Origin of the sequence: Azospirillum sp., assembly GCF_035628975.1 — a bacterium.
Lineage (GTDB): Bacteria > Pseudomonadota > Alphaproteobacteria > Azospirillales > Azospirillaceae > Azospirillum.
In genome coordinates this window covers 1-55613 of the sequence record NZ_DASPIS010000067.1, presented here as the reverse complement: position 1 = coordinate 55613, position 55613 = coordinate 1, and the positions used below count along the sequence as shown (strand labels likewise).

Annotated in this window: 55 protein-coding genes (1 of these 55 running past the window's edge); 33 read left to right on the top strand and 22 right to left on the bottom strand. The window is 68.5% G+C overall.

Annotated elements, in window-relative coordinates; all coding sequences use genetic code 11:
- A protein-coding gene (locus tag VD964_RS15305; RefSeq protein ID WP_324869414.1) for a superoxide dismutase family protein crosses the window boundary here: on the bottom strand, positions 1-471 show its 5' portion. 84 nt of this gene lie to the left of the window's left edge; only the first 471 of its 555 coding nucleotides appear in the window; the start codon lies at positions 469-471; its stop codon lies beyond the left edge, outside the window.
- Positions 472-613: 142 nt separating this feature from the next.
- On the opposite strand from VD964_RS15305, the gene VD964_RS15300 reads away from it, so the two are divergent.
- The 10 genes from VD964_RS15300 (at position 614) to VD964_RS15255 (ending at position 10253) form a co-directional block, all read left to right on the top strand.
- Positions 614-1036: a Fur family transcriptional regulator gene (locus tag VD964_RS15300; protein ID WP_310111803.1), complete on the top strand. Its 423-nt coding sequence runs from the start codon at positions 614-616 to the stop codon at positions 1034-1036.
- On the top strand, positions 1033-1257 hold the full coding sequence (locus tag VD964_RS15295; protein ID WP_194909746.1) for a hypothetical protein: 225 nt from the start codon (positions 1033-1035) through the stop codon (positions 1255-1257). Before VD964_RS15300 ends, VD964_RS15295 begins: the two co-directional genes overlap by 4 nt.
- A 387-nt stretch (positions 1258-1644) precedes the next feature.
- Positions 1645-2463 carry a phage capsid protein gene (locus tag VD964_RS15290; protein WP_324869413.1) on the top strand — a complete coding sequence of 273 codons (819 nt, stop codon included), beginning with the start codon at positions 1645-1647 and terminating at the stop codon, positions 2461-2463.
- Positions 2464-2668: 205 nt separating this feature from the next.
- The gene (locus VD964_RS15285) at positions 2669-2941 is read left to right on the top strand and encodes a hypothetical protein (RefSeq protein WP_324869412.1); all 273 of its coding nucleotides are present in this window, start codon (positions 2669-2671) and stop codon (positions 2939-2941) included.
- 65 nt (positions 2942-3006) lie between these two features.
- Positions 3007-3576, top strand: coding sequence for a hypothetical protein (locus VD964_RS15280; RefSeq protein WP_324869411.1), 570 nt, complete (start codon positions 3007-3009; stop codon positions 3574-3576).
- Positions 3577-3589: 13 nt separating this feature from the next.
- Positions 3590-5485 carry a hypothetical protein gene (locus VD964_RS15275; protein ID WP_324869410.1) on the top strand — a complete coding sequence of 632 codons (1896 nt, stop codon included), beginning with the start codon at positions 3590-3592 and terminating at the stop codon, positions 5483-5485.
- Positions 5485-6318, top strand: a complete 834-nt coding sequence (locus VD964_RS15270; RefSeq protein WP_324869409.1) for a hypothetical protein — start codon at positions 5485-5487, stop codon at positions 6316-6318. Before VD964_RS15275 ends, VD964_RS15270 begins: the two co-directional genes overlap by 1 nt.
- A 33-nt stretch (positions 6319-6351) precedes the next feature.
- A complete protein-coding gene (locus VD964_RS15265) occupies positions 6352-8382 on the top strand; it encodes a glycosyl hydrolase family 28-related protein (protein ID WP_324869408.1) in 2031 nt (676 codons plus the stop codon).
- Positions 8379-9899, top strand: coding sequence for a phage terminase large subunit (gene terL, locus VD964_RS15260; RefSeq protein ID WP_324869407.1), 1521 nt, complete (start codon positions 8379-8381; stop codon positions 9897-9899). Before VD964_RS15265 ends, terL begins: the two co-directional genes overlap by 4 nt.
- 33 nt (positions 9900-9932) lie before the next feature.
- Complete coding sequence (locus VD964_RS15255; protein ID WP_149222382.1) at positions 9933-10253, top strand: hypothetical protein; 321 nt, start codon at positions 9933-9935, stop codon at positions 10251-10253.
- Between the two features lie 29 nt (positions 10254-10282).
- On the opposite strand, the gene VD964_RS15250 is transcribed toward VD964_RS15255, so the two are convergent.
- Positions 10283-10501, bottom strand: a complete 219-nt coding sequence (locus VD964_RS15250; RefSeq protein WP_063635317.1) for a hypothetical protein — start codon at positions 10499-10501, stop codon at positions 10283-10285.
- Between the two features lie 356 nt (positions 10502-10857).
- Here VD964_RS15250 and VD964_RS15245 point away from each other — a divergent pair, with 356 nt between their 5' ends.
- From VD964_RS15245 to infC, 5 genes are all read left to right on the top strand, one after another.
- Complete coding sequence (locus tag VD964_RS15245; RefSeq protein ID WP_310111826.1) at positions 10858-11232, top strand: DUF952 domain-containing protein; 375 nt, start codon at positions 10858-10860, stop codon at positions 11230-11232.
- A complete protein-coding gene (locus tag VD964_RS15240; protein WP_324869406.1) occupies positions 11229-12302 on the top strand; it encodes a quinone-dependent dihydroorotate dehydrogenase in 1074 nt (357 codons plus the stop codon). The genes VD964_RS15245 and VD964_RS15240 overlap by 4 nt, the downstream gene beginning before the upstream one ends.
- A gap of 7 nt (positions 12303-12309) precedes the next feature.
- The gene (locus VD964_RS15235; protein WP_324869405.1) at positions 12310-13506 is read left to right on the top strand and encodes an EAL domain-containing protein; all 1197 of its coding nucleotides are present in this window, start codon (positions 12310-12312) and stop codon (positions 13504-13506) included.
- Between the two features lie 179 nt (positions 13507-13685).
- Positions 13686-15650 (top strand): threonine--tRNA ligase, encoded by a 1965-nt coding sequence (thrS, locus tag VD964_RS15230; RefSeq protein WP_324869404.1) that lies wholly within the window; start codon positions 13686-13688, stop codon positions 15648-15650.
- Between the two features lie 84 nt (positions 15651-15734).
- Positions 15735-16262 carry a translation initiation factor IF-3 gene (gene infC / locus VD964_RS15225; RefSeq protein ID WP_149222470.1) on the top strand — a complete coding sequence of 176 codons (528 nt, stop codon included), beginning with the start codon at positions 15735-15737 and terminating at the stop codon, positions 16260-16262.
- 73 nt (positions 16263-16335) lie between these two features.
- Here infC and VD964_RS15220 read toward each other — a convergent pair whose 3' ends face one another.
- The 3 genes from VD964_RS15220 to VD964_RS15210 form a co-directional block, all read right to left on the bottom strand.
- A complete protein-coding gene (locus VD964_RS15220; protein ID WP_324869403.1) occupies positions 16336-17712 on the bottom strand; it encodes a CocE/NonD family hydrolase in 1377 nt (458 codons plus the stop codon).
- A 227-nt stretch (positions 17713-17939) separates the two neighbouring features.
- Positions 17940-18137 (bottom strand): DUF2783 domain-containing protein, encoded by a 198-nt coding sequence (locus VD964_RS15215; RefSeq protein ID WP_014248756.1) that lies wholly within the window; start codon positions 18135-18137, stop codon positions 17940-17942.
- A 34-nt stretch (positions 18138-18171) separates the two neighbouring features.
- Positions 18172-19827, bottom strand: coding sequence for an FAD-dependent oxidoreductase (locus tag VD964_RS15210; protein WP_324869402.1), 1656 nt, complete (start codon positions 19825-19827; stop codon positions 18172-18174).
- 234 nt (positions 19828-20061) lie between these two features.
- On the opposite strand from VD964_RS15210, the gene VD964_RS15205 reads away from it, so the two are divergent.
- Positions 20062-20700: a transferase hexapeptide repeat family protein gene (locus tag VD964_RS15205; RefSeq protein ID WP_324869401.1), complete on the top strand. Its 639-nt coding sequence runs from the start codon at positions 20062-20064 to the stop codon at positions 20698-20700.
- Positions 20701-20706: 6 nt separating this feature from the next.
- Here the strand turns inward: VD964_RS15205 and VD964_RS15200 are convergent, their stop codons facing one another.
- The gene (locus tag VD964_RS15200; protein WP_324869400.1) at positions 20707-21252 is read right to left on the bottom strand and encodes a MarR family winged helix-turn-helix transcriptional regulator; all 546 of its coding nucleotides are present in this window, start codon (positions 21250-21252) and stop codon (positions 20707-20709) included.
- A gap of 159 nt (positions 21253-21411) precedes the next feature.
- On the opposite strand from VD964_RS15200, the gene VD964_RS15195 reads away from it, so the two are divergent.
- Positions 21412-22536: a homogentisate 1,2-dioxygenase gene (locus VD964_RS15195; RefSeq protein ID WP_324869399.1), complete on the top strand. Its 1125-nt coding sequence runs from the start codon at positions 21412-21414 to the stop codon at positions 22534-22536.
- Between the two features lie 64 nt (positions 22537-22600).
- A complete protein-coding gene (locus tag VD964_RS15190; RefSeq protein ID WP_324869398.1) occupies positions 22601-23617 on the top strand; it encodes a fumarylacetoacetate hydrolase family protein in 1017 nt (338 codons plus the stop codon).
- A 5-nt stretch (positions 23618-23622) separates the two neighbouring features.
- Here the strand turns inward: VD964_RS15190 and VD964_RS15185 are convergent, their stop codons facing one another.
- The 6 genes from VD964_RS15185 to paaX form a co-directional block, all read right to left on the bottom strand.
- Entirely contained in the window at positions 23623-23922 is a 300-nt protein-coding gene (locus VD964_RS15185; RefSeq protein ID WP_324869397.1) for a HigA family addiction module antitoxin, read from the bottom strand.
- Positions 23923-23948: 26 nt separating this feature from the next.
- On the bottom strand, positions 23949-24230 hold the full coding sequence (locus VD964_RS15180; protein WP_324869396.1) for a type II toxin-antitoxin system RelE/ParE family toxin: 282 nt from the start codon (positions 24228-24230) through the stop codon (positions 23949-23951).
- Positions 24231-24395: 165 nt separating this feature from the next.
- Positions 24396-25454 (bottom strand): 2Fe-2S iron-sulfur cluster-binding protein, encoded by a 1059-nt coding sequence (locus tag VD964_RS15175; protein WP_324869395.1) that lies wholly within the window; start codon positions 25452-25454, stop codon positions 24396-24398.
- 164 nt (positions 25455-25618) lie between these two features.
- Positions 25619-26647, bottom strand: coding sequence for a hypothetical protein (locus VD964_RS15170; RefSeq protein ID WP_324869394.1), 1029 nt, complete (start codon positions 26645-26647; stop codon positions 25619-25621).
- Positions 26648-26910: 263 nt separating this feature from the next.
- Complete coding sequence (locus VD964_RS15165; protein WP_324869393.1) at positions 26911-27396, bottom strand: BLUF domain-containing protein; 486 nt, start codon at positions 27394-27396, stop codon at positions 26911-26913.
- Positions 27397-27539: 143 nt separating this feature from the next.
- A complete protein-coding gene (gene paaX, locus VD964_RS15160) occupies positions 27540-28484 on the bottom strand; it encodes a phenylacetic acid degradation operon negative regulatory protein PaaX (protein ID WP_324869392.1) in 945 nt (314 codons plus the stop codon).
- Between the two features lie 447 nt (positions 28485-28931).
- Here paaX and VD964_RS15155 point away from each other — a divergent pair, with 447 nt between their 5' ends.
- The 7 genes from VD964_RS15155 (at position 28932) to VD964_RS15125 (ending at position 37296) form a co-directional block, all read left to right on the top strand.
- Positions 28932-30098: an ABC transporter substrate-binding protein gene (locus VD964_RS15155; protein ID WP_324869391.1), complete on the top strand. Its 1167-nt coding sequence runs from the start codon at positions 28932-28934 to the stop codon at positions 30096-30098.
- Positions 30099-30295: 197 nt separating this feature from the next.
- Positions 30296-31171, top strand: coding sequence for a branched-chain amino acid ABC transporter permease (locus VD964_RS15150; RefSeq protein WP_149222365.1), 876 nt, complete (start codon positions 30296-30298; stop codon positions 31169-31171).
- Positions 31172-31184: 13 nt separating this feature from the next.
- A complete protein-coding gene (locus tag VD964_RS15145) occupies positions 31185-32132 on the top strand; it encodes a branched-chain amino acid ABC transporter permease (RefSeq protein WP_324869390.1) in 948 nt (315 codons plus the stop codon).
- Positions 32133-32164: 32 nt separating this feature from the next.
- Positions 32165-32953, top strand: coding sequence for an ABC transporter ATP-binding protein (locus VD964_RS15140; RefSeq protein WP_324869389.1), 789 nt, complete (start codon positions 32165-32167; stop codon positions 32951-32953).
- Positions 32954-32965: 12 nt separating this feature from the next.
- Positions 32966-33670, top strand: a complete 705-nt coding sequence (locus VD964_RS15135) for an ABC transporter ATP-binding protein (RefSeq protein WP_310111890.1) — start codon at positions 32966-32968, stop codon at positions 33668-33670.
- A gap of 242 nt (positions 33671-33912) precedes the next feature.
- Positions 33913-34563: a maleylacetoacetate isomerase gene (gene maiA, locus VD964_RS15130; protein ID WP_324869388.1), complete on the top strand. Its 651-nt coding sequence runs from the start codon at positions 33913-33915 to the stop codon at positions 34561-34563.
- 150 nt (positions 34564-34713) lie between these two features.
- Positions 34714-37296, top strand: a complete 2583-nt coding sequence (locus VD964_RS15125) for an ATP-binding protein (RefSeq protein WP_324869387.1) — start codon at positions 34714-34716, stop codon at positions 37294-37296.
- A 23-nt stretch (positions 37297-37319) separates the two neighbouring features.
- Here VD964_RS15125 and VD964_RS15120 read toward each other — a convergent pair whose 3' ends face one another.
- Positions 37320-38234: a DMT family transporter gene (locus tag VD964_RS15120; RefSeq protein ID WP_014248737.1), complete on the bottom strand. Its 915-nt coding sequence runs from the start codon at positions 38232-38234 to the stop codon at positions 37320-37322.
- 243 nt (positions 38235-38477) lie between these two features.
- Here VD964_RS15120 and VD964_RS15115 point away from each other — a divergent pair, with 243 nt between their 5' ends.
- The 3 genes from VD964_RS15115 to VD964_RS15105 all read left to right on the top strand — a co-directional run bounded on the left by VD964_RS15115 (position 38478) and on the right by VD964_RS15105 (position 40320).
- Complete coding sequence (locus VD964_RS15115; RefSeq protein WP_324869386.1) at positions 38478-39065, top strand: hypothetical protein; 588 nt, start codon at positions 38478-38480, stop codon at positions 39063-39065.
- 55 nt (positions 39066-39120) lie between these two features.
- Entirely contained in the window at positions 39121-39318 is a 198-nt protein-coding gene (locus VD964_RS15110; RefSeq protein WP_324869385.1) for a hypothetical protein, read from the top strand.
- A gap of 159 nt (positions 39319-39477) precedes the next feature.
- The gene (locus VD964_RS15105) at positions 39478-40320 is read left to right on the top strand and encodes a cold-shock protein (RefSeq protein ID WP_324869384.1); all 843 of its coding nucleotides are present in this window, start codon (positions 39478-39480) and stop codon (positions 40318-40320) included.
- Between the two features lie 18 nt (positions 40321-40338).
- Here VD964_RS15105 and VD964_RS15100 read toward each other — a convergent pair whose 3' ends face one another.
- The 3 genes from VD964_RS15100 to VD964_RS15090 form a co-directional block, all read right to left on the bottom strand.
- The gene (locus tag VD964_RS15100; protein WP_324869383.1) at positions 40339-40605 is read right to left on the bottom strand and encodes a DUF2934 domain-containing protein; all 267 of its coding nucleotides are present in this window, start codon (positions 40603-40605) and stop codon (positions 40339-40341) included.
- A 35-nt stretch (positions 40606-40640) separates the two neighbouring features.
- Positions 40641-41075, bottom strand: coding sequence for a CBS domain-containing protein (locus VD964_RS15095; protein WP_324869382.1), 435 nt, complete (start codon positions 41073-41075; stop codon positions 40641-40643).
- A gap of 80 nt (positions 41076-41155) precedes the next feature.
- On the bottom strand, positions 41156-41827 hold the full coding sequence (locus tag VD964_RS15090; protein ID WP_324869381.1) for an NnrU family protein: 672 nt from the start codon (positions 41825-41827) through the stop codon (positions 41156-41158).
- 162 nt (positions 41828-41989) lie between these two features.
- Between VD964_RS15090 and VD964_RS15085 the strand changes: the two genes are divergently transcribed.
- The 3 genes from VD964_RS15085 (at position 41990) to VD964_RS15075 (ending at position 44099) form a co-directional block, all read left to right on the top strand.
- On the top strand, positions 41990-42628 hold the full coding sequence (locus VD964_RS15085) for a DedA family protein (RefSeq protein WP_324869380.1): 639 nt from the start codon (positions 41990-41992) through the stop codon (positions 42626-42628).
- A 137-nt stretch (positions 42629-42765) separates the two neighbouring features.
- Entirely contained in the window at positions 42766-43332 is a 567-nt protein-coding gene (locus VD964_RS15080) for a DUF4398 domain-containing protein (protein ID WP_324869379.1), read from the top strand.
- Positions 43329-44099 (top strand): OmpA family protein, encoded by a 771-nt coding sequence (locus tag VD964_RS15075; RefSeq protein ID WP_324869378.1) that lies wholly within the window; start codon positions 43329-43331, stop codon positions 44097-44099. Before VD964_RS15080 ends, VD964_RS15075 begins: the two co-directional genes overlap by 4 nt.
- Before the next feature lie 93 nt (positions 44100-44192).
- Here VD964_RS15075 and VD964_RS15070 read toward each other — a convergent pair whose 3' ends face one another.
- A complete protein-coding gene (locus VD964_RS15070) occupies positions 44193-45803 on the bottom strand; it encodes a phospholipase D-like domain-containing protein (protein ID WP_324869377.1) in 1611 nt (536 codons plus the stop codon).
- Between the two features lie 358 nt (positions 45804-46161).
- On the opposite strand from VD964_RS15070, the gene VD964_RS15065 reads away from it, so the two are divergent.
- Positions 46162-46557, top strand: coding sequence for a hypothetical protein (locus VD964_RS15065; RefSeq protein ID WP_310111920.1), 396 nt, complete (start codon positions 46162-46164; stop codon positions 46555-46557).
- A 153-nt stretch (positions 46558-46710) separates the two neighbouring features.
- Here the strand turns inward: VD964_RS15065 and VD964_RS15060 are convergent, their stop codons facing one another.
- A complete protein-coding gene (locus VD964_RS15060; RefSeq protein WP_324869376.1) occupies positions 46711-47487 on the bottom strand; it encodes a gamma-glutamyl-gamma-aminobutyrate hydrolase family protein in 777 nt (258 codons plus the stop codon).
- Positions 47488-47501: 14 nt separating this feature from the next.
- The gene (locus VD964_RS15055) at positions 47502-48521 is read right to left on the bottom strand and encodes an amidoligase family protein (protein WP_324869375.1); all 1020 of its coding nucleotides are present in this window, start codon (positions 48519-48521) and stop codon (positions 47502-47504) included.
- 340 nt (positions 48522-48861) lie between these two features.
- Between VD964_RS15055 and VD964_RS15050 the strand changes: the two genes are divergently transcribed.
- Positions 48862-52050 (top strand): PAS domain-containing protein, encoded by a 3189-nt coding sequence (locus VD964_RS15050; protein ID WP_324869374.1) that lies wholly within the window; start codon positions 48862-48864, stop codon positions 52048-52050.
- Between the two features lie 18 nt (positions 52051-52068).
- Here the strand turns inward: VD964_RS15050 and VD964_RS15045 are convergent, their stop codons facing one another.
- The 3 genes from VD964_RS15045 to acnA form a co-directional block, all read right to left on the bottom strand.
- Positions 52069-52560 carry a hypothetical protein gene (locus tag VD964_RS15045; RefSeq protein ID WP_324869373.1) on the bottom strand — a complete coding sequence of 164 codons (492 nt, stop codon included), beginning with the start codon at positions 52558-52560 and terminating at the stop codon, positions 52069-52071.
- Complete coding sequence (locus VD964_RS15040; protein ID WP_324869372.1) at positions 52557-52778, bottom strand: hypothetical protein; 222 nt, start codon at positions 52776-52778, stop codon at positions 52557-52559. The genes VD964_RS15045 and VD964_RS15040 overlap by 4 nt, the downstream gene beginning before the upstream one ends.
- A 263-nt stretch (positions 52779-53041) precedes the next feature.
- On the bottom strand, positions 53042-55613 hold a 2572-nt coding region (gene acnA / locus VD964_RS15035; protein ID WP_324869371.1), incomplete at its 5' end, for an aconitate hydratase AcnA.

Sequence of the window (55613 nt, the reverse complement as noted above, 5' to 3'; positions counted from 1 at the left end):
GACGACGATGGAGGTGCCGCCCTGCTTGAACAGGCCGTCCGGCCCGTCGGTCAGGGTGACCATGTGGGTGATCGCCTCAAACCCAGCCTTGCCGGCCTCGTTGGCCCAGATGTTGGGAAGCTCGCCGTAATGCATCTTTTCGGACTCTAGTCCGTGCTTGGAGCCCTGGGCGGCGAAATGGCCGCCGGCCGCCTTGAAGTCGGGCGTGCAGGCGCCGTTTTCGTGGATGTGGATGCCGTGCCAGCCCGGCGGCAGCCCTTCGAGCTGGCCGTGGACCAGGATGCCGTGCGGGAAGCGGGTGAAGGTGACGGTCCCCAGCGGCTTGCCCTGGGCATCGGCGACGGCGGCCTGGGCGGCGGGAGCGGGAGCCGGGGCCGACTGCTGGGCCAGGGCCGGGGCGGCGAACAGCGACAGGCCGGCGATCAGCAGGGCCTGCGTCGTCCCGATCCGGGGCGGGTGGGCACGGGTCATGCGGGTGAGTCCTCCATCTTGGCCGGGCCATGGGCGGCGCCGGCGGGTTCAGCGACTTTCCGTCGCTGCGAAACCGCTCTGGGATTGCGAACGGTTTTCAGTATGATGGGGGTCTCGGGAAGCAAAGACCAGGGTTGGGGTGATGACGTCGCGTCTGGAAGCGTTGTGTATGGAGAAGGGGCTGAAGATGACCGGACAGCGCCGCGTCATCTCCCAGGTGTTGTCGGACGCCGACGACCATCCCGATGTGGAGGAGGTGCACCGCCGGGCCGTGCAGATCGACCCGCGCATTTCCATCGCCACGGTGTACCGCACCATGCGGCTGCTGGAAGACGCGCAGGTGATCGAGCGTGTCGACCTGGGCGACGGCCGTGCGCGGTACGAGGAGGCGTCGGCCGACCACCATCACCACCTGATCGACACCCGCACCGGGCGGATCATCGAGTTCGCCAGCCCGGAGCTGGAGGCGCTGAAGGAACGCATCGCCCGCGAACTCGGCTACAAGATCGTCGGCCACCGGCTGGAGATTTACGGCGTGCCCCTGGATGAGGAGGAGCGTCCATGACCGATCCCCGTTTTCCCGAGGCGGAACAACCGATCGTCGACGCCATCGCCTGCCGCGATGCGGTGCAGCGCTGCTATTCCGGCCTGTGCCGTTGCGGTCAGCCGGAACGCTATGCGCTGGAGGCGGCGGTCACCGTCTACCGCTACCACCATCCGGAGATACCGCCGGCCCAGGCGGAGACCATCGTCAGCCATTGGGTGGCGGGGCCGGTTCGGCACTGAGGGGGAGTGTGGGTTGGTGTCGGCTACCGATGCCCCCACCCTGACCCTCCCCCGCTGGGCGGGGGAGGGTCAGGGTGGGGGCCATCGAAGTCAGCGCCATATGAAAATAGTCCTTGATTTCCCCGGCATAAAATCCTAAAACCGATCTCGTCAAGGCGACGGGTCCGCCCCCGGACCTCAGCGCCCGACAGACCCAAAGCTCCCCCCTCGCTTCGGTCCGAAAAGGGCCGGCCGGACACTTGAAAGTCCGGCCGGCCCTTTTCGTTTTCGCGTTTCGCCCGCGGCCGGCGCTGCGCCTTGCGCGCATCTCCGACAACCGGGTGGCGGAACGACTCCTCCCGCCACGCCGTCGCGGGATCCGCAGGAACGCGAAAGGAAAATATCCTTATGTCGACCACCATCGCCCAGGCGTTCGTCAAGCAGTTCGAGCGCGAGGTCCACGAGGCCTACCAGCGCATGGGTTCGAAGCTGCGCAACACGGTGCGAAGCAAGAACAATGTGCAGGGCGCCTCCACCGTCTTCCAGAAGGTCGGCAAGGGCGCCGCCTCCACCAAGTCGCGCCACGGCGCGGTCCCGGTGATGAACCTGGACCACACCCCGGTCGAATGCGCGCTGTATGATTTCTATGCCGGCGACTGGGTCGACCGGTTGGACGAGCTGAAGACCAACATCGACGAGCGGCAGATCATCGCCAATGCCGGCGCCTATGCGCTGGGCCGCAAGACCGACGAACTGCTGATCGCCGAGCTGAACAAGTCCGTCAATTACGCCGGCAGCGCCGCCGACGGGCTGACCAAGGCCAAGATCCTGGCTGCCTTCGAGATGATGGGCGAGGCCGACGTGCCGGACGATGGCCAGCGCTATGCCGTCGTCGGCTGGAAGCAGTGGAGCCAGCTGCTGGGCATCGAGGAGTTCGCCAGTTCGGACTATGTCGGCACCGACGAACTGCCCTGGCGCGGCACCCAGGCCAAGCGCTGGCTCGGCACGCTGTGGCTGCCGCATTCGGGCCTGACGCTGAGCGGCAATGTCCGGCTTTGCCACTGGTACCACAAGACGGCGGTCGGCCATGCGGCCGGTGCCGACGTGAAGACCGACATCACCTGGCACGGCGACCGCGCGGCGCATTTCGTCAACAACATGATGAGCCAGGGCGCCGCGCTGATCGACACCACCGGCGTGGTGACCCTGCGCTGCCTGGAGAACTGAGCGGGGGTGAATTTCCCTCTCCCGTCCCGGGAGAGGGAAGGGGCCCATGCGGAGCATGGGAAGGGTGAGGGGTGATCCAAGGAACCATGCGGTTCCGGACCCTTGCCTTACTCCTCACCCTCCCCGCGCGTTGCGCGGGTCCCCTCCCTCTCCCGGAGCGGGAGAGGGCATTTTTCTCCCCGACACAATCTGGAGTCTTCGATCCATGGCTTATGCGTCCAAGGATTTGAGCGTGCTCGCCTATGCGAACGGCTTCACGCTCTGGCACTACACCACGCTCGACGTGGCGACCGACGTCGATGCCGCCGGCTATTTCAACGGCGCCGCCGACCTGCTGCGGGTGGGCGACATGCTGCTGGCGAACTGCGCGGTCGGCGCCGCCACGCCAGCGACCGGCGTGCTGGTGGTGGCGGCCAGCGCCAACGGGGCGGTGGACGTCGCCAATTTGACGCCGTTCGGCAGCACCAACAGCGACTAATCCATCGAGGAGAGAGGCGCCGCTTCGCCGGCGCCTCCCCGGAATTCCGCAAAGGGAGAGCGTCCATGGCCCTGACCGCCATCGGCCTGTGCGGCCGTGCGCTGATCAAGCTCGGCGCCACCGCCATCGCCTCCTTCGACGACGGCTCCGCCGAGGCGGAGGTGGCCGCCGCGCTCTATGCGCCGACGCGCGACGCGCTGCTGTCGGCCAATGCCTGGAGCTTTGCCAGCCTGCAGGCGACGCTTCCGCGGCTGGCCGAACCGCCGGTCGCCGATTACGCCTGCGCCTTCGAACTGCCGGCCGATTTCCTGCGGGCGCTGGGGGCGGGCGGCGACGGGCGGGGGCGCGGCCTGTCCTATCGCATCGCCGGGCGGACGCTGTTGTGCGATGCCGGCGCCGTCACCCTGTCCTACATCGGCCGCCCGGCGGAAGAGGCGTTTCCCGCCTTCTTCGACCAGGCGCTGATCGCGCGCCTCGCCGCCGAGTTCTGCCTGCCGCTGACCGAAAGTTCGACGCGGGCGGAGCTGCTGGCCCAGCTGGCCGAAAGCGAGTTCCGCCGCGCCCGCCAGATCGACGCCCAGCAGGACAGCCAGCCCGGCTTCGAGGACTTCACCCTGATCGATGTGCGGGCATGATGGGGAGGACGTGATGGGACGGCTGCATCAGGTCAAGACCAACTTCACCGCCGGAGAGGTGTCGCGCCGCCTGCTGGGGCGCGGCGACCTCAAGGCCTACGACAACGGCGCGCTGGTCTTGCGCAACCTGTTCATCGACCCGACCGGCGGGGTGACGCGGCGGTCCGGCCTTGCCTTCACCGCGCTGGCCCGCGGCGACGGACGGCTGGTGGCGTTCGAGCGGAACAGCGAACAAACCTATTTGCTGGTTTTCACCGACCGCTGGATCGACGTGTTCCAGGGCGGGACCAGGCTGGCGTCGGTTGCCGCACCCTGGACGTTGACGCAACTGGCGCAGATCACCTGGACGCAGAGCGCCGACACGCTGCTGGTCTGCCATCCCGACCTGCCGCCGCGCAAGCTGACGCGCGGCGACGACGGGACCTGGACCCTGGCAGAATGGGCCTTCGCGGTGGAGGGGGAGTTGCTGCGCACACCCTTCCACCGCTTCGGCGACCCAGCGGTGACGCTGACGCCGTCGGGGACGAGCGGGGCGATCACCGTCACCGCGTCTGCCCCGGTGTTCGATCCGCGCCATGACGGCACCCGCATCCGCATCAAGGGCAAGCAACTGCAGGTGACCGGCGTGGTGTCGGGCACCCAGGTCAACGCGACGGTCAAGGAAACGCTGGCCGATACCCAGCCGACGACGCAATGGGAGGAGCAGGCCTTCTCGGCATTGCGCGGTTGGCCGGTGTCGGCCGCCTTCCATCAGGACCGGCTGGTCATCGGCGGGTCGCGCGACCTGCCCAACCGGCTGTGGCTGTCGCGCTCCGCCCAGATCTGGAACTTCGACCTGGGGGAGGGGCTGGACGATCAGGCCATCGAGTTCGGCATCCTGTCCGATCAGGTCAACGCGGTGCGCGCCGTCTTCTCCGGCCGGCATCTGCAGGTCTTCACCTCGGGCGCCGAATACATGGTGACCGGCGACCCGCTGACCCCGCAGAGCATGCAGGTCAACCGGCAGACGCGGATCGGCTCGCCGATGGACCGCGCCATCCCGCCGCGCGACGTGGAGGGGGCGACGCTGTTCGTGCCGCGCAACCGGCGCGAAATCCGTGAGTTCCTCTATACCGACACCGAAGCGGCCTATCAGGCGAACGACCTCGCCCTGCTGGCCCGCCATCTGGTGTCCAGCCCGCGCGACCAGGATTACGACCAGAACCGCCGGCTGCTGTTCGTGGCGATGGAGGACGGCACGCTGGGTGCGCTGACCGCCTACCGGGCGGAGAACGTCACCGCCTGGACCCTGCTGGAGACCGATGGGGCGGTGCGCTCCGTCGCCGCGGTGGGGGACGAGGTCTATACGCTGGTGGAACGGCGCGGGGTTTGGAGCATCGAGCGGTTCGACGATGCGCTGAACCTCGACACGGCGATCACCGCCGAGCGGGTAGATGCAACTGCGGTCTGGAGCGGGCTGGCGCATCTGGAGGGACGGACGGTCGCCGTCGTTGCCGACGGGGTGGTGCGCAACCCGGCCACCGTCCAGGCCGGCGGCGTCACGCTCGACCCGCCTGCCCGCAAGGTCGAGATCGGACTGCCCTACACCCACCGGATCGAGCCGCTGCCGCCCAACCTGCTGGGGCAGGCGACCGGGGCCGACATCGTGCGGCTGGTCGCGGTCACCTTCCGGCTGGAGGAGACGGCGGCGCTGCGTGTCGATCTGGGGCGCGGGTTGCAGGAACTTCCACTTCACCGGCTTGGGCCGCAACCGGCCGGCGGGGTGCCGGCGCGCGTGTCCGGCGACCGACGGCTGCGGGCGCTCGGCTGGCGCCACGACACCAATGTCCCGCTGTGGCGCATCGAACAGGACGCGCCGCTGCCTTTCACGCTGCTTTCCGTGACCATGGAATTGAAGGTGAACGACTGATGGGTGGAATCGCTCCCCTCGTGACCACGGCGCTGCCGCTGGCGAACTCGGTCATCGGTACCGTGCGCAGCGCCAATGCCGGCCAGTCCAGCGCCGCCGCGCAACAGGCCGCAGCCCAGCAGGCCGCCCAGCAGGCCGCGGCCCAGCAAGCCGCTGCCGAGCTGGAGTACAAGCGCCAGCAGGACGCGGCGCAGGCCGCCGCGGCCCAGGCGGCGCTGGAACGGAAATACCGCGAGGAAGCGGCTGCGGCCGAACGTTCGGCCCAGGCCGCCGCCGTGGCCCGCCAGCAGCAGGCCCAGCTGGAGGCCGAGGCGCAGGCCCGCCAATGGTCGCATGATGCCGAGTTGCGTCAACGCGAGCAGGAGCTTCAGCGCCAGAGGGACGAGGCGGCTGCGGCTGCGGCTGCTGCGGCGCGGGCCAAGGAGATGGACGACTTCCGCTCCGCCCAGGAGCAGACGCTGGCGCAACTGCGCGCCAGCCAGGAGCAGACCGTCCACTCCAAGGAAACCGACGCCCAGACCCAGCTGGCCCAGCTGACCGCGGCGGCGGACGCCGCCGAGCAGCGCCGGCTCACCGCGTTGCGTCAGGCGGTGAGCAAGACCCGCGCCGGGCTGGGCGCGCGCGGCGTCACCGCGCAGGATGGGTCGGGCGAGGCGATCCTGCTGGGGTTGACCAACTCCAGCGAGACCGAACGGAAGGACGCGCAGGCGACCGAGCAGCTGAAACGCGCCGCCATCCAGCAGAGCCTGGACGAGGCCAAGCGCCGCAACCTGCTGGAGTTGTCGCAACTCGCCGACCGTCAGCGGCTGGAATACATGAGCAAGTTCTTTTGAGCGCGCTTGTGTCCGTTTTCGCGGAGACCCCCGATGTCCACGTCGCTTCTCATCCCGCGCGGGACCCCGCGCGTGCAGTATCTCGCCGACGGCATGCAGCGGGTCTTCACCTACCCGTTTCCGATCTTCACCGACGAGGATCTGCAGGTCTTCCTGGGTGCGGCGCTTCAGAGCACCGGCTATGCGGTCGGCGGGGCCGGCTCAAGCGCGGGCGGGGCGGTGACCTTCGCCACGGCTCCGGCGGAGGGGACCGTCGTCCTGCTGCGCCGCCGCCTGCCCATCGAACGGCGCAGCGATTTCGGCGAGAGCGGGCCGCTGCCGGCCGCCGCCCTCAATGGCGAACTGGACCGGCTGACCGCGGCGCTCCAGCAGGTGGCGGGCGACCAGGAGTTGATGCTGCGCTATGCCGACAGCGACCTGCCGGCCTCCCCCCTGTTGCCCGAGCGGGGCTTGCGCCAGGGCAAGCTGCTGGCCTTCGACGGCGCCGGCAATCCCACCGTCCGCCCGCCGGTGGACGAGGAGGCGCTGGCGACCTATGTGCCGCCGGGTGCCGGGGCCACCGCGCGACCGGTGCGCGACAAGCTGGCCGACCTCGTCTCGGTCAAGGATTTCGGCGCGGTGGGAGACGGGCTGGTCGACGACACGCTGGCCCTGCAGGCGGCGCTGACCTCCGCCCGCGCGGTGTTCGTGCCGCCGGGGACCTACCGCATCGCCAACACGCTGACGCTCGGCCATGGGCAGACGCTGTACGGGGCGGGGCAGGCCTCGGTGATCCGCGGCGCGTCCAACGGCTTCGACCTCGTCCACCTGCCGGACGGCTACGCCACCCTGTCGGGCCTGCGGCTGGAGCAGGGCCGGGCGGGGGTGCGTCTGTTCGGGCGTGACGGGCCTTGCGTGCAGAACAGCCTGACCGACCTGACCCTGTGGGAGCCGGAGGTGGGGCTGCTGTTCGACGGCTACATCGACCCCAACCTGCCCTGCTACTGGAACAACATCGCCCGCGTGCTGGTGGCGCGGCCGTCGCGGCATGGGGTGTGGCTGACGCGGACGGGGGCGGGCGACACGCCGAACGCCAACCGCTTCCACGCCGTGCGGGTCTATTCGCTGTCGGCGCCGATGACCGGCTGCGGCTTCTTCGTGGAGCAGGGGCGCTACAACAACGCCTTCTTCGACTGCGAGGCCAATCTTTGGCCGCAGGCGGAGGCCTGCTTCCGCGTCGGCGCCGTCACCGACAAGACGCTGATTGTGAATTTCTATGCCGAGTCGCTGGGCGCCCTGCCGAACCTGCAGCTCGATGCCGGGTCGGTTGAGACCGCGATCGTCAACCTGTTCTCCGCCGCTGCCGGGCCGGCGATCCTCGACCGGTCCGGCGGGCAATACACCGCGGTCAATGCCGGCTATCCGGAGAAGAACCGGCTTCAGCGCAGCCGCATCACCGAACTGGTGGTGGAGGCGCTGCGGTACGACACCGACTATGTCGAGCCGGCCAAGGGTGGGGTGGTGGCGTTGGATCTGACCAGCTCGGTCTATCTCGCCAGCGCCTATGGCGGGCCGGTGGAGTTGCGTCTACCCAAGGCTGAGACCGTCAACGGCCATGCGGTGACGATCAAGCGCACCGATGCTTCCGCCAACCCGCTGACCGTGACGGAGACCGGTGGACCGGGGCCGGACGGGCGGGCTCTGGCGCTGGGCAACCGCTACGACTTCGTGACGCTGGTGTCGAACGGGGCGGGCTGGTGGATCGTCGCCGGCAATAATCCGCCGGGCAATGCCCACTATCACGCGGCTCCCGGCCTGTTCGAGCCGGACCTGAACCAGCAGCTCTATCTGGTCAGCGCCTGGAATGGGGCGGTGGAGGTGCGGCTGCCGGCGCCCTCGGCCCCGCATGCGGTCGGCCGCACGGTCACCATCAAGAAGTCCGACACCGGCGGCAACCGCGTCACCGTGACCCAGGCCGGCGGCGGCGGGCCGGACAGCGAGGCCATCGCGCTGGCCGCCCAGGGCCATGCGGTGACGGTGATGTCGAACGGCGCCGGCTGGCACATCCTGGGGCGGAATCCATGAGGGCGGGGAAGGACGACAGCTTTCGCGCCTTCGTTCGGGGCTGGAACGACATGGTGGAGCTGAAGACCCCCGCCCATCATGCGCGGATGGCGGGTTGGCTGGAGGCATGCATGGCTGGGCAGAACCGGCGCATGCTGCTGATGGCCTTCCGCGGGTCGGGCAAGTCGACCCTGGTCGGGCTGTTCGCGGCGTGGCTGTTGCTGCGCGATCCCAACCGCAGACTGCTGGTGCTCGCCGCCGACATGCGGTTGGCGACGAAGATGGTGCGCAACGTCAAGCGCATCCTGGAACGCCATCCCGATTGCAGCCACCTGAAACCGCCGGCGTCGGTGCGCGACCAGTGGGCGGCCGACCAGTTCACGGTCGTGCGTCCGATGGAACTGCGCGACCCGTCGATGGCGGCGGCCGGCATTGGCGGCAACATCACCGGCAGCCGTGCCGATGTGGTGATCTGCGACGACGTGGAGGTGCCGCGCAACGCCGACACGGCGGTCAAGCGTGCCGCCCTGCGCGAACGCCTATCGGAGCTGGAGTATGTGCTGGTGCCGGGCGGGGCGCAGCTCTATGTCGGGACGCCGCATGCGCAGGACAGCCTCTATGCCGAGGAGACCGACGACGGCAGCCCGCCCTTCCTGGACGGGTTCGAACGGCTGGTCCTGCCGGTCTATACAGAGGATCCCGAGGGCCGCCGCACCTACACCTGGAAGGAGCGCTTCGGCGAGGCCCATGTCGCACGCATCCGCAAGTCCACCGGCCCCAACAAGTTCACCAGCCAGATGCTGCTGCGCCCGGTCAGCGTCGCGGACGGCATGCTGGATGTCGCCAAGCTCGGCCGCTACGACGCCGAACTGGTGTATCGCGAGGCTCTGGGCCGCGCGGTGCTGACGCTGGACGGGGTGCGACTGGTCTCCGCCTCCTGCTGGTGGGACCCGGCCTTTGCCCGGCTGGAGGCGGACGGCAAGGCGAAAAGCGGCGACGGCAGCGTGGTGGCCGTGGTTTTCGGCGGCACCGACAACCGGTTCTACCTGCACCGGGTGTTGTATCTGACGGTCGACCCGCGGTTGGAAGAGACGGAAGCCGACCAGCAATGCGGGCAGGTCTCCCGCCTTCTCGCCGACAACCACCTGTCGTCGATCCATATCGAAATCAACGGCTTGGGCCGCTTTCTGCCCGGTCTGCTGCGCGAACGCCTGCGCCATGACCGATTGTCCGTGGGCGTGGTCGAGCAGACGAGCCGCAAGCCCAAGGCCCAGCGCATCACCGAGGCCTTCAACGCCCTGATGGCCGACCGCCGCCTGCTGGCCCACCGGTCGGTGTGGGACACGCCGCTGATCCGGGAAATGCGCGACTGGCGTCCGGATGGCCGATACCGCGGGCCCGACGACGGCCTGGACGCGGTGGCCGGCTGCCTCGGCGCCGAACCCTACCGCTTCGAAGAAGCAGCGGCCGTCCCCGAACGCCGCCCCGACTGGCGGGGGATTGGCACGGTGGTGGCGCCGTCGGATTGGGAGCTTTGAGTCGTTTCCTCACCTCAACCACAGGAGACCCCGATGCACGACACCCTGACCGGAGGCCTGGATCTCGCCTGGTGGATCACCGCGGTCGAACTGCCGGCGATGGGCGGGCTGTTCTGGCTGATCGCGCGGGTGCGCAAGGATGCCGACAGCGCGCTGGACGAATTGCGCGCCCGGGCGGAGGAGGCTCAGGCGCAGGTGCGCGAGAATCTCGCCGCATACAAGCTGGAGGTCGCGAAGACCTACGTCTCCTTCGCGACGCTCAAGGACGTGGAACAGCGCCTGACCGACCATCTGCTGCGCATCGAGACCAAGCTCGATTCGGGCTTCATGCCCTTCGAGGGCGGACGGCGCTGACCGTCAACGGCCGCAACGGGCGAGTCGGCTCAGTCGGCGTGGTGGATCATCGCCTGATAGATCTTCCAGGCCACCTCGACCGACACGCCGCCGGCCCGCGCGCCTGCCGCCAGCATGGTGGCGCTCGGCTTCAGCGGGACCGCGGTCTGACCCGGCTCGCACAGCGCGCCCATGGCGGTGACCGAGGCGCCCAGGTCCGTGTCGCAGGACTGGGTCTTCTTCATCAGGCTCATGGAAATCGCGTTCATGACGGGTCCTCCGTTGACTTGCTTCTGTCACAGCAAAAGCAATGCCAACCTGCGAAAGCGGCTCCGGCCCTTGGAATCGCGGGGGTTGAACTGGATGGCACGCCGTTTCAGCAGGAATGAAGGCGGCGGAAACTCAAAAATACCCGCAAAATGCCGAATAGTTTCGAGTGTGCTTTGCAAAATGCAACGCGCGACGCGTGCGGAATTGCATTCGGGGAGTCGATCTTGCGTTGTGGCCGACGCCCTGCCGGACCCGACCGCATGGGACGCCCCGCAGCGCGGGCAACTGCGGCTTTCGGACTGCGGCTTTGATGTGTCTGGCCGGTGGCCGCGCCTTGGGATAGTGTCCGACCATCATGACCGACCGAATCATCCACCACATGTGCCGCGCGGACGAGTGGGACGCCGCCCGCCCGGCCGGCAGCTACCCGGGTTCGTCGCAGGATGTCCAGGACGGCTTCATCCATTTCTCCACTGCCGGACAGGTGGTGGAGAGCGCCGCCAAGCATCGCGCCGGCCAGGACGGCCTGCTGCTGCTGACGGTGGACGCCGACCGGCTGGGCGCCGCCCTGCGTTGGGAACCCTCGCGCGGCGGGCAGCTGTTCCCGCACCTCTACGGGCCGCTGCCGGTGGATGCCGTGCTGCGGGTCGACCCGCTGCCGCTGGGGCCGGATGGGCGCCACGTCTTCCCGGCCGGCTTTCCCTTCACCCTCCAGGACCTCGTTCCGTGATCGACCTCTATCCGCTTGCCGGGCCGCTGCTGTTCCGCTTCGACCCCGAGACCGCGCATGGCCTGACCATCAAGGCGCTGAAGACCGGACTGGTCCCACCGGCCCGCGGCAGGGACGAACCGGCGCTGCACACCCGCGTCTGGGGACTGGATTTCTCCAACCCGGTCGGGATGGCCGCCGGCTTCGACAAGAATGCCGAGGTGGTCGACGCCATGCTGAACCTTGGCTTCGGCTTCGTCGAGCCCGGCAGCGTCACCCCGCGGCCCCAGCCCGGCAACCCGCGTCCCCGCCTGTTCCGGCTGGTGGAGCAGCGGGCGGTCATCAACCGCATGGGCTTCAACAACGAAGGGCTGGAAGCCTTCGCCCAGCGGCTGGAGCGCCGCCGCGCCGCCGCCAGGCGCGCGCCCGGCATCGTCGGCGCCAACCTGGGCAAGAACAAGGATACGGCCGACGCCGCCGACGATTACGTGATCGGCGTGCGCCGGCTGGCGCCGCTGGCCGACTATTTGGTCGTCAACGTCTCCTCCCCCAACACGCCGGGCCTGCGCGCGCTGCAAGGCCGGGATCCCCTGCGCGCCCTGCTGGAACGGGTGCTGGAGGCGCGGGCCGCCTGCGGCCTGACCCGCAATCCGCCGCTTCTGCTGAAGATCGCTCCCGACCTGACGGTGGAGGACAAGAGCGACATCGCCGCGGTGGCGCTAGAGTCCGGCATCGACGGGCTGATCGTCTCCAACACCACCATCGCCCGGCCCGACAGCATCCCGGCGGCGATGCGCAGTGAGGCCGGCGGGCTGTCCGGCGCGCCGCTGTTCGAGCCCTCCACCTCCGTCCTGCGCGAGATCTACGCGCTGACCGGCGGCAAGCTGCCGATCGTCGGTGTCGGCGGCGTGGCGACGGGCGAGGACGCCTATGCCAAGATCCGGGCCGGCGCCTCGCTGGTTCAGCTCTATTCGGCGATGGTCTATGCCGGGCCGGCTGTGGTTCACCGCATCCGCCGCGAGTTGGCGGAGTTGCTGCGCCGCGACGGCTTCCGCTCGGTCGCCGAGGCGGTGGGGGCGGATCACCGTTGATCCCGCGATGACCCTGCTGACGCACCTCGTCTATGCGCTGGCTTACCTGATCGCCGGGATCTCGGCCGGTGCCGCTCTGTGGGCTCTGCGCCCGGAGGCCGATCCGCTGGTGTCGTGGATGGCAGGCGCGCTGGTGGTGCTGGCCGGGGCGCTGGTCCATGACGTGGTGACCAGGCTGGAGCGCGAGCGCAAGGCCGCCCGCCGCATCGCCCGCCTGAGCGACCGGGTGGAGGAACTGGCACACCTGCTGGAGCAGCGCCTTGCATCCGATCCCGGCGCCCAGCCCGACGGCGTGCGCTACGACGCCGTGATGCAGGAGGTGAAGCTTCTGCAGTCGCTGGTCGCCCGCCTGACCGAGCGGCGCGCCCCGCGCCCGCCGGCACCCAGCAGCGATCCCGGCGGCAGCCGGCGTCCGGCCGCTATGCCGTCCCCGGCTCCGCAGCCGGCTCCGCCGCCCGCCGCACCCATGGACGACGCCGCGGTGCTGGAGGCGGTTCGCGACGCGCTGAAGGCCGACCGCATCGATGTCTATCTCCAGCCCATCGTCAGCCTTCCCCAGCGCAAGCACCGCTTCTACGAGGTGTTCTCGCGCGTGCGCTCCGCCGATGGTCAGCAGATCATGCCCGATCGCTATCTCGACATCGCCGAGCGCGAGGGGCTGATCGCCACCATCGACAACCTGCAACTGGTCCGCTGCGTCCAGCTGATCCGCGAGACGGAGCGGCGCCAGCACGCCATCGGCTTCTTCGCCAACATCTCCGCCGCGACGCTGGCCGATGCGGAGTTCATGCGCCAGTTCCTGAACATGATGGCGCAGAACCACGCCCTGGTGCCGAAGCTGGTGTTCGAATTGAGCCAGCACGATCTGCGCGCCGGCGGGGCGGTGACGATGGGCATCCTGTCGCAACTGGCGCGACTGGGCTTCCGCTTCTCGATGGATCAGGTGACGGATCTCGCCATCGACGTCGACCGGCTGCTGCGCCACGAGTTCCGCTGCATCAAGCTGGACCGCGCCCTGGTGCTGGATCCCGCCAACGCCGAGCGCATCCGCGACTTGCGCCGCCGCTGCGCCGCCGACGGCATCGACCTGATCGTCGAGAAGATCGAAACGGAGAACCAGCTGGTCGAGGTGCTCGACACCGGCTTCGACTTCGGCCAGGGCTACCTGTTCGGCGAACCGCGGCTGAGCCGGAAGCCGGATTGAGGCGCGCAGGCAAGTGCTTGCCAAGAAACCAATGCCGAGTTGTGGCGGCATTGCAGCGTTGGTCTGTCCACACCCTTGATTTCCGCCACCGCGCTTGACATTCCCCCACGCGGCGATGGAAATTTCGCGTTCCCGGCCCTGTCCGGGCACCCGACGCGGGTGATACGCAACACTAGTAAATGGTGACTTCGGTGACGTCCAACATCGCCATCACGCTGCCCGACGGCAGCGTGCGGGAGTTCGACCGGCCGGTGACGGGGCTCGAGATTGCCCAGTCCATCGGTTCGCGCCTGGCCAAAGATGCGCTTGCCGTCAAGATCGACGGCACGGTGAAGGACCTCACCACCACCGTCACTACCAACGCCAAGATCGAGATCGTCACGCGCAACCACGCCGACGCCCTCGAGGTCATCCGCCACGATGCCGCCCATGTGCTGGCCGACGCGGTGCAGAAACTGTATCCCGGCACGCAGGTCACGATCGGCCCGTCGATCGCCACCGGCTTCTACTATGACTTCGCGCGCGACGAGCCGTTCACGCCCGAGGATCTGGAGAAGATCGAGGCGAAGATGCGCGAGATCGTCGGGGCCGACATCCCGATCATGCGCGAGGTCTGGGACCGCGACGAGGCGGTCGCCTACTTCAAGAATCTCGGCGAGCATTACAAGGCCGAGCTGATCGAGGCGATCCCGCAGGGCGAGCCGGTGTCGATCTACCGCCAGGGCGACTGGCTGGATCTGTGCCGCGGGCCCCACGCCATGACGACGGGCAAGGTCGGGCAGGGCTTCAAGCTGATGAAGGTGGCCGGCGCCTATTGGCGCGGCGACAGCCGCAACCCCATGCTCCAGCGCATCTACGGCACCGCCTGGCGCGACGAGAAGGAGCTGAAGGCCTACCTGCACCAGATCGAGGAGGCGGAGAAGCGCGACCACCGCAAGCTGGGCAAGGAACTGGACCTGTTCCATGTGCAGGAAGAGGCGGTCGGCTCGGTCTTCTGGCATCCGAAGGGCTGGACGCTCTACCAGACGCTGGAAACCTACATCCGCACCAAGCTGAAGGGCGCCGGCTATGTCGAGGTCAAGACGCCGCAGCTGATCGACAGCTCGCTGTTCAAGGCGTCGGGCCACTGGGACATGTATGGCGACAACATGTTCAAGGTGGAGGCCGACGGCGGCGAGAAGCTGCTGGGCATCAAGCCGATGAACTGCCCCGGCCATGTCCAGATTTTCCGCCACGGCCTGCGCTCCTACCGCGACCTGCCGATCCGCATGGCGGAGTTCGGCGCCTGCCACCGCAACGAGCCGTCGGGCGCGCTGCACGGCATCATGCGCGTGCGTGCCTTCACCCAGGACGACGCCCACATCTTCTGCACCGAGGATCAGGTGCAGAGCGAGGCGGCCGAGTATTTCAAGCTGCAGCTCGGCGTCTACAAGGACCTGGGCTTCGACAAGATCTCGGTGAAGCTGGCCCTGCGTCCGGACGTCCGCACCGGCGCCGACGAGCTGTGGGACCGGGCCGAAGGAGCGCTGGCCCAGGCGTTGCGCGACGCCGGGCTGGAGTATGAAGAGTTGCCGGGCGAGGGCGCCTTCTACGGCCCGAAGGTGGAATTCCACCTGACCGACGCCATCGGCCGGACCTGGCAGTGCGGCACGCTGCAGTACGACCCGAACCTGCCGGAGCGACTCGATGCCAGCTATATCGGCGAGGATGGCGCGCGCCATCGGCCGATCATGCTGCACCGGGCGATTCTCGGGTCGATGGAGCGCTTCATCGGCATGCTGATCGAGCATTACGCCGGCAAGTTCCCGCTGTGGCTGTCGCCGGTGCAGGTCACCGTCGCCACCATCACCAGCGAGGCCGACGGCTATGCCGAGGAAGTGGCCAAGCTGCTGAAGCGCAAGGGCCTGCGCGTCGAACTCGACACCCGCAACGAGAAGATCAATCTGAAGGTCCGCGAGCACAGCCTACAGAAGGTTCCCCTGATGCTGGTTGTCGGGAAGCGCGAGGCGGACGAGCGGACGGTCGCGCTCCGCGTGCTGGGCGGCAAGGATCAGGAAATTCTTGCCCTCGACGCCGCCGTGGCTAAACTGGTCGAGGAAGCGAAATCGCCCGCCGGCGAAACCATGACCGACTCGCCGTTTTAACCGACCGCGCGACGCCGCCGGCCGCTCCTTTGGACGGCCGGCCTCTGCGTGGTTTCAGACCATGGAGAAGCGTCCATAGCCAGGATCCCGTCCGAAGCCGCCCCGACCCGCGATGGACCGCGGGTTAACCGGGAGATATCGGCTCGTTCCGTTCGTCTCGTCGGTGCAGATGGCGAGATGATCGGGGTGGTGTCGTTGCGCGATGCTCTGCTGGCTGCCGAGGATGCCGGTCTCGACCTAGTCGAGATCGCTCCCCAGGCGGAACCGCCCGTCTGCAAAATCCTCGACTATGGCAAGTTCAAGTACGAGGCGCAGAAGAAGGCGAACGAAGCCCGCAAGAAGCAGAAGATCATCGAGGTCAAGGAGATCAAGCTCCGGCCGAACATCGATGACAACGACTACGACGTGAAGATGCGCTCGGCGCGCCGTTTCCTCGAGGAAGGCGACAAGGTCAAGGTGACCCTGCGCTTCCGCGGCCGTGAAATGGCGCACCAGGATCTGGGTATGAATGTGCTTGTCCGCGTCCGCGACGAGCTGACCGAACTGGCGAAGGTCGAGCAGATGCCGAAGCTCGAAGGGCGTCAGATGGTCATGGTGCTGGCTCCGCGCTGATGCGGGGTGAGGTTACGGAAAAGGCCCGTCCGGGATGCCGGACGGGCCTTTTTCTTTCGGCGGCTACAACGCTTCAGCGCAGCGGCCGGTCGTCGACGATCACCACATAGCAGGTGTGGCGGGTGTATTTGGCACAGTTGTCCAGGGCGCCGCGGCGGGCGGCGTCCTCGCTGGACATGCCGGACTTCCAGCCGAAGGCGCCGTCCCGCGACACCGCGAAGGCTTTGCGGCCGGCCGCCTCGAGATAGGCGCTGAATTTCGGCCGGTTGGCGTCGGACAGTTCGGGAGGCGGCTCCAGCCTGACTTGCGTGCCGCGCGGTCCTTCCGACGGCGTGGCGGCCATATCGGCACCGGCACCGGCCGGGCGGTCGTTCAGATAGGCGATGCGGCAGCTTTGGCGGGTATGCTTCGCGCAGGTCTCCAGCGCTCCCTTCTGCGCGTCGTCCAAGCTGCGCAGACCGGATTTCCAGCCATAGGCGCCGTCGGGCGACACGGCGAAGGCCTTGTTGCCGCCGGCCTCGACATAGGCGGGGAACTTGGCCCGGTTGGCGGCTGACAGTTCGGGCGGCGGCGCCAGAGCCGGCAGGGACAGCACGATCGGCGTCCTGCGCGGGACCAGTCCGTTCTGCGCCAGGAACCCGTCGACCATCGGTGTCCATTCCGCAATGGCGGCGGTGAAGAAGGAATGCCCATCCTTGCCGTGCGGCGGTGCGGCGATGAACTCGCCCCGGCCACCTTCATGGGTGAAGGCCTCCCACAGGCGGCGGGCGAGGTCGGGGCCGAAGAACAGGTCGTTTTCGGCATAGATCCACAGTGTCGGAACGCGCGAACTGCGGCCCAGCGTGCCGAAGGCGGCGACCAGCCGCTCCTCCCGGCAGACCTCGTTGTCGGCGATGGAGCCGCGCCCGCCGGCGAAGCTGATCGCCGCCTTCAGCCCGGGCGGGGGATCGGCGCTGAGCGCGATGCTGGCAAGCCCGCCGGCCGACACGCCGACCGCGATGATGCGGCCGGGATCGGCATAGGGCTGGGCCGCCACATAGCGGACGGCTTGGCGTAGGTCCTCGGCGCTCTGCCGGGCGGAGTGCAGGTAGTCGGGGTTGTTGCAGGCGCCGGTCGTCTCGCTGTAGGGACCGTCCGATCCGCCATAGCCGCGCCGCATCACCGCCACCGTCGCCCAGCCGCGCCGGGCGAACTCACGGGCTTCCGGCAGATAGCGCAACGGCGTCATCTGCGCCCGCTCCGCCGGGTCGCGCGGCGTGCCATGGCTGATGATCGCGATGGGGTAGGGACCGGGACCGTCCGGCCGCAGCAGCATCGCCTCCAGCGTTGCGGAGGAGCCGTCGGGGAAGCGCGCGGGGATCGACAGCGGCGTCTGCACCAGCCCTTCGGCCAGCGCCGGGCCGCACCACGACAGCATGAACAGCAGGACGATCAGGCGGCGCAGGGTCATGGTGGGCGCAGTCTCCGCAAGGGAAGGGGGCTGCGCTCTTGTACGCCAACTTTGGCTTGGCGTCAGGGGGGAGGTGGGCGGAGTGTCGGCTGACGATGCCCCCACCCTAACCCTCCCCCGCCCTCGGCCGGCCAAAGGCCGGTCCGATCGCGGGAGAGGGGACTGCCGCTGCGTCGCAAACTCCCCCTCTCCTGCCGAAGGCGGGGGAGGGAGGGGGCAACGCTGTCCTACTCCACCCCCTGCCGCGCCACCCGCAGCGCCTCGGCCAGGACCTCGGCGTCGCCGATGTGGTTGGCGAGCAGCAGGATCAGCTTGGCGTTCAGGCGGGTGCTCTGGTCGGGAGTCAGGTCGCGGTGGCTGTCGATCAGCAGCTGGTACACGTCGTCCGGGCTGGCGAAGCGCTGCTCGGTCATCAGTTTGGCCATGGGTGGGCTCCACGAGTTCGAATGTCAGCGGCGGTCAACGGCCGGTGGCGCGGTCCAGCGCGGCGGACAGTGCCTCGGCGTCGAACCGGCGCCAGCGGGCGGCGATGTGCTGGTCGGGGCGGATCAGATAGACGCTGCCGGGCGTCAGGTCGTAGCGCTCGCGCAGGCGGCCGGCGCAGTCCACCAGTTCCCCGGCGATGCCACGCCGCCGCTCGGTCACGGCGTGCCAGGCGAGGGGCAGCGGCCCGGCAGCGAGTCCGTCCAGCGCCTCCGCCACCTCAGCCGGAACCGCCCCGTCACCGGCGGCATAGAGCACGGTGAAGCGGCCGTCCAGCGCCTCCATCAGCCAGCCGGGCTGGCCGTCGCGCTCCACCGGTGCGTCGGTGGCCGGCGCGCCCGGCACCATCTTTCCGGCGAACGTGTCGGCGTCCGGCGTGTTCAACGGGCTGTCTGTGTAGGTGGTCGGCGTGGACAGCCGGCCGGAATTGACCAGCGAGCGGGCGAATGGCTGGTCGACCGCAAGCTCCAGAACGGCGTCGCGGAAGACGCGGCTCATCTCGCTCTTCGGCGTGATGAAGTCGGTGGAGCGGGTGGAGTTCAGGATGTTCTCCTTCGCCGCCGCCACACGTTCGTCGCTGTAGCTGTCCAACAGCGACTCGGGTGCCTTGCCGTCCAGCACCAGCGCCAGCTTCCACACCAGATTGTCGGCGTCGGGCACGCCGCTGTTGGCGCCGCGCGCGCCGAAGGGCGAGACCTGATGCGCCGAATCGCCGGCGAACAGGATGCGGCCATGGCGGAACCGCTCCAGACGGCGGCACTGGAAGGTGTAGACCGACACCCATTCCAGTTCGAACGGCGTGTCGGCGCCCAGCATCGCCTGGACGCGGGGGATGACGCGCTCCGGCTTCTTCTCCTCCTCCGGGTCGGCGTCCCAGCCCAGTTGGAAATCCAGGCGCCAGACATTGTCGGGCTGCATGTGCAGCAGGGCCGACTGCTTGCGGTGGAAGGGCGGGTCGAACCAGAACCAGCGTTCCGCCGGGAAATCGGCCTTCATCACCACGTCGGCGATCAGGAAGCGGTCCTTGAACACCTCGCCCTGGAAGTCCAGCCCCAGCATCTTGCGCACCGACGACTTGGCGCCGTCGCAGGCGATGACCCAATCGGCCTCCACCGCATGGACACCATCGGGTGTTTCGACCTGCAGCACGACGTGGTCGGCCTCCTGCCTGGCGGAAATGACGCGCGACAGCCAGCGCAGGTCGATCAGGTCGCTTTTCCGCGCTTGCGTGACCAGGAAATCCTCCAGGTAATATTGCTGGAGGTTGATGAAGGCGGGGATCTTATGGTCCGGCTCCGGCAGCAGGTCGAACTGGTAGACCATGCGGTCGCCGTTGAAGACCTTGCCGATCTTCCACACCACGCCCTTGTCGATCATGCGCTGGCCGACGCCCAGCCGGTCCCACACCTCCAGCGCGCGCTTGGCATAGCAGACGGCGCGGCTGCCGACGCTGACGGTGTCCTCGGCGTCGAGCACCACCACCGGCACGCCCTTGCGCGCGAAGTCGAGTGCGGCGGTCAGCCCGACCGGGCCGGCGCCGATGACCACCACCGGATGGCGCCGGACGCTGCCGGTGCGCTGTTCCTCCGAGGGTGTGAAGCTGTATTTGGGATAGCTGAAGGTCGCGTGCATTGGGCGTTTCCTCCCCCGGAAACCATGAACGGACGCATTGGCGCGCCGGCTTGTAACGAACCGTTATGGTTGCCAACGATACAGTTTCAAATGATACCAATCAAGCGCTCAACGCGACCGATTTGGAAGCGATACAGGGAAAGCTACTATGACGGAAAATCGGTATCGCGTACAGGGTGCGGCAGTGTAGCCTTACGGCAAAAGACCGGATAGAGACACCGAGGAACGCCGACCATGACCGCACCCACCATCACGCCTACCCTGCCGCGCCCGACCGTCTATGCCATCGACGGGGTGATTCCCGTCATCGATCCGACCGCCTTCGTCCATCCCTCCGCGGTGCTGATCGGCGACGTGGTGGTGGGACCGGGCTGTTATGTCGGCCCCTGCGCCAGCCTGCGCGGCGATTTCGGCCGGATCGTGCTGCAGCGGGGCAGCAACGTTCAGGACAACTGCACGCTCCACGCCTTCCCCGGCCATGACGCCATCGTCGAGGAGGACGGGCATGTCGGGCATGGCGCCGTGCTGCACGGCTGCATCGTCCGCCGCAATGCGCTGGTCGGCATGAATGTGGTGGTGATGGACGGGGCGGAGATCGGCGAGGAGTCCATCGTCGCCGCCATGGCCTTCGTCAAGGCCGGCTTCGTCGTGCCGCCGCGCACGCTGGCCGCCGGCCTGCCGGCCAAGGTGATCCGCGAGTTGCGTCCCGACGAGATCACCTGGAAGTCGGAAGGGACCGACGAATATCAGCGCTTGGCCCGCCGCTCGCTCGCCACCATGGTCGCCTGCGCGCCCCTGGAGGCGGAGGAACCCGGCCGCGGCCGCGTCGATGCCGGCACCAGCCAGCCGCTGCACAAGGTGAAGGGCGGCTGAGCGGCGTTATTCCTCCGCCGGCCCCGCCTGGGCTGTAACCGGTGCCGGGCGGGCGGCGAGCTGGTCGGCACGGGACTGCAGCTTGGACAGCAGGGTGTCGAGCTGCGCCCGCTCGTCGATCGACAGGGCGTCGGTTGCCTCTTCCTCATAGGTCAGGGCCATCGGCACGATCTCCGCATAGATCGCCAGCGCCTTTGGCGTCAGGGTCAGCAGGGCCTTGCGCCGGTCGGTGTCGCCCGATTCGCGCAGGATCAGCGCGGACTCCAGCATCCGGCTGATGGCGCGGCTGACCTGCACCTTGTCCATCGCGGTGCGTTGCGCAATCTCGCCTGCGCTCATGGTTTCGCCGCCGCCCAGCACGGCGATGATCCGCCATTCCGGGATCGTGATGCCGAACCGCTTCTCGTACAGCTTGGCCAGCGTGTGGCTGACCGTGTTGGCCAGCACCGACAGCCGGTAGGGCAGGAAGCGTGTCAGGTGCAGTGCCGGGATGTCGGCCGGTGCGGCTGCGGATTTCGTTGAGGCGGTGCTGGAACGGCGGACGGGCGGCATAGGCGGGGCGTCGTCTGTGATGGAGGGCGCGGTTGCCTCCATCCTGCGCCGGAATTTGGCTCTTGCAACAGTTTCAAACGAAACTAAAATGGCGGCAACGGAACAAGCCTGCCGGTGCCCGTCGCGGACGGCGCCGGCGGCAGTGAAGGGGGAAGCGCCATGAAGAACTGGATTTCGTTTCCGAAGGTCGAGGGCACCGCGTCGCGACAGGCCCATGTCCGGCTTCCCGCCGGCACCTACGAGCGCGAGATGGGGCGCGAGGGCTTCTTCGGCCCGGCGACCCAGATGCACCATGCCCACCCGCCGACCGGCTGGACCAGCTTCGACGGGCCGCTGCGCCCGCGCGCCTTCGACCTGAACCATGTTGATCACATGCCCAACTGCCCGCTGGAGGCGCCGGCCCTGATGGGCAACGGGGCCACCCAGGTCCGGCTGTGGCGCTTCAAGGGCAGGATGGAGCATCTGGTCCGCAACGCCGACGGCGACGACCTGCTGTTCTTCCACCAGGGCGGCGGCCATCTGTTCTGCGACTACGGCCATCTGGAGGTGCGCGAGGGCGACTATGTCGTGCTGCCGCGCAACACCTGCTGGCGGCTGGAGACGGACGAGGCGGTGATGGTGCTGATGGTGGAGGCCACCAACGACGCCTACAAGCTGCCGCACAAGGGACTGGTCGGCACCCACGCCATCTTCGACCCGGCGGTGCTGGACGTTCCGGCGCTGGACGATGCTTTCCAGGCGCAGAAGCACGAGCGCGAGACCCTGGTCCGGGTCAGAAAGCGCGGGCAGATTTGCGCCATGACCTATCCGTTCAATCCGCTGGACGCGGTGGGCTGGCATGGCGACCTCGCCCCGGTACGGTTGAACTGGCGCGACATCCGGCCGCTGATGAGCCACCGCTACCACCTGCCGCCCTCGGCGCACAGCACCTGGATCGCTGGCCGCTTCATCATCTGCACCTTCGTGCCGCGGCCCATCGAGTCGGACCCGGAGGCGCTGAAGCTGCCCTACTACCACTCCAACGAGGATTTCGACGAGGTGCTGTTCTATCACCGCGGCCAGTTCTTCTCGCGCGACAACATCCATCCCGGCATGGTCACCTATCATCCCTCGGGCTTCCCGCACGGGCCGCACCCGAAGGCCTACGAGGTGGCGCAGAAGTTCGAACGCAAGGAGACCGACGAGGTTGCGGTGATGATCGACACCCGCGACCCGCTGGACGTCTATCCGGCGATGGAAGGCGTCGAGTGGGGCGGCTACGCCGACAGCTGGAAGGCGAAATGAGCGGCCACCCGAAACGCGGGACCAAGGCCGCCGGACGCTGAATTCCAAGGAAGGGAAGAGACGAATGAAGCTGGCAAGTTTGAAGACGGGCGGGCGCGACGGCACCCTGGTCGTGGTGTCGCGCGACCTGACCCGCGCCACCCCGGTGCCGGAGATCGCCCGCACCCTCCAGGCGGCGCTGGACGACTGGACGGCGCTGGCGCCGAAGCTGGAGGAGGCCTATCGCGCGCTGAACGCCGATGCGGCGGCCGGCCAACCCTTCGACCCGGCCGGGGCGGCCTCGCCGCTGCCGCGTGCCTACCAGTGGGCGGATGGGTCGGCCTACGTCAACCATGTGGAACTGGTCCGCAAGGCGCGCGGGGCGGAGATGCCGCCCAGCTTCTGGACCGATCCGCTGATGTATCAGGGCTGCTCCGACAGCTTCCTGGCGCCGACCGACCCGATCCCGGCGGCGACCGAGGCCTGGGGCATCGATTTCGAGGCGGAGATCGCCGTCATCACCGGCGACGTGCCGATGGGTGTTTCGGCCGAGGCGGCGCGCGGGCATATCCGGCTGCTGATGCTGGTCAACGATGTCAGCTTGCGCAATCTGATCCCGGCGGAGCTGGGCAAGGGCTTCGGCTTCTTCCAGTCCAAGCCCGCCTCCAGCTTCTCCCCCGTCGCGGTGACGCCGGACGAATTGGACGACGCCTGGGACGGCGGCAAGCTGCACCGGCCGCTGGTGACGACGCTGAACGGCGAGCCGTTCGGCAAGCCGGACGCCGGTGTCGACATGACCTTCGACTTCCCCACCCTGATCGCCCATGCCGCCAAGACCCGCCATCTGGCGGCCGGCAGCATCATCGGGTCGGGTACGGTGTCGAACAAGCTGGACGGCGGCCCCGGCAAGCCGGTCAATGCCGGCGGCGTCGGCTATTCCTGCCTCGCCGAGCTGCGGATGATCGAAACCATAGAGCACGGCGTACCGAAGACTCCCTTCATGCGCTTCGGCGACCGCGTGCGGATCGAGCTGTTCGACGCGGACGGCGCCAGCGTGTTCGGCGCCATCGACCAGCAGGTGGTGCGGTACGAGGGGGCCTGAGGGGATCAGGCGGCGTTCAGGGGGCGCACACGTTCCTTGATCGTCGCCTCTCCCGTCCGGCGGGCGACGCGCAGATCATAGTGCGATTGCAGATTCATCCAGAACTCCGGCTCGATACCGAAATAGGTTCCGAGGCGGAGCGCCGTGTCGGCCGAGATCGACCGGCGTCCGGCCACGATTTCACTGATCCGGTTGGCCGGCACGTCGAGGTCGCGGGCCAGCCGGTTGGCGCTCAACCCGTGCGGAACCATGAACTCTTCCAAGAGGATTTCGCCGGGGGTGATGGGGGCGAGCTGTTCGGTCATCGGATGGTCTCCGTCGGGAAAACCGGTCAGTGATAGTCACAAATCTCAACGTCGTAGGCGTCGCCGTCGCGCCAGACGAAGCATAATCGCCATTGATCGTTGATGCGGATCGAGTGCTGACCTTTACGGTTGCCCTTCAATTCCTCCAAATGATTGCCCGGCGGCACCCGCAAGGCATTCAGCGACGGCGCGGCATCCAATATGACGAGCTTGCGCCGTGCAGCCCGTTCGATGTTCTTCCAGCGGGGGACGACAAACCCCTCATGGAGATCCGCGGTCGTTCTGTCACGAAATGAACGGATCGCCATGGTGCCCGCCAATCCACGTCATGCCCCATTTTTGCGTCATGCTGACTCATTTATGATACGTAGTACGTACTGCGTCAAGTGCTGCGCCGTGCAATGATGGCCTCAAAACGAATAAACGCCCGGACCAATGCGATCCGGGCGTTTTCATCGTCGTCGTGGTCCGCCTTACCCCAGCGCGCTGGCCAGCAGGCGTTCCGGTGGTGGAGCTTCGGGGATGTGCTGGGAGACGTAGCCTTCGCTGTGGATCTGGTCGTCCCTGACGCCCAGCGCGCGGGCGGCGGCGACGCAGGACTCGACGAAGGCGGGGCTGCCGGCGGTAAAGATGGCGTGGCCGGACAGGTCGGGGAACAGGTCGGGCAGGATGGCGGGGATGCGGCCCTTCAAATGGCCGGCCGCGTCCTCGCGCGTCAGGGTCACCTTGACCTTGAAGTTGCGGTACTTGGCCTGCCAGTAGCTGAGCAGCCCCAACTCGTACACATCGGCCTGGGTGCAGGCGGAGAACAGCAGCGTCACCGGCGGGCGGTAGCCGCGGCGCAGCGCCGCGTCGGTCAGCGCTAGGATGGGGGCGAGGCCGGACCCGGCGGCCATGCACAGCACCGGGCTGTCCACCGAAGGGTCGCCGATGAAGGTACCGTAGGGGCCGGACAGCTTCACCATGCTGCCGACGGAAAGCCGGTCGTGGATCCAGCCGCTGGTCGGGCCGCCGTCGACACGGGTCACCTGCAGCACGATCTCGCCGTCCGGACGGGGCGCGTTGGCGATGGAATAGCAGCGCGGCGGCGCGCCGGCCGCGGCGTCGCCCAGCATCACATACTGGCCGGGCCAGTAGCGCAGCGGCTGGCCGAGAGGGCGCAGGCGCAGTTCCACGATGCGCGGCGTGCGCGGGATGCGGTCGGTGACGATGAACAGCACGTTCTCGCGCGGCGGGAACAGCTTGGGCTGGGCATCGGCGGTGCCGTATTCGATCACCAGTTCGTCGGAGATCGGCTTGGCCATGCACATCAGGCCGTAGCCGTCCTTCCGCTCGCCCTGGGACAGCGCCATGTCCAGCACCATGCCCTGGTCGAACTGGCCGCTGAGGACCTTGACCTTGCATTCGCCGCAGGCGCCGGCGCGGCAGTTGTTGGGCAGGGCGTAGCCGGCCTGTTCCAGCGCCGACAGGACGGTCTCGCCGTCACGGCACTCGACCGTGCGGCCCGAGGGGTGGAGGCGGATGCGGCTCACCGGGGGAATCCTTGGGAATTGATCGGTCGGGAAACACTTGCCCCCACCCCGACCCTCCCCCGCTGGGCGGGGGAGGGGGACAGGAGCTTTGTCGGCATTCAGCGGCAGTTCCCTCCTCCGCCCAGCGGGGGAGGGTTAGGGTGGGGGCAAACCGGGCCGGCGCCTCAAAACACCGGAATGATCTCGTCCATGTCGACGTCCCGCACTTCCTCGCCGGTAATGCCGACTTCGGGAATCGCCGGGAACGGGATGCCGTAGCGGTCCAGCACGCCCTTCAGGTTCAGCATGGCGTTGCGCCAGTTCTCCTTCTTCGCCTCGTAGTCCGGGATGTGGAAACCGGCGTTGCGGGCGATGGCCTCGGCCTCGCGCTGGGTGGCGATGAAGTCGTCGGGCAGGTCCCAGAACTGGGGCGGCGGCTCGAACAGCACGGCGGACAGGAACAGGTAGCCGGCGCGGATCTGCTTGGTGATGACGGACTTGTCCTCCACCGCCAGATGGGGATAGTCACGCTCCATCACCGACATGCAGATCGCCATGTGACGGCCCTCGTCGCGGCCGATGTTGCGGAAGGCCTCCTTGAACACCGGCTCGCTGCAGCCGGCCGCCATCTGGTGGAAGATGGTCGCCGCCGCGATCTCCCCCATCAGGAAGGAGCTGAACAGAACGGCCAGCGAGTATTTCGGAACCGCCTTCTTGTAGCCGTCCCAATAGCGGCCGCCATTGTAGTACAGCCAGTGGGCGTTCTTCTGCAGCCGGCGGCCGAGATCGGTCTTCGGCTCGTAGGTCAGCGGGCTGGTGGCCTCCAGCAGCTTGGTGATGGCCAGCCCGCACATCTGCTCGTGGTTCTGCTCGTCGCGGGTGACGGAGAAGAAGCAACGGCGGACGGGGTCCTCCTCATGCACTTCGTAGGTCTTGATCAGCGCATGGGCGAAGACCGGCGGGGCGGAGGCGTCGAACACCGACAGGATGGTCCACCAATAGGCGATGGCCTCCCGTTCCTCCCAGCTGTAGCGCGACACGTCGAAGCTGTCCCAGGGCAGCTTGGCCGGGTCCCAGTTCTCGCGCTGGGCGGCGGCGTAGACCTCTTCCAGCTTCTTGGTCTGCGACACCCAGGACAGCGGATAGACGTTCGGCTGCGGCGTGGCGGGGGGGAACTCCATCGTGTTGGCGATGGGGGCGTAGTCCTTGGACATGGGGGCGTTTCCTCCGGGGCATTTCGGCGGGCGCTCACTTTTCCATCGGCGCCCTGTGGTCTTTATATGACACGGAAAGTACCTATCTTCAACGATTTATGTATCATATTGAAAGACGCAAGCGGTAACTCAGTTCATTGATTCGGAAAGGAAAGCGTGCGGAATCGCCGAATTGATCCAGATCAATTCGTTCAGGACGCGGTCTCTATCTGGCCAAGCAGTATCGAAACGGAGGACTTCGTCGCAGCTGCGTCAGGCCCGCGTCAGCCGTCCACGAAGCAGGGGATGTTGCCGTGCACCAGTTCACGGGTGGCGGGATCGACGTCGGCCAGGATGCAGGCATGCATGTAGGCACGGGCAAGCACGTCGAGCGCGAAGTCGGCATCGTGCGACCGGCGGCGGAACTCCTCGATCCGGACCGGGGAACCGAACACCGCCTGCCAGAAGGTCGGGGTGTCGAGCGGTCCGAAATTCATCGCCCAGAAGCCGAAATTGGGTTGGCCGGCCGAACTCTCGCGCAGGAGCAGTTCGACGCCGCGATGGCGCGGGTCGGCGGCGATGCGGGCGTATAGCCGCTCCACCACCTCGGCTTCGCCTTCCAGGACCTGCAGGAAGATGCCCTCGAACTCCACCAGGAAGCCGGTCACTCCCAGCTCCCGGTTCTTGCGGGCGCTGAACAGGCAGATGTCGGCGAGCGCACTGTAGGGCAGTCGGTCAACGGCCTCGCTGCGGTAGACGATGGTCAGCATGGCGGCATCCCGGAAAGGGCCGGATTGAACGGCGACGGTCCCAGCTTACCGCGATTCCTTGCATTTTATGTATAGGCAATTACCCGAGGCGGCCGGCGGGACGGGCGCCCATTGTCGCAGGGCCATTGTCGCAGGGATGCGGGTCAACCGGCCGGGATTCTCTCCAGTCCGCCGAAGCGGCAGTGGAAGGCGGGCTGCGCATCGGGCAACGGACCGTTGGCGGTGGTCGCCGCCTGCATCAGGAAGGCTTCCGACGGGCCGGCCAGCCGGCGGTAGAGGTTGCGGGTGAGCATCCGCGATTCCTGGCCCGGCCAGTCGGCCGGCAGCAGGTCGGGCGGCAGCATCGGGTCGCGCAGCAGGATGCGGCGGAAGTCGTGGATCATCAACGTGCGCAGGACGAAGCAGGATGCCGGGTCCGGCGTGTCGGCGGCATCGACCGCCGCCCAGACCGGACGGAAGTGATCCAGAAACGCCGCATAGTCATGCTCGAGCTGATCGATATCCCAGCAGCCGCGCACCAGATCGCGCAGCGCCCCGAACCCCTCCGCCCGGTCCAGGCTGGCCTTCATGTGGACGATCTTGTCGGCGACCCCCAACTCCGCCAGCGAGCGGTGCATCGCCGCCTCGTCGCAGTTGGGATGGGCGTAGACGGTCGCCGAGGCGGCGCCGAAGCCCTGCCAGGTCAACTCCCGTCGCAGGGCGTCGCGCGTCTCCGTGTCCAGCGCGTTGGGCGGCACCATCAGCAGGTCCCATCCGCGATCCCATTCGCGGGCCAGCGGCGCGTAGATCCGCCGCTCCGCCGCGGCGAAGCGTTCCTTGCCGCTGTCGGTGACCCGGTAGAAGCTGCGCCGGCCGATCTGGGTGTTGGTCAGCCAATCATCCTTGCACAGCCGGAAGACGGAGGTGCGGATGATCCGCTCGCTCATCCCGAACAGGCCCATCAGGTCGATCAGGCTGCCCAGCCACAGCGATCCGCCATGCGGCAGCACGGCGTCGCCATAGACGGTGATGATCAGCGACTTCGCCCGCGGCGCGATCGTCTCGGTCAGCTGGGCGGCAAGGTCTTCGGGGCGACGCGGGCGGGCCATGCGGTGGGGACGTCCTTATCGAAACGGCTTGTGATGCGGGTGGAGCCGAGGGAAGCGGCGCGACGGAGTTGTATACGAAACCCGGACCCGGTTCGGCCAGTGCCACGACAGCGTGGACGGCCGGAGCGGACAGCGCGCCGGCGGCCGATAGGAGGCAATCCGGACTTTCCGTTTGACAATCATTAATGTGATACACTACGTTGGATCATCAAAGCAAATTTGTGTCATAAAACGAAACGACCATCCCCCGTGCCGAAGATGGAGGGATCGCAAAGGGAAGGGGAGGCGGACGGCAACATCCGTACTTCGATTGTGGTTGCGGCGACCAAAATTCTTCTTCAGAAACTGTTTCGTTTGAAACATTATGTGATGCAAATCGTCCCGCCGCGCTGGGATCGGGCCGCCGCCCGGTCCGGTGTCAAGGCGGGCAGCCCAAGGGAGGACATCATGCGCAAACGCTTGTTCGCCACCATCGCCTTCACTGCACTGACCGCCATGACGGCGGTGTCCGGCCTGCTGTCCGGTGCGGCGCAGGCCGCGGACCCGATCAAGGTCGGTGCCATCGTCTCGGCAACCGGCCCGGCCTCCTTCCTCGGCGATCCGGAGAAGAAGGTGCTGGAGCTGTATGCCGACCGCATCAACAAGGCGGGCGGCGTGGACGGCCGTCCGGTGCAGCTGACCGTCTATGACGACGGCGGCGCGGCCGACAAGGCGGCCTCCTTCACCAAGCGCCTGATCGAAAGCGACGGCGTCGACGTGATCGTCGGCGGCACCACGACCGCGGCGACCATGGCGGCGGTGCCGCTGGTGGAGCGCGCCGGCGTGCCCTTCATCTCGCTGGCCGGCGCCGTGGTGATCGTGGAGCCGGTGAAGAAGTGGGTGTTCAAGACCCCCCACACCGACCGCATGGCCGCGGAAAAGGTGATGGAGGACATGAAGAAGCGCGGGCTGACCAAGCTGGCGCTGCTGTCGGAGGATTCCGGCTTCGGCAAGTCGGGCCGCGAGCAGACCGTCGCCGTCGCCAAGGAGCGTGGGATCGAGCTGGTCGCCGACGAGACCTATGGCGCCAAGGACACCGACGTCACCGCCCAGCTGACCAAGATCAAGAACAACGCGGCAGCGCAGGCGGTGCTGGTGTTCGGCCTGGGCCAGGGTCCTGCGGTGGTGACCAAGAACTACCGCCAGCTCGGCATTTCGCTGCCGATCTACCAGTCGCACGGCGTCGCGTCGAAGGAGTTCATCCGGCTGGCCGGCGGTGCCGCCGAGGGTGTCCGCCTGCCGGCCGCCGGTCTGGTCGTCGCCGCGCAGCTGCCCGACAGCGATCCGCAGAAGAAGGTCGTGACCGAATTCACCAAGGTCTACGAGGACAGCTTCAACACCGAGGTCTCGACCTTCGCCGGCCATGCCTATGACGGTCTGATGATCGCCCTGGACGCGGTGAAGCGCGCCGGCGGCACTGACAAGGCCAAGCTGCGCGACGCCATCGAGCAGACCAAGGGCTATGTCGGCACCGGCGGCACCGTGACCATGAGTGCCAAGGACCACATGGGCCTGACGCTGGACGCCTTCCACATGGTGGAGGTGAAGCAGGGTGACTGGGCTCTGGTGAAGTAGACCGCCGGTTCTGGGTTATCCCCTCTCCCCGCTGGGGAGAGGGTTAGGGTGAGGGGGATGCGTGGCGTGGATTCACAAGAGTTGTGACGCTGCGATCATCTCCGCCAATCCACCCTATGCATCCCCCTCACCCCGACCCTCTCCCCGGGGGGGGAGAGGGGGAGATGTGTGCGGGATAGGATCACAGGAACCCAACGATGTTCGCGGAACTGCTGCAATACATGCTGTCGGGGCTGACCATCGGCGCGATCTATGCGCTGGCGGGGCTCGGCTTTTCGATCATCTACAACGCCAGCCATGTCATCAACTTCGCCCAGGGCGAGTTCATCATGGTCGGCGGCATGGCGTCGGCCACCCTGACCGCGTCGGGCGTGCCGCTGCCGCTGGCGATCCTGATCGGCTGCGGCGGCGCCATGCTGGTCGGCGTTCTGGTGGCGAAATTCGCGGTGGAACGGGCGCGCAACGCCTCCACCGTCACCCTCATCATCATCACCATCGGCGCCTCGATCTTCCTGCGCGGTGTGGCCGAGCTGATCTGGGGCAAGGATTTCAAGCGGCTGGACGCCTTCTCCGGCGAAACGCCGATCCAGATCCTGGGCGCCTCGATGCAGCCGCAGTCGCTGTGGGTGGTGGGCACCGCAGGCGTGCTGATCGTCGCCATCGGCCTGTTCTTCAACAAGACGCTGACCGGCAAGGCGATCCTCGCCACCTCGCACAACCGGCTGGCGGCGCAGCTGGTCGGCATCGACGTGAAGCGGGTGGTGCTCGCCTCCTTCGCGCTGTCGGCGGCGCTGGGCGCCATCGGCGGAGCGGTGGTAGCCCCCATCACCTTCTCCTACACCGAGATGGGCATCATGCTGGGGCTGAAGGGCTTCACCGCCGCGGTGCTCGGCGGCCTCGGCCATGGGCCGGGCGCCGTTGCCGGCGGGCTGATCGTCGGCGTCGCGGAGGCGCTGGGCGCCGGCTACATCTCCTCGGCCTACAAGGATGCGGTGGCCTTCGTCATCATCCTGGCCGTCCTTCTCTTCATGCCGAACGGGCTGTTCGGCAAGCGCGGCACCGAACGGGTGTAAGGACTTATCTCCGATGAACGCACTCCTTCACGGGCGGCTGACCGGGCTTTTGGCACTGGGCGCGGTGATCGCGGTCCTGCCGGCCTTCCTGCCCAACAACTTCTATCTCGACATCGCCATCCTGGCCGGCTTCAACGCCGTGGTCTGCGTCGGGCTGAACCTGCTGATCGGCTATGCCGGACAGATCAGCCTCGGTCATGCCGGCTTCTTCGGCATCGGCGCCTATGCGTCGGGCGTGCTGGTCGGGACCTATGGCTGGCCGCCGGTGCTGGCGCTGCTGGCCGGTGCCGTGTTCGTCGGGCTGCTGGCGTTCCTGGTCGCCAAGCCGATCCTGCGGCTGAAGGGCCATTACCTTGCCATGGCGACTCTCGGCATCGGCATCATCGTGTCGATCGTCCTGCGCACCGAAAGTGGCCTGACCGGCGGTCCCGACGGCATGATGGTGGAACCGTTCAGGATCTTCGGCTTTGAGCTGTATGGCGAAAAGGTCTGGTACTGGGTGGTCGGCGTTCTTCTGGTCGGCGTGGTCTGGCTTTCCCTGAACCTGATCGACAGCCCGATGGGCCGGGCGCTGCGCGCCGTCCACGGGTCGGAGGTGGCGGCCGAGGTGGTCGGCGTCGACACCGCCCGCTTCAAGGTCATGGTCTTCGTGCTGTCGGCGGTGTTCGCCAGCGTGGCCGGCAGCCTCTTCGCCCATTACGCCGGCCTGATCACCCCGGCCAAGGCCGACTTCTTCAAGTCGATCGAGCTTGTGACCATGGTGGTCTTCGGCGGCATGGCATCGACCTTCGGTGCCGTCGTCGGGGCCGTGGTGCTGACGCTGCTGCCGCAGGCGCTGACCGTCTTCCAAGATTACCAGCAGATCGTGCTGGGCGGCATCCTGATGGCGACGATGGTCTTCATGCCGAAGGGCCTTCTCCCCACCCTGGCGGCGCTGATCCCGGCGCGGAGGCGGGCATGAACATGCTGGCGACCACGGATCTTTCCCCCGATATGACGACCCAAGCCCGCCGCATCGGCCCGCCGATCCTGCAGGTGGAGCATCTCAGCCGCGAGTTCGGCGGCGTGCTCGCCGTCGGCGATCTCAGCTTCACCATCGCGGCCGGCGACATCCATTCGATCATCGGGCCGAACGGGGCGGGCAAGACCACGCTGTTCAACCTGGTGACCGGCGTCTACAAGCCGTCGGGCGGCCGGGTGCTGTTCGACGGGGCCGACGTGTCGGGCATGGCGCCCTACAGGCTGGCGGCCCGCGGCATGTCGCGCACCTTCCAGAACCTGCAGATCTTCTTCAACATGACGGCGCTTGAGAACGTCATGGTGGGGCGGCACCTGCACCTGAACACCCGGCTTCTGCCGGCGCTGTTCCGCTTCCCCTCGCTGGTGCGCAAGGACCGCGAGGCGAAGGATCGGGCGGCGCAGCTGATGACCGACGTCGGGCTGGAGAAGTACATCGACGCCGACGCCGCCTCCATGCCCTACGGCGCGCTGAAACGGCTGGAGATTGCCCGCGCGCTGGCGTCGGAACCGAAGCTGCTTCTGCTGGACGAGCCGGCCGCCGGCCTGAACGCCACCGAAAGCCGCGAGATCGACGAGGTGATCAAGACCGTGGCGGGGAGCGGCGTCACCATCGTCCTGGTGGAGCACGACATGAAGATGGTGATGGGCATCTCGCACCGGATCACCGCGCTGAACCAGGGCCGCATGCTGGCCGAGGGGACGCCGCAGGAGGTGGCGGCCAACCCGGACGTCATCGCCGCCTATCTCGGCGCAGCACCGTAAGGAGGCCCGGACATGCTTCTGGAGATCGAGGGCCTCAACAGCCATTACGGTCGCATCCATGCGCTGAAATCGGCCAGCCTGTCCGTGCGGGAAGGGGAACTGGTGGCGCTGGTCGGCGCCAACGGCGCCGGCAAGACGACGCTGCTGCGCACCCTGTCCGGCGTCCACCCCGCCAGCAGCGGGCGCATCACCTTCGACGGCTGCGACATCACCCGGATGAAGGCGTCGCGCCGCGTCGCCGAAGGGGTGGTGCAGGTGCCGGAAGGCCGGCAGCTGTTCGGCCCGCAGAGCGTGGAGGACAACCTGCGCCTCGGCGCCTTCCGCCGCGGCAGCGGCAAGCCCGACGACGACATCGACCGGCTGTACGAAATGTTCCCGGTGCTGAAGGTCAAGCGCGACCAGCCCGCCGGCACCCTGTCGGGCGGCCAGCAGCAGATCGTGGCGCTTGCCCGCGCGCTGATGGCGAAGCCCCGCCTGCTCCTGCTCGACGAGCCCAGCATGGGTCTGGCGCCGCTGCTGGTCGCGGAGATCTTCGACGCCGTGCAGCGGCTGAAGCGCGAGGGCACGACCATCCTGCTGGTGGAGCAGAACGCCCATGCGGCGCTGGCCATCGCCGACCGCGGTTATGTGATCGAGACCGGCGAGATCGTGCTGAGCGACAGCGGTGCGGCCCTGCTGAGCAACGAGCGGGTGCGGCAGGCTTATCTGGGGCTGTGAGGGTTGGTAGAGTGTCGGCTTCGGATGCCCCCTCCCTAACCCTCCCCCGCTCTCAGCGGACCTACGGTCCGCCTGTCGCGTCAGCACAAAGCAAAGCTTTGTGCGAGAGCTTCGCGGGAGAGGGGACTGCCGCTGTTCCTTTGCTTTAACTCCCGCCAAGCATCCTACCCCCTCTCCCACCGAAGGTGGGGGAGAGATGGGGAGGGGGCAACCGCCGCGACACTTCACAGGACAAACCCCCCGTGAAACTCCACACCTACTTCCGCTCCTCCGCCGCCTACCGCGTGCGCATTGCCCTGAACCTGAAGGGGCTGGCGCCGGAGCAGGCCTTCGTCCATCTGCGCCGGGGCGAGCAGGCCAAGCCGCCCTTCGCCGACCTCAACCCCGAGCATCTGGTGCCGGCGCTGGAGGTCGACGGGCCGGACGGGCACCATGTGCTGACCCAGTCGCTCGCCATCATCGAGTATCTGGACGAGACGCACCCAAGCCCGCCGCTGCTGCCGGCCGATGCGCTGGGCCGGGCGCGGGTGCGGGCGCTGGCGCTGGCGGTGGCCTGCGACGTCCATCCGCTGAACAATCTGCGGGTGCTGGGCCGGCTGAAGGCGATGGACCACAGCCAGGAGGAGGTCGACGACTGGTACCGCCACTGGATCGCCGTCGGGCTGACCGCGCTGGAGGCGCAGCTGGCCGGCGATCCGCGCACCGGCCGCTTCTGCCATGCCGACGCGCCGGGGCTGGCCGACATCCTGCTGGTTCCGCAACTGGCGAACGCCCGCCGGCTGGCCTGCCCGTTGGACGGCTATCCGACCCTGCTGCGCATCGACGAAGCCTGCCGGGCCCTGCCGGCCTTCGCCGCCGCCGCTCCCGACCGCCAGCCCGACGCGGAGGTGTGAGGCGGAATCGCCAGACGCCCGGCTTTTGTCCCGTCCAGGTCACATCCCGCCCGTCGGTGTTAGCGGTTTCGCGACACTCTTCCGTGGTATAGAGGTAGCCGGGAATTGTGCGGGGACGATGGCCGGGCGATGTTGGGCAACTTTTCTTCGATGGCCTACGATCTTGCCGAGAACATCGCGGCAAGCGCCTTCGTCGTTCTCGCCTATACCTTCCTGATCCGCCGGTCCGGCGGCTGGAACCAGCTCACCCGTCAGGTCGTCTTCGGCGCGGTGATGGCGCTGACCGCCCTGTTCTCCATGGTCCACCCGATCCATGTCGGACCGGGCATCTTCATCGACGCGCGGGCACCGCTGATCGGGCTGGCCGCCCTGTTCGGCGGGCCGGTCTCCGCGGCGATGGCGGCGGCGAGCGTGGCCGGCTACCGCTTCTCGCTGGGCGGCGTGGGAATGGAAGCCGGGGTCGCCAATGCCGGGTTGTCCTTCCTGGTCGGCGTCGGCTTCGCCGTCTGGGTGAAGCGGCGCCGCGTCGGGCTGGGGGTGCTGCCGCTCCTGCTGTTCGGCCTGCTTTTGACGCTGGCGTCGCTGTCCACGCTGGCATTGCTTCCCAACCTGGAGTTGGCGCTGCAGGTGGCGGGGCGGACGGCGGCGCCCATGCTGGCGATCGTGCCGCTCGGCACCCTGTTCCTCGGCGTCCTGCTGCTGCGCGAGCGGCGCCATCACGGTTCCGAGCAGCGGCTGGGCGAAAGCGAGGCGCGTTACCGCCTGCTGGCCGACAATGCCACCGACATGATCCTGGAGATGAAGGCCGACGGATCGGTGCGCTACCTGTCGCCATCGGTGCGCGACATCCTGGGCCATGATCCGGCGGAGCTCGTCGGCCGCGCCCCCGCCACCCTGCTGCACCCCGACGATCTGGAAAGTGCGGCGATGGCCTTCGCCGGCATGCAGCCGGGGTCGCCGCCCGTCACCTTCACCCACCGGCTGCGCCACCGCGATGGCCATTATCTGTGGGTCGAATCCAGCATGCGCCCGACGGTGGGGGCCGACGGCGTGTTCGTCGTGGTCGGCGTCGTCCGCGACGTGACCGAGCGCAAGCGTTATGAGGAGGAACTGTCCGCCGCCCGCGCCGAAGCCGAGGCGGCCAACCGCGTGAAGTCGGAATTCCTGGCCTCCATGAGCCACGAGATCCGCACGCCGCTGAACGGCGTCATCGGGTTCGCCGACCTGCTGCTGGGCACCGACCTGACGCCGGAACAGCGCCAGTATGTCTCGCTCCAGCGCGAAGCCGGGCGGGGGCTGCTGGCGATCATCGGCGACATCCTGGACTATTCGAAGATCGAAGCCGGCAAGCTGGAACTGGAGGAGCGCGCCTTCGACCTGCACCGGCTGCTGCGCGACTGCCGCGACCTGATGAGCAACGCCGCCTCGCAGAAGGGGTTGCTGCTTCAGCTGTCGCTGGGCGGTACGGTGCCGCGCTTCGTCCGCGGCGACGAGGCGCGCATCCGCCAGATCCTGCTGAATCTGGTCGGCAACGCCGTGAAGTTCACCGAACGCGGATCGGTGCTGGTCTCCGTCGGGCTGTTGTCGGGGGAGGAGAACGGCCGTGGCGAAGGCGCGCCGGCCCTGGTCCGCTTCTCCGTCAGCGACACCGGACCCGGCATTCCGGCTGCCGATCAGGCGAACCTGTTCCAGCGCTTCAGCCAGGGCGACCGCTCCACCACGCGGCGCTTCGGCGGCACCGGGCTGGGGCTGATCATCTCCAAGCAGCTGTCGGAGCTGATGGGCGGGCGGATCGGCGTGCAGAGCAGCCCGGGCGTCGGCAGCACCTTCTGGTTCGAGCTGCCGCTTCCGGTGGCGGAGGCTCCCGGCCTCGTGGCGGAACGGCGGGCCGAGGGTGCCGCCGGGCGCAGTGCCCGCATCCTGCTGGCCGAGGATGTGCCGATGAACCAGATCGTCACCTCCTCCATCCTCTGCAAGGCCGGCCACACGGTGGAGGTGGCGGAGGACGGCGTGGCGGCGGTGGAGGCGGTGCGCGGCGGCGAGTTCGACCTTGTCCTGATGGACATGCAGATGCCCCGGATGGACGGCTTGCAGGCGACCGCGGCGATCCGTCAGCTTGGCGGACGGCGGGGCGCCGTGCCCATCATCGCGCTGACCGCCAACGCGCTGACCGATCAGCTGCAGCTTTGCCTGGATGTCGGCATGAACGACCATGTGACCAAACCGATCGAGCGCGACACCCTGCTGTCGGCGGTCGACCGCTGGCTGGAGGCCAAGGCGGATGCAGACGCGAAAGCTGCGGCGGATACTGCCCAGTCCGGCGGCGACGCGGAGGAGGCGGCCGTGCTGGCCGGGGTCGCTCCGGTGTCCGGCGGCGCGCCCGTGCTGAACCGCGCCACGCTGGACACGCTGGCGGATACGCTGGGCGGCGACGTGCTTCCCCGCTTCGTCACCGGCACGCTGGCGGAACTGGCCCTGCGCGCCGACCGCATCAGCGAGGCGGAGACCATGAAGGACGCCGCCGCCGACGCCCATGCCATGGTGTCGCTGGCCGGCAATGTCGGCCTGCTGGAGCTGTCGCGGCTGGCCCGCAAGCTGCAACATGCCTGCGAACAGGATAGCCCCGACGTGCCGGCGCTGAAGGCGCAGCTGCGCGACGCCGTCAACCGCGCCTCCGGCGCGCTGCAGGCGGCACTGCCCACCCTGGGCGTCGCGGTGGAGCAGGCGCGCTGACGCTCTCTTCTAACGGTTGAGGGTCAGCGGTTGACGATCAGGGCGACGCCGGCCACGGCGACCGCGGCGCCGGCCCAGGCGCCCAGCGACGGGCGCTGGCCGGTCATCAGCCACATCATCGGCAGGATCAGCACCGGGCTCAGGGCCGACAGGGTGGCGACCACCCCGGCATTGCCGTGTGCCAGCCCGACCAGCAGAAGCGTCATCCCCAGACCGACGCCCAGCAACCCGTTGCCGGCGACCTGCAGGGCCAGCTTCGGCGTCAGGCCCCGCGGCAGGAACAGGCCGCCGCCGGCCGCCGCCGCATCGCCGCCCCGCAGCGCCGACAGGGCGCCGATGGCGGTGAACATCAGCGCCGCCGTCGTCACCCGGACGGTGGCCGAGGCGACCGGATCGGCGCCGGCCGCCATCACCGGCTTGGCGATCACCGATCCCACCGCCTGCGCCACCGCCGCCACCAGACAGACGCCGACGCCGGCCAGCAGGCTGCCCTGCACCGCTTCCCAATTGTGGGTAGAGCCGGAGCGCAGGGCCACCGCCAGCATCACCCCCAGCGTCACCAGCACGATCCCGAGCGTCGTCCACGTCCCAAGCGCCTCGCCCAGCAGGGTGTAGCCGAGCAGGGCCGTCAGCGGCGCGTTGGCGGCGTAGATCACCACGTTGCGCCGCGGCCCCAGCCGGCTGAGCGACCAGAACAGCGCCATGTCGCCCATCACGATGCCGGCGGCTCCCGACAGAGCCAGGGTCAGGACCGCTCCGGTGTCCAACGTCTCCCAGCCGCCCAGCAGCGTGGTGGCGACGAGCAGGACCGCGGCGACGATGGTCAGGCGCACGCGGTTGAACGCGATGGAGCCGAGCACCCGCACCGGCCCGATGGCGATCAGGCCGCCCGCGGCCCAGCACAGCGCCGCGCCGAGCGCAGCCATATTGGCGATCATGATGAAATTAAGAACCGTTGGTTGAGATCGTGGACCGGCACTCTACAGCAGCCGGCGACTGCCCGCGAAATGAGCAAGCTGCATGGCCGGGCCTATCTTCCGCTCGGCCATCGGAAGCGGCCATCGAACTCGCCATCGGAACCCGCCATCGGAACCCGCCATCGGAACCCGGCCCTGCCGGCCGCCGTTGAATCGGTTGACATACGCCGTCCGTGGCACAGCCAACCCAGGAGGATGCGACCGATGCGGACAGATTTCACGAGGCTTGGCCCCATCGCCCCCCTCGCGCTTGCGGTGGCGGCCGGGCTTCTGGCCGTCCAGCCGGCTGCCGCACAGACAGGGGCGCAAACCGGATGTGCCGCGATGGTAGAGCAGTTCGCCGCCAACCGCGGCCTGTCGACCGAACCGCCGCCGGTCGCCGTCCCCGACGGCGCTGCACCCGGCCTGTCCGGCTCGACCCCGCGCGACGAGCAGGGCTCCGGTTCCGGATCGGGCACCAGCAGCGAGGAACTGGCCCAGTCCGGCGGCATGGTGGCGCCGCCCGCCGTCGGCGACCGGTCGGTGATCGAACCCCCGGCGACCGGCAGCAACATGCCGACCGCCCCCTCCGTCGCTCCGCAGGCCAACTCCCGCGCCATGCCGGACAGCGGACCCGGCGGTTCCGGCGGGGCCAACGGGCTGATGGGGCAGGCGGCGCGCAACGCCCAGTTGGAGGCCCTGGTCACGGCGGCCCGCAGCGCCGCCCGCGACGGCGACGAGGCCCGCTGCATGGAAAGCCTGGACGACGCCCGCCGCCTGTCGCAGACCGCTCCCGGCGGCCAGGGCGGCTGACCCGCCGCGTCCATTCCGATCACCGCTGCCCTTCCACCGATGCAGGACACCGAGCATGAATTTCAGCCTTGGTCCTTTTCCGCCGTCTCCGCCGCGCGAGCCGTCCATTCCCCCGGCCGGTCCCGACGAGCCGTTGCCTGTGCCGGGCGATCCGTCCCGCCCGCCGCTGGGGGAGCCGCCGGCGCCGATCCCCGTTCCGCCGCGCGAACCGCCGCCGGTGCCCGACCGCCTGATGGACCGTCTGATGGGCTGATGGACCGCAGTTAAGATTTTACAGCCTGTCCGGCGTATTCGGAGTGGTCCCGACTTGCCAAAGCCGCCGGGACGGGCGATGTGTCAGGGGTTGGCGTCCGCCGGTCCATGTCGGGACCGGTGCGGGCGCCGCTTCTGTTTGCCGGAGTTCGGGTTTCCCATGTACAATCAGCCGCCCCGCAGCCACGTCTATCGTCAGCCCAATGTCGTCGCCACCCAGGTGACGGCCACCGTGAAATGGTTCAACCCCGAACGCGGCTACGGCTTCGTCAAGGTCGGGGACAGCGGCAAGGACGCCCTGCTGCCGGCCTCGCTCGTCGTGCCCGCCGGCCACACCACCCTGCCGGACGGCGCCACCGTCGTCGTCGACATCGTCGAGGACCGCAAGGGCCAGCAGGTCAGCGTCCTGCATTCCGTCGACCTCTCCACCGCCGCCGCCCCGGCCCGTCCGCAGGGTCGCGACCGTGGATTCGGCGAGCGCAGCTTCGGCGATCGGGGCGGCGATCGGGGCGGTGACCGCGGCTTTGGTGATCGGGGTGGCGATCGCGGGTTCGGCGCGCGCCGCGATGCCGGTGGCCCGCGCGACCGCAACTTCGGAGACCGGGGCGGCGACCGCGGCGGCTTCCAGGACCGTGGCCAGGGACGCGGTTTCCAGGACCGGGGCCAGGATCGCGGCCAGGATCGCGGTGGTTTCCAGGACCGTGGCCAGGGTCGCGGTTTCCAGGATCGTGGGCAGGACCGCGGCGGCTTCCAGGATCGCGGTCCGCGTCGGCCGCAGCAGGACAGCGGCCCGACCAGCGAGATGGGCGCCACCGTAAAGTGGTTCAACGGCGGCAAGGGCTATGGCTTCGCGCAGCCCGATGGCGGCGGGCGCGACGTGTTCATCCCGGCCCGTGCGCTGGAGAGTGCCGGCCTGCGCAGCCTGGATGACGGACAGCGCGTGCGCATGACCGTCCGCCAGACCGAAAAGGGCATGGAGGCGGTCAGCCTCAAGGTCGAGTGACCGCTTCCGCCGCCCGGCCTACTGGTCGGACGGCAGCGTGGACTGCCCCAGATGCTCCGCCGCTTCCCGCTGGTTGCGGGCGGCGGGGTCGTCGGGGACGGCAAGCCCGGCGTCCGGGCTGTTGACGCGGGGACCGCCCGAGTTGCGGCGGTCCTCCTCCTCGATCTCGCGGGCGGCCTGCGCCCAGTGGTCGAGATGGCGGTGTTCGGGCCGCCCTTCCTGTTCCCAAAGCCGATAGGCGCGTTCGCGGACCCGCGGGTCGTCCGGACCCAGTGTGTGTTCCATGATGGTCAGTTCCAATTCGAATGGTTGCGTGCCGGTCAGCTGCGGTCCGGCTGGGAGGGGGAGGAGATCCGCTCCAGCGCGCCCTGCACGGCGCGGTCGTTCTTGGCTTCGGTTGCCAGATCGCCCAGCGAGACGATGCCCGTCAGCCGGTCGTTGCGGTCGACCACCGGCACGCGCCGGATCTGCTGGCCGGCCATCAGTTCGGTGACGCTGCCGACCGGGTCGTCCTCGTAGCAATAGCGGGGGTTTGCGGTCATCACCTCCGCCACCTTGCAGCGGTCGGGCTGCTTTCCGGCCGAGATGGCGCGGACGGTAATGTCGCGGTCGGTCACCACGCCGACCAGATCCCGCCCTTCGCAGACGGGCAGGATGCCGACGTTCAACTCGTCCATCAATTGCGCGGCCCGGCGGATGCTGTCGTCGGGCCGTACCGTCTGCACGTCGCGGGTCATGATCTCGCGGATTTTCATGCGGGGGCTTCCTGGCACAGTGGCGGTGAGGCGCGGTACTCCAGTCCCGTCTCAACAGATGCGCCGGTCCACCGTCGCGCTCAACCTATCCAGTAGAGGGGTTCCACCCCGAAGAGCCAGGGATGCAGCAACAGCATGCCCCCATAAGCGGCCAGCCCTCCCGCCAAACGCGCCGGCCCCATTTCCGCCAGCCCCGCCAGCGCGCCTCTTACCCCTTGCGGGCCGGCCAGCGGCAGAAGCGAGGTCTCCGCCCGGAAGGCGCGGCCGGCCGGGCTGCGGCCCAGGACGATCTCGTTCTTGACCAGCGCGAACAGGGCGATGGCCGCCATGGTGCCGAACAGAAGCACGCGGCGCCCGTCGCCGGTGGCGTTCAGATGCGCCAGCGCCCACAGCAGCAGCGCCAGGCTGCCCGGCGCGCGGGTCAGGCGGTAGATGCCGTGTGGCGGGTTGGGGGCGCTTTGGCTGCCGAAGCGAGTGGTGACGCGGGCGACCAGCAGAAGGAAGACCACCGGCATCACCACCGCCACCAACGGCGCCGCCCAGTCGAAGGGCGTGAACACCACCTCCCCGCCATCGGCGGCACGGTAGGCCAGCACGAACAGGGTCAGCGTCAGCAGCGAGCCGACGGAATGGATCGTCACGAAGCCGCCGCGGCCGAGCCGGGCGATCAGGGCGGGCCGCACCCCCGGCCAGGACGGCAGGGCATGGCTGAGGAACAGCAGGGCGGCGGCGAGGGCGAGGGATGCGGTCATGATGGAGACACTAAACCGTGGACCAACGGCCCGCGCCTTGACTCGGGTCAAGAGGGGGGGCGGGTCAAGAGGAGTTCGCGTGCGCAGTCGGGGAACGCCCGCGCCGGTCGCGCGGTTCACAGTATCGATACTCCCCATTTCACCGCCAACCCGATCGAGCAAATGACCGAGTGGATCATCCAGATCGTGCAGCAGTTCGGCTATCTCGGCATCTTCCTGATGCTGATCCTGGCCCGCGCGCTGCCGCCGATCCCGGCGGAGACGGTGATCCCGCTGGCCGGAATGGGGGCGGCGACGGGGGAGTTCAACCTGCTGCTGGTGGCGCTGGCCGCCGGGCTCGGCTCCGCAGTGGGGGAACTGGTCTGGTATGCGCCGGCCCACTGGATGGGGCGCGAGCGGTTCGAGGCCTTCCTCGGCCGCCATGGCCATTGGCTGACCGTGAAGCCGGAGCAGGTCCATCGCGCCACCGGATGGTTCGCCAGGCGCGGCGGCCTCGCCGTCCTGCTGTGCCAGCCGTTGCCGGGCCTGCGCACGCTGATCTCCGTCCCCGCCGGGGCCTGCGGGCTGCCGATGGGGGTGTTCCTGCTCTATGCCGCGGCGGGAGCGACGCTGTGGTCGCTGGTGCTGGCCAGCACGGGCTATCTGGTGCGGGTGGGGTTCCCCTGGATCGCCGACCTGATGGTGCCGGGGACACTGCTGCTGTTCGTCGTCCTGATCGGCGCCTATGTGCTGCGGCTGGTCCGCCACCGCCGCGACAGCCGCCGCGCGGCCCGGAGCGGGGTGTCGCGCAGCGGAGGCTGATCCGCCGTGAAACGCCGTGGAACCTTCGTGCAGGCTTGCGCGTTGGAGGCACGAACCACCCGAACGGACATGGCCTTACGGCCAGTGGCGTCGGCCAGGATTTTCGGCATGAGCCGTTTCCGAAAGGACCCAATGCGATGACCCGCAATTCCGCAACGACGAACCGGTGGCGTGCCGCCGCCGTCCTGTCGGCGGCGCTCGGCATGGCCGCCTGCGCCTCCGACGTGCCGCCGCCCACCGCCCAGCTTGGTGCCGCCTCCCAGGCGGTGCAGGAGGCGGAGCGCGCCAACGCCCTGCAATATGCCCCGGTCGCCCTGCAGAGCGCCCGCGACAAGCTGGCCGCCGCCGACAAGGCGATGCGCGCCGACGAGCGCACCCGCGCCCGCCGCCTCGCCGAGGAGGCCCGCGTCGATGCCGAACTGGCGACGGTGACCTCGCAGCGCGCCGTGACCCAGCAGGCCGCCACCGCGGTCCGCCGGTCCGCCACCCCGACCACGCCGCAGTCGGCGATGGCGCCCAATGCCGTGCCGGGCGCTGCACCGGTCTACAGCGGTTCGACGCTCGGCACGCTGCCGGCAACGGGCTCCGGCGCAAGCGGCTCCAGCTACCCCGCACCGTCCGCCGTCCCGCCGGCGCCCGCCGGTTCGCTCGGCACCAGCACCGGCAACAGCTGGGGCTACAGCTATCCGGAGGTGCGGCAATGAACGCCTTCGCCCCCCGTACCTTGCTGGTGCTGGCCGGCCTCGGGCTCGGCCTTGCCGGCTGCGCCACCCAGCCGACCGACAGCGCCGCCCTGACCCAGGCGCGCCAGGACTACAGCCTCGCCGCCGCCAACCCGCAGATCGCCGGCAACGCTCCGCTTCAGTTGCGCGACGCCGAGCAGGCGCTGCGCCGGGCCGAGGCCCTGCGCGACCAGGGCGCCGATGCCTCCGAGGTCGATCATCAGGCCTACATCGTCAGCCGCCGCGTGCAGATCGCGCAGGAGACGGCCGGGGTGAAGGGCGCCCAGACCGTGGTCGCCAACGCGGATACCTACCGCCTCCAGGCCCGCAACACCGAGCTGGAGCAGCAACTGCGCGACCTCCAGGCCCAACGGACCGAGCGCGGCCTCGTGATGACGCTCGGCGACATCCTGTTCTCCACCGGCCGGGCGGAACTGACCCCCGGCGCCTATGAGCGCATGGACCGGCTCGCCCAGTTCCTGCAGGCGCATCCGGCCCGCACCTTGCGGATCGAGGGCCACACCGACAACACCGGCAGCGACACCACCAACCTGCGCCTGTCGGAAGCCCGCGCCCAGGCCGTCCGCGATGCCCTGTCCGCCCGCGGCGTCTCGCCGTCGCGCATCGTCACCCAGGGCATGGGCGAGGCGCAGCCCGTCGCCTCCAACAGCAACGATGCCGGCCGCCAGCAGAACCGTCGCGTCGAGATCATCATCTCCGACGACGGCACGGTGGCGCAGACACGCTAAAGGGGGCTCGCGCCCCCTTCTCCACCGCCTCAAAAAAAGCCCCCCTCTCCCGCATACAGCGGAGAGGGGGCCTTGGCTTGAGGACGAATGGCCCTACCGCCCGCGTTCGCCGTTCCGCACCGCCCGAACCACCCCCCAGGCACCCGCCGCCAGACCCACGGTCAGCAGCGCCGCCGCGGCCACGCGCAAGGCTGAGCGCGGCGGTGCCGGCAGGCGCTTCCACGGGGCCCAGGCCTCGTCCGGATCGTCGGGATCGGCGATGCGCAGGGCGGCGAAGGCCTGTTCGGTCAGGCTGGGATCTGTGGCGGGAAGGTCCACCAGACGGCGGCCGGACTGCCGGCACAGGCGGTCGATGGCAGCGATCAGGCTTCCGGTCTCCCGCAGTTCGGCTTCCAGCCGGTCCTGGTCGATGCCCATATGCTCGGCCAGCAGGCGGTTGCGCACGCCGGTGATGGCGTCCGCCGCCCGGTCGCGCTCGGGACCGTCCTCCTCCGGCGCCTCGATGGTCAGGTCGCATTCGGTGTCGTAGCCCATCGAGCGGTTGTTCAGGTTGGAGGAGCCGATGCGCAGCAGCCGGCCGTCCACCGCCACCACCTTGGAATGGACGATCACCGGCGCGCCCTGTTCGGTCACCGGGGTCATGGCGCGCAGGCGGCCGAAGCGGTCGGCCTCGCGCAGGCAGCGCAGGGCGACCGACCGGGGCGTGTCCATCGCCATGCGGTCGAACCAGCTCGGGCTTTCCATCGACACCACCACCACCACCTCCGGCCCGTCGGGCTCGGCCAGCCGTCGGGCCAGCGCACTGGCGACGCGGGCGGAGGCGAAATACTGGTTTTCCAGATAGATGGTCCGCTCCGCCGCGGCGATGGCGGCGAAGGTCAGCGCCTCGCTTTCACGGATCGCCGGGCTGTCGTCCGTCGCCGGCACGGTGCGCGACACGCCGATCACGGCATCGGTCAGCACCGGGTGGGAGCAGTCGCGCAGCGGGCAGTCGGGCCAGGGATCGTGGGCCAAGGGAGCAAGACTTGGCGGGGGACAGGGCTCCAAAGCCTCTCCGGTGGCGCATCGCCAGCGCTCCCGCGCCAGTTCCGCCAGCGCCTGGGCGGCGTCGCCGTCGACCATCATCATCACGTCGTGGCGGGGCCCGTAGGGTTCGCCATCCGGGCAGCGCCGGCGCGGGTCGTCGTCGCGATGCTCCGACGTGTCCCAGCGGTCGAAGGAGAAGTCGATGCCGCCGCAGAAGGCGAGCGCGTCGTCGATCACCAAAATCTTCTGGTGCTGGGCGGCACCGACCGGCAGTTCCCCGTCCAGCCGGGCGTTCAGCCGGCGGCCGGTGTTGCGGTTCCAGCGTTCCAGCGGCTCGTGCGGGTGGTCCAACGCGATCGGGAAGGGCATGTCCCATTTCAGCGCCCGCACATGCAGGCCGGGGCGCGACCGCATCAGCCGGGCCAGGAAGCGGCCGAGCGTTTCCGGGCTGTGGGGATCGAGCCGCATGCGCGGATCGACGTCCCAGCCGACCAGCAGGATCGAATGCTGCGCCTTTTCCATCGCGGCGCGGGCGGCAACGAAATAATCGGCGCCATCGACCAGGACCGCCACCCGCCCGGCCCGCTCCGTCCGCCAGCAGGTGACGCCTGGGCGCAGCACCGGCCCGGCTGCGGGTTGCGGGGAATGGATCGGCGGGGCGGAAGGATTGAGCTTCATCGGGAAAATCGACTCCGGGCGCGGCGGAAACGCATGGATACCGTCCGGTCGGCTGTCCGGCACACTGTCCGCCTCGCGGCTTGAACCCCGGCGCGGGCCGGTTGTTCCCGCCGCAGGGCCGGTCCGTCGGGATCACGCCGAAGGAGGCCCCGCAGGCACGCTTTTGCCGCGGATTCTTGAAAAAAGCGCATTCACCGACCGAAACCATGGCCGGATTGCCCTGTTGAACCCGGTGAAAGAGGCGATGGCCCGGCCTGCAAGCGCGACGCCGACGCGGCACGCGATGCAAGGTCCGTCATCGGCCCCGATCCGAAAGACGCCCGAATGCGAGGCGTTGCCACCATGAAGGAGTTCGAGGATGCGTAACCTGATGATCGGCGCCGTTTCGGCGGTTCTCCTGATGGCTACCCCGGCCCTGGCCCAGACGGCCCCGCAAGTTCCGCAGGGTTCGGCCGACAGCGCCACCAGCTACACCGGTCCGGACGGTGTGGTCCGCACCACGCCGGGCGCCACCACCTCGCCGTCGGCCGGCTCGTCGGGCAGCGGCCCGCTGAATGCTCCGGGCACCTCGGGTTCGACCGGCACTTCCAGCGGCAGCATGTCCGGTTCGTCCACGCCGGGCGTGACCACCGCGCCGTCGGGCATGGGCAACAACACCGGCAGCAACATCCCGCGCGACAACCAGACCGCCACGGGCACCCACTGCCCGCCGGGCACCCCGAACTGCGGCCCGGACCAGGGCGGCAGCCAGTAACGTCCCCTTAGCGGCCCTTACACCGCGGGCGCCCCGGAGCCATCCCTCCGGCGGCGCCCGTGTCGTTTTGGAATGGGACGTTTTCACGTGTATGGCGCGACGGTCCGCGCGAGGCGGAGGACAGACGCGGCGGCTGCCGCGATCCGGAACGTCTCAGCCCTGCGCCCGCACCGACTGGCGGGTGGGTGAGGCCTCGGTCCGGTCAAGGTCGGCCGGGGCGGTTCCGGCGATGTCGTCCAGCGGGACGGTGCCCATGGCGGTGGCGACCAGACGGCGGAACAGGCCCTGCTGGCGGTTGTCCGTCACCAGATATTCCGGGTGCCACTGCACGCCGATCATGAATGGCTCGTCGGGCGCCTCGATGCCCTGGACGACGCCGGCGCGCTCGCGGGCGACGACGCGCAGGCCGTCGCCGACACGGTCCACCGACTGGTGGTGCAGGGCATTCACCCGGCATTCGGCGATGCCGAGGATGTGGTAGAGCCGGCTGTCCGGCTCGATGCGGATGCGCTTGCGCGGCAGCACGGTGCGCATGTGCGGCGCTTCCTCGTACACCTCGTGGATATCGACGTGCAGCGAGCCGCCGCGGTGGACGTTGATCATCTGCGACCCGCGGCAGATGCCCAGAACCGGCAAGCCGAGCTGGGCGGCGCAGTCCAGCGCATGCATTTCCAGCCGGTCGCGTTCGGGATCGATGCGGATGTGCGGCCGGGCGGATTCGCCGTAGAGCGCCGCGTCGATGTCGTCGCCGCCGCCGACCACCAGCGCGTCCAGCCGGTCGATGGGGAAGGGCGCCTCGGCCGTGATGCGGACCGACGCGGCACCGGCCCGCCACAGGGCAAGGCGATTGGCCATGGCGGCGATGCGGCTGCCATGGACGGAGGCGGTGATGCCGACCAGCGGCCGGGATCTTCCGATGACGGCTGCCATGGCACGCTCCCTTTTCAGCCGGCCTGCCGCAGAGTGCCGTCCGCGGCATCGCCCTCACCGGGTGGGCCATGGATTACGGGATTCGCGGCCATGAAGCCGTCGATCCGCTCGGCCCAGCGATCGAGCGCCTGCGTGTCGGCCATCTGCCGGTACTCGGCACCCAGCCCGTCCAGCAAGGCGCGGTCCGCCGCCAGCCGTTCCACCGCCACCCAGCGGTTCCAGTCGGCGGCGAGCGACCAGTCCGGATCGCTCAGCCGCGCGTTGGGCAGCCGGTAGTGGAAGGTCGGGCGCGGGCGGACATGCGGGTCTTCCATCGCTTTCGCCAAGCGATCGGGGTCGAGATGGGCGAACAGCGGGAACAGGTCCAACTCGCGATTGCGGGTGGGATTGTCGGCCAGATAATCGTCGATCAGCCCGCCCAGGTCGGGGCGATAGGCCGGATCGACGAGCTTGGCGGCATAAGGGGCGGGGAATGCGGCGATGAAGCCGGACAGGCGGCGGGTCGGATCGACGCGGATCTCCCGCCGCAGCCAAGGCGCCAGGATCAGGAAGGCCTTCAGGTGGTCCAGCACATAGTCGCCGTCCGTCCGCGCCACCTCCGGATTGAAATGCAGGCCGAAGGCGAACAGCGGGCTTGCCTCCGTCCCGGCGGCACCGCGGTCGCGCAGGCAGGCGACCAGCCTCTCCAGGTCCGGCATCCGCTCCACCGTCACCGGCGGGGCGGCGATCTCGAAGGGCATCACCAGACTGCCGATGTTGCCCCAGAGCGGACGCAAGGGGTCCAGCACCGCGGCCCCTCCCTTGCCGGGGTGGGCGGAGCGCATGTCCAGTTCCACCGTGAAGTCGCCCAGGCTGGTGCCGCTCACCAGACATCGGTGCGGGTTTTCGACGGTGACCGTCCCCCCGAACAGCTCGCGCACGCAGGACGCGGCCGACGGCGCGTCCAGGTCGGCGAATTCAAGTTCCACCCCGACGCGGCGCGGCGTGCCCTGGGGGGTGGTGCGGAGCGGGGGGAGGAAGAAGGGATTGGTCATTGCAAGCCATCAACACCCCATTCCCGGCGCTGTTCCCGCACCGTCGGAAATCCAAATCCTCTCTTGGGGTGGGAGGTTCAGGTGCTGGGGACGTCATACCTCTTTCGGCTGTAGCCACTCGTTGGGGGTATGTTTTGGATTTTTATACAAATTCGGCTAACCAACCGGCATTCTTGAGGGCGATTCTTTCGATTGGTTGGGAGCTTTCAGCCTATTCTACCCAACTGTTTTCTAAATTAACCGGCGCTTAACCATAAGTGCGTTAGCGATAGGCAAGCGGCACGGTGGCGCGCCCGATGCGCCATCCGGTCGGTTTCGCGGTGGGAGCCTCGTCTACGCCATGACCCTTCTGGCACGCCTCTTCATCCTGGTCCTGCTCGCGGTTCTGCCGGCGATCGGCATCCAGATCTACAGCGTGCTCGAACAGCGGGCGGAGCGCGAGGCGGAGGTCACCCTCCAGGCCGAACGGCTGCTGCGTCAGGTGGAAAGCGAACATGTCCGCATCCTGGACAGCGCCCGCCTGATGGTCACCGCGGTGACGGAGGCCCCCTTCCTGCGCGGCGACGGGAGCGGGGGCGAGGTCGCCGGCTGCCAAGCCTATCTGGAGCGGCTATCCGCCCGCTCCGCCGACTATCGCACCCTGTCGGTCACCGATGCCGGCGGGCGCATCAGGTGCAGCGCCGACCCGGCGCGCATCGGCTCCTCCCTGACCTCCCAGCCGCATTTCCGCCGGGCGATGGCCCAGGGGCGTTTCGTGGTCGGCGAATGGACGATCACCCATTCCGGCGTCGCCGGCGGCGAGCTTCCGGTCGCGGTTCCCTACACCGATGCCGAGGGCAAGCGGGCCGGCGTGATCGCCCTGTCTCTCGACGTGCCGCGGCTGACCTCCATCTTCGCCACCCGCCCGATGCCGGAGAACACGGCCCTGACCGTCGCCGACCGGTCCGGCACCATCCTGGTCAAGCTGCCGGGTACCCAGGGCCGCGTCGGCGAGCGGCTGCCCGACAATTACCTGCCGCTGCTGTCGGCGACCGACATGGGTGTGACGATGCTGCCCGGGATGGACGGCGTGTCCCGCATCCTGGCCTTCTCCCCGCCCACCGCTGGAATCCGCGACCTGTTCATCAGCGTCGGCGTCGACCGTGGCGCCGCGATGGGGGCGGTGGATCGCGCCACCCGCGACGGGTTGCTGATGACCCTGTCCGGCTTCCTGGTCGCCGCCGCCGCCGCCTGGATCGGCGGCACCCTGTTCATCCGCCGCCCGGTCGACGCGCTGGTCTGCGCCGCCCGCGACTGGAGCGAGGGCAAGACCGCCACCCGCGTCAAGCTGTCCGACCGCTCGTCGGAGATCGGCCAGCTCGGCCATGCCTTCGACATGATGGCCGACCGGCTGGAAGCGCGCGAAGCGGCGCTGCGCCAGTCGGAAGGCCACATCCGTGCGGTTCTGGACGCGCTGCCGGCCTATGTCGGCGTGCTGACGCCGGACGGGGCGGTGGCCCAGGTCAACCGCGCCGCCGCCGATGCCGCCGGGCTGCCGGCAGCCCGCATCGTCGGCCGTCCCTTCGACGAGATCTGCTGGCTGTCCTTCGACGACGCCGGGCGTGAACGGCTGCGCCAGGCGCTGGCGCTGGGCGCGCATGGCCGATCCTCCCGCTTCGACTCCGGGCTGCGGCTGGGCGACGGGCGCGAGATGACCGTCGACGTCAACCTGACCCCGATGGTCGATGCCGACGGCCATGTCACCCACCTGATCGCGTCGGGCATCGACATCACCGAGCGCAAGCGCACCGAGGAGGCCCTGCGCGTCGCCGAGGAGCGCGTGCGCACCGGGCTGCGCAATTCGGGCGTGGCGGTGTTCAACCAGGACCGCGAGCTGCGCTACACCTGGTCCCATTCCGAATTGCTGGGCTTCTCGCCGGAGACGCTCAATGGCCGTACCGACGCCGACCTGTTCGACCATGGCGAGGAAGCCGACAACCTGATGGCGCTGAAGCGCCGCGTGTTGGAGAGCGGCGTCGGCGCGCGGGAGGAGGTTCGCATCCGCTGCAAGGGCGAAGAGCGCTTCTTCGACCTGACCGTCGATCCGTTGCGCGATCCCTCGGGCCGGGTGGAGGGCGTCACCTGCGCCGCCGTCGAGGTCACCGACCGCAAAAAGGCCGAGGCCGAGCTGCACCGTGCGCGGGAGGAGGCCGACCAGGCCAACGAAGGCAAATCGAAGTTCCTGGCCGCCGCCAGCCACGACCTGCGCCAGCCGGTCCAGTCGCTCTATCTCTTCACCGCGGCGCTGAGCGACCGGCTGCAGGGGCACCCGGCACTGCCGATCCTGGACAACATCCGCCAGGGGCTGGACACGCTGAAGAGCCTGCTGGACGGCCTGCTCGACATGTCGCGGCTGGAGTCCGGCAAGATCGTCGCCACTCCAGTCGAGGTGCGGCTGAACCAGCTGCTCGGCCGGCTGGTCGCCGAATATGGCCCGCGCGCCGCCCAGAAGGGGCTGGAACTGCGCGCCGTGCCGACCCGTGCCTGGGTGCGCACCGACCCGGCCCATCTGGAGCGCATCCTGCGCAATCTGGTGGAAAACGCCCTGCGCTACACCACCGGCGGCAAGGTGCTGCTGGGCTGCCGCCGCACGCCGTCGGGCATGCGGGTGGAGGTCTGGGACACCGGCGCCGGCATCCCCGCCGACCGGCTGGAGGATATCTTCGAGGAGTTCACCCAGCTGGGCGAGCGCAGCGAGCGCGGCCTGGGCCTGGGGCTGGCCATCGTCAAGCGGCTGTCGCGGCTGCTCGGCCATCCGGTGACGGTGCGGTCGTGGGAGGGCAGGGGCTCGGTCTTCGCGGTGGAGCTGCCGCGGGTGATCCTCGGCAATGCCCGTCCCGCCAGCGGCACGGCCGCCGCCGCGGCGACGCTGGCCCGCCGCTCCGCCGCCGCCAACGATGCGGCCAATGCCGCCGCCAATGACCGCGGACAGGCGATCAGCGCGATCGCCAGCGCGTTCGGTGGCGGCAAGGGCAGGGGGGCGACGAATGGCGGTGGAGGCGACGTTGCGGTCAAGACAGCGGTCGCCGGGTCTGCCGCGGCCTCTTCGTCGGCCCAATCACCCGCAGCGCCCGCCGCCCAGCGGGCGACGGCGGTCACACCCGGCCAGGGAGCGGATGCCAAGGGCATGGTGCTGGTGATCGACGACGAGGCGATCATCCTGCTCGGCCTGAAGGCGATCCTGGAGGGTTGGGGCTATGACGTGCTGACCGCCAAGTCGGGCGATCAGGCGCTGGAGCGGCTGCGCGCCGACGGACGCTGCCCGCAGATCGTGCTGGCCGACTACCAGCTCCAGCAGGGCCGCACCGGCCCGGAGGCGGTTGTCGCGGTGCAGGCCATGCTGGGCCGGACCGTTCCCGGCATCATCCTGACCGGCGACACCAGTTCCGAACGCCAGGAAGAGGCCGAACGCCGCGGCTTCCGCCTGCTGCACAAGCCGGTCTTCCCCAACGACCTCCGCCGCATGATGGCGAGCGCCGGGGCTGCGTGAGGCGCGGACAGGCGGAGGTCAGCCGGCCTCCGCCACGAAGGCGTCGAAGAACAGCCCCGCAGTTTCCTGGTTGGCGTGCCGGCGCGACAGCTGGTAGCTGAGTTCGAGGATGTTGACCACGGGCATCTTGGAAGGAACGAACAGCTTCCGGACCAGCAGCGTCGCAGCCAATTCCTGCACAAGGTGGAAGTGGCTGTTCGCCCAGGCTTCCTCCTTGAAGTGAACGATCTTGAAGCGGCTGAGGCGGAATGCCAGGACCCCGGCGATCTTGCCGGCGGTGATGCCACGTGTTCGTGACCGACGTGCGAGCATGGCTTGCAAGTCGATTTCCGCCTCGTCTATGGCAAGCGCGAGCTCGCGATTGCTGTATTCGACACATGATAGCGGAAGGCCGAATACCTTGCAGGCCTTGATCAGAAATCCGACATATTCGGCGTAAATTTGCTCGCGAATATCGTCGGAGATCGCGATCGCGGGAATGGGGTCAACCGACCCTGTACCGCCGATCATTCCTGTTCGATACCCAGCAGCCGGCGAAAGGCCTCGACATCCACGTCGTCGGACGCATTCTGCTCCAGGGAGCGGCGCACCAAGGCATCCAGCTCTTCCGTGGTACGAATGCCGTGGTTCAAGCAAACCTCACCGTGGCTGCCGCGCAGGCTCATCATCGTCCTGATCGACTTTTCCAGGAGTTCGGGATTATCAACCACGTCCTGAAGATTGGGCATATCCGTATCAACCCATGTTGATCCGCCTCTGTGCCGGTCGGAACCGCATTGAAGGCCGGGTTGGGACCGGCTGTGGGGCCGGACCGAGAGCGATTGGGGAAACCCCCAATCCAGCGATTGGGGATCCCCGATCACTCTTCGCATTTCCTAAGCCAGTCGGGCGGCACCCGTCAAGAAAGAAGAGAACAGGCGCCGCCCAACCAAGACTCCGTCCAGCGTGGCATTCGCTCACGAATGAAGTGGCGAATGCCGCGCGGGCGCGATCACTTCGCCAGATTCCGCAGCACGAAGTTCAGCACGCCGCCATTCCTGTAATACTCCACCTCGTCCACCGTATCGATGCGCAGCAGGAGCGGATAGGTCTCCACCTTGCCGTCGGCGCGGGTCAGGGTCAGGGTGACGTCCTTGCGCGGGCGCAGGTCCTGTTCGATGCCGGCGATGTCGAAGGTCTCCGACCCGTCCATCTTCAGGTCGGCGCGGGTGATGCCGTCCTTGAACTGCAGCGGCAGGATGCCCATGCCGACGAGGTTGGAGCGGTGGATGCGCTCGAAGCTCTCGGCGATCACCGCGCGGATGCCCAGCAGCCGGGTGCCCTTCGCCGCCCAGTCGCGGCTCGACCCCGTTCCGTATTCCTTGCCGGCGACCACGACCAGCGGCACGCCTTCGTCGGCATAGCGCATGGCGGCGGTGTAGATCGGCAGTTGTTCGCCCGACGGATAGTGCTTAGTCTCGCCGCCTTCCACGCCGGGGATCAGTTCGTTGCGGATGCGGATGTTGGCGAAGGTGCCGCGCATCATGACTTCATGGTTGCCGCGGCGGGCGCCGTAGCTGTTGAAGTCCTGCGGGCGGACCTGATAGCTCAGCAGATACTCGCCGGCCGGGCTGGTCCTCTTGATCGAGCCGGCGGGAGAGATGTGGTCGGTGGTGATCGAATCGCCCAGCACCGCCAGCGCCCGCGCGCCCCGCACGTCCGACACCGGGTCCGGCGTCTTGGTCAGGCCGCTGAAGAAGGGCGGCAGCTTCACGTAGGTGGAGCCCTCCTGCCACTGGTAGGTCTGGCCTTCGGCGGTGGCGATGGCCTGCCACTGCTCCGGGCCCTTGAACACGTCGGAATAGCGGCTGCGGAACATGTCCGCGGTCAGCGAGGCGTCGATGGCGTCCTGAACCTCGCGGTTGGTCGGCCAGATGTCCTTCAGATAGACCGGGCCGTCGGTGCCGTCGCCGATCGGGTCCGTCGTCAGGTCGATGTTCAGGTTGCCGGCCAGCGCATAGGCGACGCACAGCGGCGGCGAGGCCAGATAGTTGGCGCGGGTGTGCGGGTTGACGCGCCCTTCGAAGTTGCGGTTGCCCGACAGCACGGCGCCGACCACGAGGTTGCCCTCCTCCACCGCCGCGGCGATCGGTTCCGGCAGCGGGCCGGAATTGCCGATGCAGGTGGTGCAGCCATAGCCGACGATGTTGAAGCCGATGCGGTCCAGATAGGGCTGCAGCCCGGCCTTGGCGAGATAGTCGGTGACCACCTGGGAACCCGGCGCCAGCGAGGTCTTGACCCACGGCTTCTGCTTCAGCCCCTTTTCCACCGCCTTCTTGGCCAAGAGGCCGGCGGCGACCAGCACCGCCGGATTGGAGGTGTTGGTGCAGGACGTGATGGCGGCAATGACGACGGCGCCCTGTTCCAGGCTGTAGTCGGCGCCCTTCACCGGAACCGCCTTCTTCGGATCGTCGGCCTTGTAGGCCTCGGTCATGTCCTTGGCGAAGCCCTGGGCGAGGCCCGACAGGGCGACACGGTCCTGCGGACGCTTCGGACCGGCCAGCGACGGCTCCACCGTGGCCATGTCCAGTTCCAGCGCCTCGGTGAACACCGGATCGGGGCTGTCCGGCTCGCGCCACATGCCCTGGGCCTTGGCATAGGCCTCGACCAGCGCCACGCGGTCGGGATCGCGGCCGGTGAAGGTCAGGTAGCGGATGGTCTCGGCGTCGATGGGGAAGATGCCGCAGGTGGCGCCATATTCCGGCGCCATGTTGCCGATGGTGGCGCGGTCGGGCAGCGTCATGCTGTCCAGGCCCGGCCCGAAGAACTCCACGAACTTGCCGACCACGCCCTTCTTGCGCAGCATCTGGGTGACGGTCAGCACGAGGTCGGTGGCGGTCAAGCCCTCCTTCATCCGGCCGGTCAGCTTGAAGCCGACGACTTCCGGGATCAGCATGGAGATCGGCTGGCCCAGCATCGCGGCCTCCGCCTCGATGCCGCCGACGCCCCAGCCCAGCACGGACAGGCCGTTGACCATGGTGGTGTGGCTGTCGGTGCCGACCAGCGTGTCGGGATAGGCCACCGTCTTGCCCGACGGGTCGCTGTCGGTCCACACCACCTGAGCCAGATATTCGGTGTTCACCTGATGGCAGATGCCGGTGCCCGGCGGCACGACGCGGAAATTGTCGAATGCCTTCTGGCCCCAGCGCAGGAAGGCGTAGCGTTCCAGGTTACGTTCGAACTCAAGCTCGACATTCTTCTCGAAGGCGTCGTTGCCGCCGAAGTAATCGACCATCACCGAGTGGTCGATGACGAGGTCGACCGGAACCAGCGGGTTGATCTTCGCCGGATCGCCGCCCAGCGACGCCATTGCCTCGCGCATCGCCGCCAGATCGCAGACCGCCGGCACGCCGGTGAAGTCCTGCATCAGCACGCGCGCCGGACGATAGGCGATTTCACGGTCGGACCGCTTGTCGACCAGCCATTGGGCCACCGCCTTCACGTCGTCGACGGAGACGGTGCGCCCGTCCTCGAAGCGCAGCAGGTTTTCCAGCAGCACCTTCATCGAGAACGGCAGCCGCGAC

Coding starts and splice junctions, on each gene's coding strand:
- VD964_RS15300 (WP_310111803.1), top strand. CDS start 614: ATGACGTCGCGTCTGGAAGCGTTGTGTATGGAGAAGGGGCTGAAGATG.
- VD964_RS15295 (WP_194909746.1), top strand. CDS start 1,033: ATGACCGATCCCCGTTTTCCCGAGGCGGAACAACCGATCGTCGACGCC.
- VD964_RS15290 (WP_324869413.1), top strand. CDS start 1,645: ATGTCGACCACCATCGCCCAGGCGTTCGTCAAGCAGTTCGAGCGCGAG.
- VD964_RS15285 (WP_324869412.1), top strand. CDS start 2,669: ATGGCTTATGCGTCCAAGGATTTGAGCGTGCTCGCCTATGCGAACGGC.
- VD964_RS15280 (WP_324869411.1), top strand. CDS start 3,007: ATGGCCCTGACCGCCATCGGCCTGTGCGGCCGTGCGCTGATCAAGCTC.
- VD964_RS15275 (WP_324869410.1), top strand. CDS start 3,590: ATGGGACGGCTGCATCAGGTCAAGACCAACTTCACCGCCGGAGAGGTG.
- VD964_RS15270 (WP_324869409.1), top strand. CDS start 5,485: ATGGGTGGAATCGCTCCCCTCGTGACCACGGCGCTGCCGCTGGCGAAC.
- VD964_RS15265 (WP_324869408.1), top strand. CDS start 6,352: ATGTCCACGTCGCTTCTCATCCCGCGCGGGACCCCGCGCGTGCAGTAT.
- terL (WP_324869407.1), top strand. CDS start 8,379: ATGAGGGCGGGGAAGGACGACAGCTTTCGCGCCTTCGTTCGGGGCTGG.
- VD964_RS15255 (WP_149222382.1), top strand. CDS start 9,933: ATGCACGACACCCTGACCGGAGGCCTGGATCTCGCCTGGTGGATCACC.
- VD964_RS15250 (WP_063635317.1), bottom strand. CDS start 10,501: ATGAACGCGATTTCCATGAGCCTGATGAAGAAGACCCAGTCCTGCGAC.
- VD964_RS15245 (WP_310111826.1), top strand. CDS start 10,858: ATGACCGACCGAATCATCCACCACATGTGCCGCGCGGACGAGTGGGAC.
- VD964_RS15235 (WP_324869405.1), top strand. CDS start 12,310: ATGACCCTGCTGACGCACCTCGTCTATGCGCTGGCTTACCTGATCGCC.
- thrS (WP_324869404.1), top strand. CDS start 13,686: ATGGTGACTTCGGTGACGTCCAACATCGCCATCACGCTGCCCGACGGC.
- VD964_RS15220 (WP_324869403.1), bottom strand. CDS start 17,712: ATGACCCTGCGCCGCCTGATCGTCCTGCTGTTCATGCTGTCGTGGTGC.
- VD964_RS15215 (WP_014248756.1), bottom strand. CDS start 18,137: ATGGCCAAACTGATGACCGAGCAGCGCTTCGCCAGCCCGGACGACGTG.
- VD964_RS15210 (WP_324869402.1), bottom strand. CDS start 19,827: ATGCACGCGACCTTCAGCTATCCCAAATACAGCTTCACACCCTCGGAG.
- VD964_RS15205 (WP_324869401.1), top strand. CDS start 20,062: ATGACCGCACCCACCATCACGCCTACCCTGCCGCGCCCGACCGTCTAT.
- VD964_RS15200 (WP_324869400.1), bottom strand. CDS start 21,252: ATGCCGCCCGTCCGCCGTTCCAGCACCGCCTCAACGAAATCCGCAGCC.
- VD964_RS15195 (WP_324869399.1), top strand. CDS start 21,412: ATGAAGAACTGGATTTCGTTTCCGAAGGTCGAGGGCACCGCGTCGCGA.
- VD964_RS15190 (WP_324869398.1), top strand. CDS start 22,601: ATGAAGCTGGCAAGTTTGAAGACGGGCGGGCGCGACGGCACCCTGGTC.
- VD964_RS15185 (WP_324869397.1), bottom strand. CDS start 23,922: ATGACCGAACAGCTCGCCCCCATCACCCCCGGCGAAATCCTCTTGGAA.
- VD964_RS15180 (WP_324869396.1), bottom strand. CDS start 24,230: ATGGCGATCCGTTCATTTCGTGACAGAACGACCGCGGATCTCCATGAG.
- VD964_RS15170 (WP_324869394.1), bottom strand. CDS start 26,647: ATGTCCAAGGACTACGCCCCCATCGCCAACACGATGGAGTTCCCCCCC.
- VD964_RS15165 (WP_324869393.1), bottom strand. CDS start 27,396: ATGCTGACCATCGTCTACCGCAGCGAGGCCGTTGACCGACTGCCCTAC.
- paaX (WP_324869392.1), bottom strand. CDS start 28,484: ATGGCCCGCCCGCGTCGCCCCGAAGACCTTGCCGCCCAGCTGACCGAG.
- VD964_RS15155 (WP_324869391.1), top strand. CDS start 28,932: ATGCGCAAACGCTTGTTCGCCACCATCGCCTTCACTGCACTGACCGCC.
- VD964_RS15150 (WP_149222365.1), top strand. CDS start 30,296: ATGTTCGCGGAACTGCTGCAATACATGCTGTCGGGGCTGACCATCGGC.
- VD964_RS15145 (WP_324869390.1), top strand. CDS start 31,185: ATGAACGCACTCCTTCACGGGCGGCTGACCGGGCTTTTGGCACTGGGC.
- VD964_RS15140 (WP_324869389.1), top strand. CDS start 32,165: ATGACGACCCAAGCCCGCCGCATCGGCCCGCCGATCCTGCAGGTGGAG.
- VD964_RS15135 (WP_310111890.1), top strand. CDS start 32,966: ATGCTTCTGGAGATCGAGGGCCTCAACAGCCATTACGGTCGCATCCAT.
- VD964_RS15125 (WP_324869387.1), top strand. CDS start 34,714: ATGGCCTACGATCTTGCCGAGAACATCGCGGCAAGCGCCTTCGTCGTT.
- VD964_RS15120 (WP_014248737.1), bottom strand. CDS start 38,234: ATGATCGCCAATATGGCTGCGCTCGGCGCGGCGCTGTGCTGGGCCGCG.
- VD964_RS15115 (WP_324869386.1), top strand. CDS start 38,478: ATGCGGACAGATTTCACGAGGCTTGGCCCCATCGCCCCCCTCGCGCTT.
- VD964_RS15110 (WP_324869385.1), top strand. CDS start 39,121: ATGAATTTCAGCCTTGGTCCTTTTCCGCCGTCTCCGCCGCGCGAGCCG.
- VD964_RS15105 (WP_324869384.1), top strand. CDS start 39,478: ATGTACAATCAGCCGCCCCGCAGCCACGTCTATCGTCAGCCCAATGTC.
- VD964_RS15100 (WP_324869383.1), bottom strand. CDS start 40,605: ATGGAACACACACTGGGTCCGGACGACCCGCGGGTCCGCGAACGCGCC.
- VD964_RS15095 (WP_324869382.1), bottom strand. CDS start 41,075: ATGAAAATCCGCGAGATCATGACCCGCGACGTGCAGACGGTACGGCCC.
- VD964_RS15090 (WP_324869381.1), bottom strand. CDS start 41,827: ATGACCGCATCCCTCGCCCTCGCCGCCGCCCTGCTGTTCCTCAGCCAT.
- VD964_RS15085 (WP_324869380.1), top strand. CDS start 41,990: ATGACCGAGTGGATCATCCAGATCGTGCAGCAGTTCGGCTATCTCGGC.
- VD964_RS15080 (WP_324869379.1), top strand. CDS start 42,766: ATGACCCGCAATTCCGCAACGACGAACCGGTGGCGTGCCGCCGCCGTC.
- VD964_RS15075 (WP_324869378.1), top strand. CDS start 43,329: ATGAACGCCTTCGCCCCCCGTACCTTGCTGGTGCTGGCCGGCCTCGGG.
- VD964_RS15070 (WP_324869377.1), bottom strand. CDS start 45,803: ATGAAGCTCAATCCTTCCGCCCCGCCGATCCATTCCCCGCAACCCGCA.
- VD964_RS15065 (WP_310111920.1), top strand. CDS start 46,162: ATGCGTAACCTGATGATCGGCGCCGTTTCGGCGGTTCTCCTGATGGCT.
- VD964_RS15060 (WP_324869376.1), bottom strand. CDS start 47,487: ATGGCAGCCGTCATCGGAAGATCCCGGCCGCTGGTCGGCATCACCGCC.
- VD964_RS15055 (WP_324869375.1), bottom strand. CDS start 48,521: ATGACCAATCCCTTCTTCCTCCCCCCGCTCCGCACCACCCCCCAGGGC.
- VD964_RS15050 (WP_324869374.1), top strand. CDS start 48,862: ATGACCCTTCTGGCACGCCTCTTCATCCTGGTCCTGCTCGCGGTTCTG.
- VD964_RS15045 (WP_324869373.1), bottom strand. CDS start 52,560: ATGATCGGCGGTACAGGGTCGGTTGACCCCATTCCCGCGATCGCGATC.
- VD964_RS15040 (WP_324869372.1), bottom strand. CDS start 52,778: ATGCCCAATCTTCAGGACGTGGTTGATAATCCCGAACTCCTGGAAAAG.